The sequence below is a fragment of the Marininema halotolerans genome (genome assembly GCF_900116235.1).
In the GTDB taxonomy this organism is placed as follows: Bacteria; Bacillota; Bacilli; order Thermoactinomycetales; family DSM-45169; genus Marininema; species Marininema halotolerans.
Genome location: NZ_FPAA01000003.1, coordinates 1 through 57,671, shown reverse-complemented (window position 1 = coordinate 57,671; position 57,671 = coordinate 1). Strand labels below are relative to the sequence as shown.

The 57,671-nt window shown below is 46.0% G+C and carries 61 protein-coding genes and 1 other annotated feature (1 of these 62 running past the window's edge); of the genes, 6 read left to right on the top strand and 55 right to left on the bottom strand.

Annotated elements, in window-relative coordinates:
- Positions 1-245 carry the 5' portion of a TraR/DksA C4-type zinc finger protein gene (locus tag CHX35_RS04615; RefSeq protein WP_176391887.1) on the bottom strand. It extends 448 nt beyond the left edge of the window, so the window shows 245 of its 693 coding nt (coding positions 1-245); its start codon is at positions 243-245; its stop codon lies off the left edge, out of view.
- Between the two features lie 142 nt (positions 246-387).
- On the opposite strand from CHX35_RS04615, the gene CHX35_RS04610 reads away from it, so the two are divergent.
- Positions 388-588 carry a hypothetical protein gene (locus tag CHX35_RS04610; RefSeq protein WP_091834661.1) on the top strand — a complete coding sequence of 67 codons (201 nt, stop codon included), beginning with the start codon at positions 388-390 and terminating at the stop codon, positions 586-588.
- 66 nt (positions 589-654) lie between these two features.
- Here the strand turns inward: CHX35_RS04610 and ileS are convergent, their stop codons facing one another.
- The 37 genes from ileS to CHX35_RS04425 all read right to left on the bottom strand — a co-directional run bounded on the left by ileS (position 655) and on the right by CHX35_RS04425 (position 42,250).
- The gene (gene ileS / locus CHX35_RS04605) at positions 655-3,411 is read right to left on the bottom strand and encodes an isoleucine--tRNA ligase (RefSeq protein WP_091834657.1); all 2,757 of its coding nucleotides are present in this window, start codon (positions 3,409-3,411) and stop codon (positions 655-657) included.
- Between the two features lie 40 nt (positions 3,412-3,451).
- Positions 3,452-3,695: a binding site (T-box leader), on the bottom strand.
- A 130-nt stretch (positions 3,696-3,825) separates the two neighbouring features.
- Positions 3,826-4,683 (bottom strand): DivIVA domain-containing protein, encoded by an 858-nt coding sequence (locus tag CHX35_RS04600; RefSeq protein ID WP_091834654.1) that lies wholly within the window; start codon positions 4,681-4,683, stop codon positions 3,826-3,828.
- A 133-nt stretch (positions 4,684-4,816) separates the two neighbouring features.
- A complete protein-coding gene (locus tag CHX35_RS04595; RefSeq protein ID WP_091834651.1) occupies positions 4,817-5,596 on the bottom strand; it encodes a YlmH family RNA-binding protein in 780 nt (259 codons plus the stop codon).
- Positions 5,596-5,865 (bottom strand): YggT family protein, encoded by a 270-nt coding sequence (locus CHX35_RS04590; RefSeq protein ID WP_091834648.1) that lies wholly within the window; start codon positions 5,863-5,865, stop codon positions 5,596-5,598. The genes CHX35_RS04595 and CHX35_RS04590 overlap by 1 nt, the downstream gene beginning before the upstream one ends.
- Before the next feature lie 4 nt (positions 5,866-5,869).
- Positions 5,870-6,286 carry a cell division protein SepF gene (locus CHX35_RS04585; RefSeq protein WP_091834646.1) on the bottom strand — a complete coding sequence of 139 codons (417 nt, stop codon included), beginning with the start codon at positions 6,284-6,286 and terminating at the stop codon, positions 5,870-5,872.
- Between the two features lie 25 nt (positions 6,287-6,311).
- A complete protein-coding gene (locus tag CHX35_RS04580; protein WP_091834643.1) occupies positions 6,312-7,004 on the bottom strand; it encodes a YggS family pyridoxal phosphate-dependent enzyme in 693 nt (230 codons plus the stop codon).
- Positions 6,988-7,824: a peptidoglycan editing factor PgeF gene (pgeF, locus tag CHX35_RS04575; RefSeq protein WP_176391886.1), complete on the bottom strand. Its 837-nt coding sequence runs from the start codon at positions 7,822-7,824 to the stop codon at positions 6,988-6,990. Before pgeF ends, CHX35_RS04580 begins: the two co-directional genes overlap by 17 nt.
- Before the next feature lie 63 nt (positions 7,825-7,887).
- Entirely contained in the window at positions 7,888-8,202 is a 315-nt protein-coding gene (locus CHX35_RS04570) for a YlmC/YmxH family sporulation protein (protein WP_091835342.1), read from the bottom strand.
- A 192-nt stretch (positions 8,203-8,394) separates the two neighbouring features.
- Positions 8,395-9,174 carry an RNA polymerase sporulation sigma factor SigG gene (sigG, locus tag CHX35_RS04565; protein ID WP_091834638.1) on the bottom strand — a complete coding sequence of 260 codons (780 nt, stop codon included), beginning with the start codon at positions 9,172-9,174 and terminating at the stop codon, positions 8,395-8,397.
- Between the two features lie 180 nt (positions 9,175-9,354).
- Positions 9,355-10,077: an RNA polymerase sporulation sigma factor SigE gene (gene sigE / locus CHX35_RS04560; RefSeq protein ID WP_091834634.1), complete on the bottom strand. Its 723-nt coding sequence runs from the start codon at positions 10,075-10,077 to the stop codon at positions 9,355-9,357.
- Between the two features lie 32 nt (positions 10,078-10,109).
- Positions 10,110-11,018: a sigma-E processing peptidase SpoIIGA gene (gene spoIIGA / locus CHX35_RS04555; RefSeq protein ID WP_091834631.1), complete on the bottom strand. Its 909-nt coding sequence runs from the start codon at positions 11,016-11,018 to the stop codon at positions 10,110-10,112.
- Between the two features lie 235 nt (positions 11,019-11,253).
- Positions 11,254-12,378 carry a cell division protein FtsZ gene (gene ftsZ, locus CHX35_RS04550; RefSeq protein ID WP_091834628.1) on the bottom strand — a complete coding sequence of 375 codons (1,125 nt, stop codon included), beginning with the start codon at positions 12,376-12,378 and terminating at the stop codon, positions 11,254-11,256.
- Between the two features lie 41 nt (positions 12,379-12,419).
- A complete protein-coding gene (gene ftsA / locus CHX35_RS04545; RefSeq protein WP_091835339.1) occupies positions 12,420-13,658 on the bottom strand; it encodes a cell division protein FtsA in 1,239 nt (412 codons plus the stop codon).
- Positions 13,659-13,831: 173 nt separating this feature from the next.
- Complete coding sequence (locus CHX35_RS04540) at positions 13,832-14,557, bottom strand: cell division protein FtsQ/DivIB (protein WP_091834624.1); 726 nt, start codon at positions 14,555-14,557, stop codon at positions 13,832-13,834.
- 149 nt (positions 14,558-14,706) lie between these two features.
- Positions 14,707-15,978: a UDP-N-acetylglucosamine 1-carboxyvinyltransferase gene (gene murA, locus CHX35_RS04535; RefSeq protein ID WP_091834621.1), complete on the bottom strand. Its 1,272-nt coding sequence runs from the start codon at positions 15,976-15,978 to the stop codon at positions 14,707-14,709.
- A 14-nt stretch (positions 15,979-15,992) separates the two neighbouring features.
- Complete coding sequence (murB, locus tag CHX35_RS04530; RefSeq protein WP_091834618.1) at positions 15,993-16,901, bottom strand: UDP-N-acetylmuramate dehydrogenase; 909 nt, start codon at positions 16,899-16,901, stop codon at positions 15,993-15,995.
- Positions 16,902-17,011: 110 nt separating this feature from the next.
- Positions 17,012-18,127, bottom strand: a complete 1,116-nt coding sequence (murG, locus tag CHX35_RS04525) for an undecaprenyldiphospho-muramoylpentapeptide beta-N-acetylglucosaminyltransferase (RefSeq protein ID WP_091834615.1) — start codon at positions 18,125-18,127, stop codon at positions 17,012-17,014.
- Positions 18,128-18,165: 38 nt separating this feature from the next.
- A complete protein-coding gene (spoVE, locus tag CHX35_RS04520; RefSeq protein ID WP_091834612.1) occupies positions 18,166-19,272 on the bottom strand; it encodes a stage V sporulation protein E in 1,107 nt (368 codons plus the stop codon).
- A gap of 38 nt (positions 19,273-19,310) precedes the next feature.
- Positions 19,311-20,672: a UDP-N-acetylmuramoyl-L-alanine--D-glutamate ligase gene (gene murD / locus CHX35_RS04515; protein ID WP_091835336.1), complete on the bottom strand. Its 1,362-nt coding sequence runs from the start codon at positions 20,670-20,672 to the stop codon at positions 19,311-19,313.
- A gap of 8 nt (positions 20,673-20,680) precedes the next feature.
- Positions 20,681-21,712 (bottom strand): phospho-N-acetylmuramoyl-pentapeptide-transferase, encoded by a 1,032-nt coding sequence (gene mraY / locus CHX35_RS04510; RefSeq protein WP_091834609.1) that lies wholly within the window; start codon positions 21,710-21,712, stop codon positions 20,681-20,683.
- Positions 21,709-22,710, bottom strand: coding sequence for a phospho-N-acetylmuramoyl-pentapeptide-transferase (gene mraY, locus CHX35_RS04505; protein ID WP_091834607.1), 1,002 nt, complete (start codon positions 22,708-22,710; stop codon positions 21,709-21,711). Before mraY (CHX35_RS04505) ends, mraY (CHX35_RS04510) begins: the two co-directional genes overlap by 4 nt.
- Position 22,711: 1 nt before the next feature.
- Positions 22,712-24,106, bottom strand: coding sequence for a UDP-N-acetylmuramoyl-tripeptide--D-alanyl-D-alanine ligase (locus tag CHX35_RS04500; protein WP_091834604.1), 1,395 nt, complete (start codon positions 24,104-24,106; stop codon positions 22,712-22,714).
- A 19-nt stretch (positions 24,107-24,125) separates the two neighbouring features.
- Complete coding sequence (locus tag CHX35_RS04495) at positions 24,126-25,595, bottom strand: UDP-N-acetylmuramoyl-L-alanyl-D-glutamate--2,6-diaminopimelate ligase (protein WP_091834601.1); 1,470 nt, start codon at positions 25,593-25,595, stop codon at positions 24,126-24,128.
- Positions 25,596-25,798: 203 nt separating this feature from the next.
- The gene (locus tag CHX35_RS04490) at positions 25,799-27,715 is read right to left on the bottom strand and encodes a stage V sporulation protein D (protein WP_091834598.1); all 1,917 of its coding nucleotides are present in this window, start codon (positions 27,713-27,715) and stop codon (positions 25,799-25,801) included.
- Between the two features lie 118 nt (positions 27,716-27,833).
- Entirely contained in the window at positions 27,834-29,966 is a 2,133-nt protein-coding gene (locus CHX35_RS04485) for a PASTA domain-containing penicillin-binding protein (RefSeq protein ID WP_091834595.1), read from the bottom strand.
- A gap of 61 nt (positions 29,967-30,027) precedes the next feature.
- The gene (gene ftsL / locus CHX35_RS04480; RefSeq protein WP_091834592.1) at positions 30,028-30,378 is read right to left on the bottom strand and encodes a cell division protein FtsL; all 351 of its coding nucleotides are present in this window, start codon (positions 30,376-30,378) and stop codon (positions 30,028-30,030) included.
- A gap of 16 nt (positions 30,379-30,394) precedes the next feature.
- On the bottom strand, positions 30,395-31,327 hold the full coding sequence (gene rsmH / locus CHX35_RS04475; protein ID WP_091834589.1) for a 16S rRNA (cytosine(1402)-N(4))-methyltransferase RsmH: 933 nt from the start codon (positions 31,325-31,327) through the stop codon (positions 30,395-30,397).
- Positions 31,328-31,341: 14 nt separating this feature from the next.
- A complete protein-coding gene (gene mraZ, locus CHX35_RS04470; RefSeq protein WP_091834586.1) occupies positions 31,342-31,779 on the bottom strand; it encodes a division/cell wall cluster transcriptional repressor MraZ in 438 nt (145 codons plus the stop codon).
- Positions 31,780-31,916: 137 nt separating this feature from the next.
- A complete protein-coding gene (locus CHX35_RS04465; protein ID WP_091834583.1) occupies positions 31,917-33,176 on the bottom strand; it encodes an adenosylhomocysteinase in 1,260 nt (419 codons plus the stop codon).
- Positions 33,177-33,263: 87 nt separating this feature from the next.
- Positions 33,264-34,892: a bacillithiol biosynthesis cysteine-adding enzyme BshC gene (bshC, locus tag CHX35_RS04460; RefSeq protein WP_176391884.1), complete on the bottom strand. Its 1,629-nt coding sequence runs from the start codon at positions 34,890-34,892 to the stop codon at positions 33,264-33,266.
- A gap of 58 nt (positions 34,893-34,950) precedes the next feature.
- Positions 34,951-36,369 (bottom strand): MFS transporter, encoded by a 1,419-nt coding sequence (locus tag CHX35_RS04455; RefSeq protein WP_176391883.1) that lies wholly within the window; start codon positions 36,367-36,369, stop codon positions 34,951-34,953.
- Positions 36,370-36,410: 41 nt separating this feature from the next.
- A complete protein-coding gene (locus CHX35_RS04450; RefSeq protein ID WP_091834574.1) occupies positions 36,411-37,331 on the bottom strand; it encodes a ketopantoate reductase family protein in 921 nt (306 codons plus the stop codon).
- Positions 37,332-37,413: 82 nt separating this feature from the next.
- Positions 37,414-38,949 carry an acyl-CoA carboxylase subunit beta gene (locus CHX35_RS04445; RefSeq protein ID WP_091835333.1) on the bottom strand — a complete coding sequence of 512 codons (1,536 nt, stop codon included), beginning with the start codon at positions 38,947-38,949 and terminating at the stop codon, positions 37,414-37,416.
- A gap of 19 nt (positions 38,950-38,968) precedes the next feature.
- Entirely contained in the window at positions 38,969-39,745 is a 777-nt protein-coding gene (locus CHX35_RS04440) for an enoyl-CoA hydratase-related protein (protein WP_091834571.1), read from the bottom strand.
- The gene (locus CHX35_RS04435) at positions 39,742-40,656 is read right to left on the bottom strand and encodes a hydroxymethylglutaryl-CoA lyase (RefSeq protein WP_091834568.1); all 915 of its coding nucleotides are present in this window, start codon (positions 40,654-40,656) and stop codon (positions 39,742-39,744) included. Before CHX35_RS04435 ends, CHX35_RS04440 begins: the two co-directional genes overlap by 4 nt.
- A 29-nt stretch (positions 40,657-40,685) precedes the next feature.
- Positions 40,686-40,898, bottom strand: coding sequence for an acetyl-CoA carboxylase biotin carboxyl carrier protein subunit (locus CHX35_RS04430; protein ID WP_091834566.1), 213 nt, complete (start codon positions 40,896-40,898; stop codon positions 40,686-40,688).
- Positions 40,895-42,250, bottom strand: coding sequence for an acetyl-CoA carboxylase biotin carboxylase subunit (locus CHX35_RS04425; RefSeq protein ID WP_091834563.1), 1,356 nt, complete (start codon positions 42,248-42,250; stop codon positions 40,895-40,897). Before CHX35_RS04425 ends, CHX35_RS04430 begins: the two co-directional genes overlap by 4 nt.
- A gap of 319 nt (positions 42,251-42,569) precedes the next feature.
- Here CHX35_RS04425 and CHX35_RS04420 point away from each other — a divergent pair, with 319 nt between their 5' ends.
- On the top strand, positions 42,570-43,049 hold the full coding sequence (locus CHX35_RS04420) for an N-acetyltransferase (RefSeq protein WP_245838639.1): 480 nt from the start codon (positions 42,570-42,572) through the stop codon (positions 43,047-43,049).
- A gap of 46 nt (positions 43,050-43,095) precedes the next feature.
- On the opposite strand, the gene CHX35_RS04415 is transcribed toward CHX35_RS04420, so the two are convergent.
- Positions 43,096-43,719, bottom strand: coding sequence for an RsfA family transcriptional regulator (locus CHX35_RS04415; RefSeq protein WP_091834557.1), 624 nt, complete (start codon positions 43,717-43,719; stop codon positions 43,096-43,098).
- Positions 43,720-43,916: 197 nt separating this feature from the next.
- Positions 43,917-44,693, bottom strand: a complete 777-nt coding sequence (locus CHX35_RS04410) for an enoyl-CoA hydratase/isomerase family protein (protein WP_091834553.1) — start codon at positions 44,691-44,693, stop codon at positions 43,917-43,919.
- A gap of 196 nt (positions 44,694-44,889) precedes the next feature.
- Here CHX35_RS04410 and CHX35_RS04405 point away from each other — a divergent pair, with 196 nt between their 5' ends.
- Positions 44,890-45,117, top strand: a complete 228-nt coding sequence (locus tag CHX35_RS04405) for a DUF2626 family protein (RefSeq protein WP_091834551.1) — start codon at positions 44,890-44,892, stop codon at positions 45,115-45,117.
- Positions 45,118-45,205: 88 nt separating this feature from the next.
- On the opposite strand, the gene CHX35_RS04400 is transcribed toward CHX35_RS04405, so the two are convergent.
- From CHX35_RS04400 to CHX35_RS04375, 6 genes are all read right to left on the bottom strand, one after another.
- Positions 45,206-46,330, bottom strand: coding sequence for a class I SAM-dependent methyltransferase (locus tag CHX35_RS04400; RefSeq protein ID WP_091834548.1), 1,125 nt, complete (start codon positions 46,328-46,330; stop codon positions 45,206-45,208).
- A 16-nt stretch (positions 46,331-46,346) separates the two neighbouring features.
- On the bottom strand, positions 46,347-47,312 hold the full coding sequence (gene cysK / locus CHX35_RS04395) for a cysteine synthase A (RefSeq protein WP_091834545.1): 966 nt from the start codon (positions 47,310-47,312) through the stop codon (positions 46,347-46,349).
- On the bottom strand, positions 47,288-47,614 hold the full coding sequence (locus tag CHX35_RS04390; RefSeq protein WP_091834543.1) for a rhodanese-like domain-containing protein: 327 nt from the start codon (positions 47,612-47,614) through the stop codon (positions 47,288-47,290). Before CHX35_RS04390 ends, cysK begins: the two co-directional genes overlap by 25 nt.
- Before the next feature lie 77 nt (positions 47,615-47,691).
- Positions 47,692-48,222 (bottom strand): thiol-disulfide oxidoreductase ResA, encoded by a 531-nt coding sequence (gene resA / locus CHX35_RS04385; RefSeq protein ID WP_091834540.1) that lies wholly within the window; start codon positions 48,220-48,222, stop codon positions 47,692-47,694.
- A 100-nt stretch (positions 48,223-48,322) separates the two neighbouring features.
- A complete protein-coding gene (locus CHX35_RS04380; protein ID WP_091834537.1) occupies positions 48,323-49,036 on the bottom strand; it encodes a cytochrome c biogenesis CcdA family protein in 714 nt (237 codons plus the stop codon).
- A 28-nt stretch (positions 49,037-49,064) separates the two neighbouring features.
- Positions 49,065-49,691, bottom strand: a complete 627-nt coding sequence (locus CHX35_RS04375) for a TlpA family protein disulfide reductase (protein WP_091834534.1) — start codon at positions 49,689-49,691, stop codon at positions 49,065-49,067.
- Between the two features lie 315 nt (positions 49,692-50,006).
- On the opposite strand from CHX35_RS04375, the gene CHX35_RS04370 reads away from it, so the two are divergent.
- Positions 50,007-50,594: a TVP38/TMEM64 family protein gene (locus CHX35_RS04370; protein ID WP_091834530.1), complete on the top strand. Its 588-nt coding sequence runs from the start codon at positions 50,007-50,009 to the stop codon at positions 50,592-50,594.
- 34 nt (positions 50,595-50,628) lie between these two features.
- On the opposite strand, the gene CHX35_RS04365 is transcribed toward CHX35_RS04370, so the two are convergent.
- Together CHX35_RS04365 and CHX35_RS04360 are read right to left on the bottom strand one after the other, a co-directional pair.
- On the bottom strand, positions 50,629-50,841 hold the full coding sequence (locus tag CHX35_RS04365; protein WP_091834527.1) for a copper ion binding protein: 213 nt from the start codon (positions 50,839-50,841) through the stop codon (positions 50,629-50,631).
- Positions 50,842-50,939: 98 nt separating this feature from the next.
- A complete protein-coding gene (locus tag CHX35_RS04360) occupies positions 50,940-51,581 on the bottom strand; it encodes an MBL fold metallo-hydrolase (protein WP_091834524.1) in 642 nt (213 codons plus the stop codon).
- A 238-nt stretch (positions 51,582-51,819) separates the two neighbouring features.
- Between CHX35_RS04360 and CHX35_RS04355 the strand changes: the two genes are divergently transcribed.
- A complete protein-coding gene (locus CHX35_RS04355) occupies positions 51,820-53,250 on the top strand; it encodes an MBL fold metallo-hydrolase (protein ID WP_091834519.1) in 1,431 nt (476 codons plus the stop codon).
- Positions 53,251-53,318: 68 nt separating this feature from the next.
- On the opposite strand, the gene CHX35_RS04350 is transcribed toward CHX35_RS04355, so the two are convergent.
- Positions 53,319-53,771, bottom strand: coding sequence for a pyridoxamine 5'-phosphate oxidase family protein (locus CHX35_RS04350; protein ID WP_245838638.1), 453 nt, complete (start codon positions 53,769-53,771; stop codon positions 53,319-53,321).
- Positions 53,772-53,912: 141 nt separating this feature from the next.
- Between CHX35_RS04350 and CHX35_RS04345 the strand changes: the two genes are divergently transcribed.
- Positions 53,913-54,092, top strand: a complete 180-nt coding sequence (locus CHX35_RS04345) for a DUF2197 domain-containing protein (protein ID WP_091834513.1) — start codon at positions 53,913-53,915, stop codon at positions 54,090-54,092.
- 14 nt (positions 54,093-54,106) lie between these two features.
- Here CHX35_RS04345 and CHX35_RS04340 read toward each other — a convergent pair whose 3' ends face one another.
- The 6 genes from CHX35_RS04340 to CHX35_RS04315 form a co-directional block, all read right to left on the bottom strand.
- Positions 54,107-54,388, bottom strand: a complete 282-nt coding sequence (locus tag CHX35_RS04340; protein WP_091834510.1) for a hypothetical protein — start codon at positions 54,386-54,388, stop codon at positions 54,107-54,109.
- 139 nt (positions 54,389-54,527) lie between these two features.
- Positions 54,528-54,821 (bottom strand): YlaH-like family protein, encoded by a 294-nt coding sequence (locus CHX35_RS04335; RefSeq protein WP_091834507.1) that lies wholly within the window; start codon positions 54,819-54,821, stop codon positions 54,528-54,530.
- Between the two features lie 30 nt (positions 54,822-54,851).
- Positions 54,852-55,697: a deoxyribonuclease IV gene (locus CHX35_RS04330; protein WP_091834504.1), complete on the bottom strand. Its 846-nt coding sequence runs from the start codon at positions 55,695-55,697 to the stop codon at positions 54,852-54,854.
- A gap of 116 nt (positions 55,698-55,813) precedes the next feature.
- Positions 55,814-56,545, bottom strand: a complete 732-nt coding sequence (locus CHX35_RS04325) for a glycerophosphodiester phosphodiesterase (RefSeq protein ID WP_245838637.1) — start codon at positions 56,543-56,545, stop codon at positions 55,814-55,816.
- Between the two features lie 13 nt (positions 56,546-56,558).
- Complete coding sequence (locus CHX35_RS04320) at positions 56,559-56,867, bottom strand: iron-sulfur cluster biosynthesis family protein (RefSeq protein ID WP_176391881.1); 309 nt, start codon at positions 56,865-56,867, stop codon at positions 56,559-56,561.
- Positions 56,868-57,188: 321 nt separating this feature from the next.
- On the bottom strand, positions 57,189-57,671 hold a 483-nt coding region (locus CHX35_RS04315), incomplete at its 5' end, for an RNA-guided endonuclease TnpB family protein (protein WP_140413543.1).

Sequence of the window (57,671 nt, the reverse complement as noted above, 5' to 3'; positions counted from 1 at the left end):
AGTGCCATTTCCACTTCCTCTAATTGTTCTTCATCGTCTTCATTGAGGGCGAGATCTTTCCCTCGCTCAAACAACTCGGTTCCAATATCTGCAGGATGGTTATCATAACCCGATAACTCCCCAATGGCGTTATTCATACCTTCTTCCATGCCATAATGATGATTGTCAGACAGTTTTTTTTGCAGGCGTTCCTTCTCACCTTCTAGATGCCTTTTAAGTCCAGACAGTTGTTCCTCATTCAACATCACCATACACTCCTTTCCCCCACTTAGGAATCCCTGTTAGTCTTCCACAATCCACAAAATCAACCCATTCGAATCCTTTTCGAGAATCGATGAGCCGTGTTCACTGTGATATCCTGATAGGAGATGAAAGGAACGTGACGCGATGATGGAGAAAGAGGATAGCTTCTACTCCCAAGTCAATTATCGGGTATTTGTTGTCAATGGATGGACAGGGGTTCTATTTATCGTAATTGATCGCCTTGTCCTCCCCCAAAGTGCTCCATTTCTTAACCATATTGGGATGATCATGATGGGTATTTCTGCGCTTGCTTTGTCCGCTTTTCTCCTACATCGACACCGATAAAAAAACTCCGTAACCATTTGTGATGGCTACGGAGTTTTTATTGACAATATCTATTCAGGTTAGTACTTACTCTACGTCGGCATAATGCTTGGCGACCGTGTCTGCACAACGATCACATAGTTCCGGGTAATCTTTACTTTCACCGACTGTTGAACTAATCACCCAGCACCGTTGACACTTTTCGCCAGCGGCTGGTTTTACTTGAACCTGTAATTCTTCCTCGGTTTCGCCTTGGTTTACGTGTACCTGAGAGACGATAAATAGCTCGGTTAGGCTACCTTGGATACTATGGAGCAATTGGAAGTTCGATGGAGACGGATATAACTCAAGGGCAGCGCCAAGGGAATTTCCGATCACTTTCTTGGCTCGTGCTTCTTCCAATGCTTTGAGTACGATATCACGTAAAACCGTCAACCGATCCCATTTCTCTTCTAATCCAACATCCAATACGGATGGTTCCACTTGAGGAAAGTCTGTCAACTGAATACTTTCATCGGCTGTACCAGGAACAAATTTCCATACCTCCTCTGTTGTATGAGGAAGGATTGGATTAGACAGAACGACTAATGTCTTTAGGATCTCTGCCATTACCGTCTGAGAAGAACGCCGTTTTGCATCATTGGCTGGCAACGTATAGAGACGATCTTTTAGGACATCCAAATAGAACTGACTCAAGAATACAGTGCAGAAGTAATGAATTTGATAATACACCGCATGGAAATCATAGGATTCATATCCAGCAGTCACCTTCTCAATCAGCCGCTGTAGTTGAATGAGCGCATAGCGATCGATTTCATCCAACTCTGCTACAGCAACAGCGTGCTCTCCCGGTACAAAGTCAGCCAAATTTCCAAGTAGGAAGCGAAGGGTATTACGGACTTTACGGTAAACCTCTGCGATCTGTTTTAAAATATCTTCGGAGACACGAACATCCGCTTGATAATCGGTAGAGGAAACCCAAAGGCGTAAAATATCGGCTCCGTAGTTCTTCATCACTTTCAATGGATCAATTGTGTTCCCCAGGGATTTTGACATTTTCTTCCCTTCTCCATCCAAGGTAAATCCATGGGAGAGAACTTGACGATAGGGAGCTTGATCCTTCGTTGCTACCGAGGTAGTTAAAGAAGAGTTAAACCAACCCCGATACTGATCAGACCCTTCCAGATAAAGATCGGCCGGCCAAGATGTTTCCTCTCGTGCTTCAAGAACCGCTGCATGACTGGAACCCGAATCAAACCAAACATCCATAATATCCGTCTCTTTACGGAAGGTCTCGTTACCACATTGATGACAACAGGCACCCTCTGGCAATAATTCTTGAACCTCTCGAGAAAACCACACCGAGGAACCTTCTTGACCAAATCGATCCGCAATGAACTCGATGGATTCATCCGTGATATAAGGTTCACTACACGTGTTGCAATAGAAGATCGGCAGGGGTACACCCCAAACACGTTGTCGCGAAATGCACCAGTCTTTACGGTCTTCCACCATGTTGCCTAGACGCGTCTCTCCCCAAGCAGGAGTCCATTTAACTTCCTTAATTGCATGTAACATCGCATCGCGGAAACCATCAATCGAAGCAAACCATTGCTCTGTTGCTCGGAAAATGACTGGTTTTTTGGTCCGCCAATCATGGGGGTATTGGTGGGTGATAAAGACCAGTTTTAATAAATGACCCGATTCCTTCAGTTTCTCAGTAACTACCTTATTGGCATCATCATAAAACAATCCTTCAAAACCAGGTGCTTCATGGGTCAACTTCCCTTTTTCATCAACCGGACAAAGCACGTCCAATCCATATTTCTTACCGAGTTCAAAGTCTTCTACCCCATGTCCTGGTGCTGTGTGAACACAGCCAGTACCCGCATCCAAGGAGACATGGTCGCCCAGTAAAATAGGACTTTCCCGATCATAGAAGGGATGCTGGCATTGAATCCCTTCTAATTCTTCTCCACGGAAAGTGGCTCCCTTGTTGTAACCCTCGATCCCGATTAATTGCATCACGTGATCCGCTAATTCCTCCGCCACTAGGAATTTACGCCCATCCGTTGTGGAAACCACGACATACGTAAACTCCGCTCCGAGGGCAATACCCAGGTTCGCAGGAAGCGTCCAGGGTGTGGTCGTCCAGATAATGACTGCCACATCTTCGGATAGTTTCCCTTTGCCATCTTTCACATCAAAAGCGACGTATATCGAGGGAGAGCGCTTATCCTGATATTCAATTTCAGCATCAGCCAATGCGGATTCAGAGGAAGGGGACCAGTAGATGGATCGATACCCCCGATATACATGACCTCGTTTGGCCATCTCCCCAAATAAACGAATCTGCTCTGCTTCATATTCTGGCTTTAATGTGATGTAAGGATGATCCCAGTCACCCCGTACACCGAGACGCTTAAATTGCTCTTTTTGCTTTTCTACAAAGGAAAGGGCATAGTCTTCACAAATCTTACGAAAAGCGACGGGGTCCATTTTCTTTCGATCCACTTTTTTCTTGCTCGTGACTGCTTGCTCAATGGGCAATCCATGGGTATCCCATCCAGGAATATAAGGCGCATCATAGCCTTGCAATGACTTATACCGGACGATAAAGTCTTTCAGTATTTTATTTAACGCATGACCGATGTGGATATCTCCATTGGCATAAGGCGGTCCATCATGCAAAATAAATTTGGGTTTACCTGCTCGCTTTTTCGCCACTTGACCATAAATATCGGTCTCATCCCACCATGCTTGCATCTCTGGTTCGCGATTGGGTAGATTTCCTCTCATCGGAAACGCTGTTTCCGGCAAGTTTAAAGTCTTTTTGTAATCCAACATCCTCACTCCTTCAGAAATAAAAAAACTTCTCCATCCCCTTAGGGACGAGAAGTTACCCGCGGTACCACCCTACTAACATCTGAATACAACCACCGTTGCTTCAGACTCGCTCATGCATTCGTAACGTGAATGAGTTCGGCCCACCCTACATAAACTGTTCTTCTTCGTTCAGGGGGCAGCTCCTAGGTGATCTTCAGCAAGGATGATGGACCAGGCTTTCACCAACCCTGGCTCGCTCAACCATCCTACTCCTTACCTACTCTCCTAGTCATCGCTCGATATGAGAAAACCCTGCGGAGGATCCACAGGGTTTTCTTTATAACCCAATCGATCATTTTACAAATAATACTAAAGAAATAACCCCTATGTCAAGCTTGATTTTACAATGACATAAAGGGCTATTCATCAGCCTTAAAACATGGCTTTCCGTTTCATCTTCCGGGAAGTTCTACGCAGATCACGGCGAGGCTCGTCCTCTTCATCCATATAAGAAGACTCCGAGTAGCCATTATCTTCGCTCCCCATCGTTGGATTGAACTCTTGGGAGTTAAAATCCTGGGCACTGTATTCCTGAGTATTAAATTGATCCCCTGAATCTAAACTCATCGGCTCAGGACCCGGTTGTGCATATTGATCCAATTGCTGTCCAGCTTCCTCTAGACCATCTTCCAATTCCTCAAGGGATTCCCAATCAGAGTTCTCTAGGATATCCATATGGGATTGAACCAACGTGCGGAAACGCGCACGATAAATGGTTGCTTTTTGTTTGAGGTCAAGCAATTCACTATGGACTGCACGAGCTTTTTGCAACGCTTCATTAATAATCCGATCCGCGTTCTTCTCAGCTTCTTGTACAATCAGTTCTGCTTCTTTCTTTGCATTCAACCGTACCTCTTCTGCTACTTCTTGAGCAACACGGATCGATTTATGGATACTTTGCTCCATAGACGATAGTGATGCAGGAGAAGGCGCAGCCGGATAAGCAGGCTCAGGTGCTTGATAACGAGGCTGTGGCTGCTGCGGCTGTTGTTGAGGGGGCGCAGGAGGTTGTGGACGGGTCTCCTGCATTGGAGCCATTTGTTGATCCATTGCTTGCTCCAATTCCTGTTGCAATTCCTCGACTTGTTGCTCCAATTGTTTTTTCTCACGAGTGAGAAACTCGAAGTCTTTGATGATTTCGTCGAGGAAGTCGTTTACTTCATCTACATCATAGCCGCGAAAAGACTTAGTAAATTCTTTGTTGTGTATATCCAAAGGACTAAGCGGCATATCGACACCTCCTCTAGATTTGGGCTCGCCATTTTCTATTCTACAATGGTAGCAGAATTCCCTCCACATGACCAGCTATTTGTCCAGAACTGGCATGATCATGGCGAAAAATCACGGTTTATCAACGTCTCACTTACTTATACCTGGTGAGCGATACCAACAAACGCCCTTTTTTGGATCGGCCCTGAATTTCTCCTACTTTTGCTCTACCAGCCCCTCGTAAAGAAAGGATATCCCCCTCTTTTACTGGTTCTGCTGGATTTTCAGAGGTTTTCCAATTGATTTGACATCGGCCATTCTTGATTAGTGTTACTACTTTCGACCTAGTTATCCGAAAAGCATCGGATGCGACTGCGTCCAAACGAAGGGAAGCAACAGAAATCGACATGTTTATCGTTTCTTGAATGGGAGCAGTTATCTGATTACGGTCTATCTCATGAATACGTACTGTGGATTTTCCCACACGAGATAACTGCAGTCGGATATAGTCTGCCATATCCCTATCAACAATCATCTGACACCCTTCTCGGTGGGAAAGAAGGTCACCTACTTTATCCCGTTTCATCCCTAATCCTAACAAAGAACCTAACACATCCGGATGTTTTAGTTCCCCCGCAGTCGCAAGGGAACTTACCATCAAAAAGGCGAGCTCAAAATCCTCCTCATCGATATATTGAGGAGCAATCCGAGCCCGACACCTTTCCGCTTCTGCATATCCTCCATCGAAGGTGACACTTAAATCCTGTGATCGGCGCACTAGCATATCAAGGATTTGTTGCTCACGTGGGTTTAAAAAAGGGGTTAATACGGATTCATACCTTGACTCCGCCCTTGCAATCCAATCCAATGATCGTTCGACCTGCATCTTTTCATCGACCCGAAAATGATGAAAAAGATCCTCATTCTTTGACATTACAGATTCCTCAAGATCAAATCGACAATAAAATAAACACCCTGTTCAACAAACTGGAGGGCAAAAAACGCAACAATGGGCGAAATATCAATCATTCCAATTGGCGGGATAAAGCGGCGAAATATTGAAAGATATGGCTCAGCCAGCCAACCAACCAATGCCCCAACTCCAGAATCACGCAGTTGAGGGATCCAGGACATTAATACATAAATGACCAAGATCACCGTGTAAATATTAAACAACAATTGGATTAAGGTAAAGATGTTCATGGGGTCACCTCAGTATATCGTTTGCTTCATCTGGAAATATAGTAGAAATTGTTCCCTGAATATCTACATTCGCAGGTGTACAAAAGAAAATGTGGGTTCCTAACTTTTGAATGTTGCCGCCCAGAGCATAAACCGTTCCACTTAAAAAGTCAACAATCCGAACAGCTTGGTCCTTAGGCACCCGCTGTAAATTGACTACAGTGGGTCGATGATTTTTTAAATTATCCGCGATTTCTTGAGCATCTTCGTACATTCGCGGTTCCGCGAGTACCACACGAACATTTTTTTGAGAGTGTAACGAGACCACGTTTTTTCGGTTTCTACTTAATGGAGGAGGCTCAATATCTGGAGCTTCCCCCTCTTCATACTCTTCGTCTTCGTTAATTCCAAAGAACCCCATCACTCGATCCTTGAAATTCAAAACGGCCGCCTCCTTCAGCGCCGTGCTATTTTCCTCCACCCACCAGCACAGAACCTAAACGAATAAAGGTAGCACCTTCTTCAATTGCTACATGATAATCCCGAGACATTCCCATGGATAAATGGGGGAGTTGAAGCTTGTCCGATTGTAGTTTCTTTTGAAGAGCTTTCAGGTGTTGGAAAATAGGACGCACTTCCTCCGGATTCTCTACATAAGGGGCCATGGTCATCAGACCCGCTAATTGAATCCCTGGTAATTGGGCCACTTCCTCTACAAAATCAGGCAGCTCTTGGGGTGATAAGCCAAACTTACTCTCTTCTCTGGAAATATTCACTTGTATGAAGCAACGCATTTTCTCATCAATCTCTACACAACGCTTGGACAATTCTTTTGCAAGAGAAAAACGGTCGAGGGAATGAAGATAAGAAAACTTACCGACAATCGCTTTCACTTTATTTCGCTGTAGATGCCCAATGAAATGCCACACCCCACGTTCGCCAAGCGCTTCCCATTTGGGTACAGCATCTTGAACACGACTCTCCCCTATATGCAGAAGCCCTGCATCTAATGCTTCACATGTTCGCTCTTCGTTCACGTATTTTGTCACAGCGACCACATTTACTTCACTTGGTTTACGCCTTACGTGGTGACACGCTGTATTAATTTCATGCTGAACACTTCGCCATGAAGTAGCAATGGCTTCATCCAATCGACTCATCCTTTCGTCTCCCAATATAGGCAACCATACGACCGGTGTGACCCTGATCTCGCCGATGGGAGTGAAAGTGAGTAGGATGACAACTGGTACACCACTTGCTAACCATAATGTGTTCTTCTAACACACCACTATGCAGAAGGATTTGTCGATTCGCCTCTTTAAGGTCAAGGCGAAATTTTCCGTCCCCTGTTGCTTGGAGTACCGCTCCATCTGCATCAGGTAACGCTTGCAGCATGGGAATCGTGACATGTTCATCCACTTCATAGCAACATGATCCAATTGACGGGGCGATGGCAATCCTTAACTTTTGCCGGTCAGCTCCTCGATCATGAAAAGCTTTCACCATATTGGGACCAATTCCCCCCACGGTCCCACGCCAACCAGCATGAGCGACTCCCATCCATCCCGTATCCGGACTATAAAACAAAAGGGGTACACAGTCTGCGTAAAAGGAAGTAAGGAGTACATCATCTGCCATGGTAATCAAACCATCTGTAGCAGGAATAGCAGACGATGCACCATATAGGCCTCTACCACGTTCTTCTGTCGTTACTTCCTGGATTTGCGTTCCATGAACTTGTTCCCCACAGGTCCAAAAGGGCAAGGGAATACCAAGGGATTCCATCAACATCTTACGGTTATCTAGAACTTTTGTTGGATCATTACCAATATGCATCGCATAATTACAATGGTTTGGATCTTGTATGGATTCGCTGTCTCGTGCGCTGATCCCTGCTCTTAGCCTTGGAAACTCCTGTTCCCAAGGGAGAAGAGAAAAGCGCGGGACAGATGAATGCTGGCTAAGTTGAAACGGTTCCATTCCTCTCTCCTCCCTCCTATCATATATTACCACAGGCATAGAAGGAGACAAAGGTGTTTATCCTCACCGTGGGGACTCTGAAGGCGAAGTAAGAAGCGGTCTAGATTCCCGTGATCGATCGGCATCTTCCATGTAACTTGCGCTCGTTTCCAAACGAACCAGAATCACATCGTTTCCAATCTTCACAATGCGGTTCCATGGGATCACCGTTTCTTTCCCACCCGTAACCAACCCAAAAAAGCGACTTTCACTGGGTACGACCAACGCTTTGATCTGACCCTCTCGTAGATCTAACTCTAGATCGTGAATTTGCCCAAGTTTTTTTCCATCACTAATATTGACCACGTCTTTTTCTTGAAGCTCGGATATTTTTATCATGGGCACCCACCCTGCTTTTCCTTTTTCTACCCAGTATATGTACTCGCCTTGAAAATTGTCCTCCTTCCCTTGTTTACAAAAAAAGAAAGCCCACACTAATAAGTATGGACATCAGGAAGTGAAGCGCCCCCATAGTCAAATATCGACCGTTCTACGAGGGAAGCTTCCACTCATTTTTCACAAACCAACTGATCACTGAATAAACTTATTCATCTGTTGAATTGCCGCCTTTTCCAGACGAGAAACCTGGGCTTGAGAGATGCCGATATCGTCTGCTACTTCCATCTGGGTCTTTCCTTCGAAAAACCGCATGGATAAGATCATTTTTTCACGGTCATTCAACTTCCCCATAGCTTCGCGCAGAGCGATTTCTTCAACCCAATGTAAATCCTTATCCCGATCATCTGAAAGTTGATCCATCACAAAAATCGGATCGCCACCATCTTGATAAATCGGTTCAAACAATGAAACGGGATCTTGAATCGCATCCAATGCAAACACAACTTCTTCCTTTGAAACGTTGAGGACTTCTGATATTTCCACAATGGTGGGCTCTCGAGAATGCCGATACGTTAGGGAATCTCGCACTTGAAGCGCTTTATAAGCGATATCGCGTAAGGAACGAGATACACGAATCGGATTATTATCACGCAAGTAGCGACGAATTTCCCCGATAATCATGGGGACAGCATAGGTGGAGAACTTTACATTTTGCCCAAGGTCGAAGTTATCTATGGCTTTCATCAAACCAATGCAACCCACCTGGAAAAGGTCGTCCACATTTTCACCACGATTATTAAAGCGCTGAATGACACTCAATACCAAACGTAAGTTGCCATTCACCAGCTTCTCCCTTGCTGAGAGATCACCATCTCCCTGCAAAGTACGAAATAGCGCTCGCATTTCTTCATTTTTGAGCACGGGGAGCTTAGATGTGTCCACTCCGCAGATTTCCACTTTGTTTCGCGCCATGGATTCCCCTCCTACTCAAAGCTACTGTTAAGTATCTCCTTAGGAGGAAAATTTATAATCGCAAAAAACGAAAGTGATGGAGGAAAAGTTGACTGAAAGACCTCCCTCTCAACAAAATAAAAGCCCCGAAGGGCTTCCAAATTCTCTACATTGTGACTGACAAGGACTCCCTCCACCCCTCTAAACCATCTTGTTAAATTCTTTTCGTAAGCGTTTAATGATCCGTTTTTCCAATCGGGAAATATAGGACTGTGATATTCCCAACATATCAGCAACATCCTTTTGGGTTTTTTCTTCTCCACCATTCAACCCAAATCGTAGCTCCATGATTTTTCGCTCGCGCTCAGACAGTCGCATTAATGCTACTCGTAAGATTTTTCGATCTACCTGCTCTTCAATATTGCGGCAAATAATATCATTTTCGGTACCCATCACATCGGATAACAAAAGTTCGTTCCCATCCCAATCCATATTCAGTGGTTCATCAAAGGAAACCTCTGAGCGAATTTTATTGTTTCGACGCAAAAACATTAAGATCTCATTCTCAATACACCGGGATGCATAGGTTGCTAATTTGATTTTTTTAGAAGGATCAAAAGTATTAACCGCTTTGATCAGTCCAATTGTCCCAATCGAAACTAAATCTTCAATATTTATCCCCGTGTTTTCAAACTTACGTGCGATATAAACGACCAACCGCAGATTCCGTTCGATGAGCATGGCACGCACTGCGGTGTCACCACTGGGCAAGCGGTCCAGAAGGTGTTCTTCCTCCTCCCGATTGAGTGGTGGCGGAAGCGCCTCACTCCCACCGATATAATAAATCTCTTCTCCTTTTAATCCGATCTGCATAAGGATACGATACCAAAAGAGTTGCATCGTCAACTTCCATTTGATCATCATATTCTCCTATGACCTCCCCATCTTGTGTAATCTTATCCTGCCACCGACATACATGAAGGATGAAGAATTGCTTGATAGGTTCCGTCGGAGGAAAGACGTCCTGTGTCCAAACCAACCAAGACCTTGCCTGTTTCTCGCCACTTGCCTTGTTGAAACACTTCCAATTTATCAGGTTTTAGAGCAACCAAGATATCTCCGTCACTCGCAGCTCCACGAAAGGGGACAAGACGTATTCGAGTCATCCACTCTCCTGGCATTTCTTTTCCTAATCCATCCCAATTCCCTTTTCTCACAGCATCCACTAGCCCCACAGGAAGCACTCGCCCCCACTCTTCCACGTCAACAAGAATGACAGGGGTTCGTGTAATGGGATCTCGCAATTGATTCCCTGTATCAATTAACCCCATAAATTCAAGCTTAACTTCCCCCCACTCCACTCTGACTTTCGCTAAATGATTGTTCACCATTTGTCGATCCGCTAGGGAACGGAAAGAAATGCGAGCATAGAGCCAAACAATTGGAAACGCCGCAAGAACAAATACCCATGAAATAGGTGACCCCCATCCAGAAGAAAGCGAGAAAATCGAGCCACCTCCTGCATGAACCCCACTCCCTAAAAAATAATGAAGCGCGAACATTCCACCACCGGTCACAAAGGAAATTAGATAAAAGGTTCCTAAACTCCGTAGATAAGCCACCGTCGAATGAAATCCAACAGCAATCCAGACCATCAACATGGAAAATAGCAGTTTGCCATAGAACGTATAGGAGAACGTGAGGGGCTGCCATAATTGAAATACTGCATAACCCGCTCCCAATGTCGCTGCACAGAAAATTCGAAGAAGCGATGGGCGTTGGCGCCGGATGGCTGTCATCAACCAGAGAAGCAAAAAGTCAATACATAGGTTGAGTAGAAAAACCACATCGGCATAGACAACCATATCTGGTTCCCTTTCCCTTTAGAGGTGTCATCAGTATACCTAATCCTTATTTCAATGTCTGTCTAAACTTGCTGGATAGAGGTCATTTTTTTTGTCGATTTATCACAAGACGCGTACTCTTCTGCGCTAGATGGGGCTAAATGCCCTTGAACACGCCTCTGGAAATTCGCCTCATTTCGGATGTCCACAAAAAAAGAAACCCTCCAGTAATCATCTGGAAGGTTTCTTTCTCTCATTACTTCTTACGCCGGTGACGTAGAAAGGTGGGAATATCTAAACTGTCTTCCCCTTCATATTTAGGTCCGACAATGTCCACAATTTGTTGTTTCTTTTTTTGTTGTTGCATGTTTTCAGTACTATTTGTCTTACCAAAATCAGGCTTTTTTATGGCTGCTTTTTCTTGCTCTTTGTGATCAAAGCCTGTTGCAATCACCGTTACAAGGATTTCATCCTTTAACTCCTCATTAATGACTGCGCCAAAAATCATGTTTACTTCAGGGTCAGAAGCCGATGCTACAATATCCGCAGCTTCGTTCACCTCATACAAGGATAGGTTGGTTCCCCCTGTAATATTCATCAATACCCCACGTGCACCATCGATCGAGGTTTCGAGCAACGGGCTACAAATGGCTTTTTTAGCAGCTTCCGTCGCGCGTGATTCACCGGTTGCCATTCCAATCCCCATTAAAGCGGATCCGCGTTCTGTCATGATCGTTTTCACATCAGCAAAATCAAGGTTGATCAATCCAGGTACGGCAATCAAATCAGAAATCCCTTGAACCCCTTGCCGAAGCACATTATCCGCTTCACGGAATGCCTCCAGCATCGGCGTATTCTTATCCACAATTTCTAGCAATCGATCATTAGGAATTACAATCAGCGTATCAACCTTATCTTTCAAAGCTGCAATCCCCTCATCTGCTTGCAAGGAGCGCTTCCGGCCTTCGAAGGTAAAGGGACGTGTAACGACCCCAACGGTTAGCGCACCTGCTTCCCGGGCAATTTCAGCAATTTCAGGTGCCGCTCCTGTTCCTGTACCCCCACCCATTCCGGCGGTGACAAAGACCATATCAGAGCCTTTAAGTACGTTTTCGATGCTTTCACGGCTTTCCTCTGCCGCTTTTTTACCAACGTTGGGGTTTGCGCCCGCACCGAGACCCCGGGTCAGTTTCTCACCAATCTGTAATTTGATCGGTGCAAGAGACCTGTTTAGCGCCTGGGCATCTGTATTGGCTGCGATGAATTCAACGCCCTGCACCCCGCTGTCAATCATTCGGTTAACGGCGTTGCTTCCGCCACCACCTACACCGATGACCTTGATTTGGGCGATTTGTTCCACTTCCATATCAAACTCCAACATCGATAGTCCCTCCAATATCAATCAAACTTTCCTCACCTTTTTTAAATGAATTCATTTAAGAACCAATTTTTCATTCGTTCAAGTGGTGAGGGGCCACGTTTGTTTTTTTGTGGGGAGCGGCCTTGTCCATCAGGCTCAGCTAACCTGAGCATCCACCGTTTCTGGATATAGTGAATCATACCCACCCCGCTGGTGAATGACGGATCTTGTACACCGATATATCCTGGGGATACAATTCGAACCGCCTCTCCCAGCTGTGACTGGGCGGCTCCGAGAATATGTGGAATCGACATGACACCACCCGTAAGTACATAACCACCAGGTAATCCCGTTTCATAACCCATGGATTCAACCTCTGCCCGGATTAACTGAAAAATTTCCTCCACCCGAGGCTCAATAATCATCGCCATTTCTTCCTGATTCACGCTACTCTCCTGATTGCTACCAATGGCAGGAACAGAGAATACCACATCTTTTGAGGATTCCTCTACCAAAGCAACCCCATATTTTCGCTTCACCTTCTCGGCAACTTCACTCTGCGTCCGAAGGCCAATGGCAATATCATTGGTAATAAAGTCGCCACCGATCGGAAGCACTGCTGTCGAAACCAGATGACCTTGTTCAAAAATGGCAAGAGAGGTAGCACCCCCGCCAATATCCGCCAAAACAACACCCATGTTTTTTTCATCCGAAGACAAACAAATTTCACTAGCAGCCAGTGGGAGTAAAAGAATCCCTGCCACTGAAAGGGAAGCCTTCTCCACACAACGTAAGACATTATGGATAATGGTCTTTGATCCTGTGACAATGATCGCTTCCACTTCAAGTCGTACTCCGACCATTCCATATGGATCATGAATACCCGTGAGTCCGTCAACAATAAACTGTTTGGGAACGACTTCAATCACAGCTCGCTCTGGGGGAAGGGCAACAACCTTTGCCGCTTGCATAACCCGATCAATATCCGGTTGTCCAATTTCACGATTATCACTGGATACAGCAACAACGCCATGGCTTGATTGTAGAGAGACATGATTTCCAGAAACACCAACAAACACTTTAGAAATATCTATACCAACCATCTGCTCGGCGTGATCGACCGCTTCACGAATCGATTGCACCGCCTGGTCAATGTCAATGATGGCCCCTTTCTTCGTCCCCTTGGCAGCCGCCGATCCAACGCCGACGATCTGGGTACTCTCTTTGGTCACCTCGGCGACGATCACACGGACCTTAGAAGTTCCTATATCTAAGCTGACGATAAACTCTCCACTGCTCAAATCCTGGGCACCTCCTTGCCCGAGAATCGGTTCCTTGTGGTGGAAGTGGGTAATTTTTTTGTTGAGGGGAGAAGCGAAGGGAAGATTCCGCTTATACCACAGGTATTCAACATGAAGGGAGTTTTCCCCTTTTTCCCACACAATTTTTTATCTATATCGGATTCAACTCCGCTTCAGTCTGTTTTGTTTCCCGTCCCAGGAGTAAATTTGGTACTTCCCAACAGATTCAGCGTGCCTGGAGAACGGTTGCGAAAAATGGGATAAACCGTGATTCTTCTAGCAAAATCCTCCATACGAAGACGAATAACATGCCCTTGTCGCGTATACACTTTCATCCCAGTAGGGTATGTATGATCAGGATCTAGGCGAATCTCTGATATATCACTCACTATTTTTTTCGGCACCTTTGCTAGTTGTCTTACAAAGGAATCCGTCAGCTCGTTCTTAGACCACCCTCGAAGAAGGGGGCGATCCACAGCTCCATCCCATGGGCGATCAAATAAAACCTCACCCTTACTTAACACGGGAACAATCTTCTCCTCATCACTCCAAAAGGCAATTCGATTCTCCTCATCAATGGTTAAACGGATACGGCCGGGAAAAATCCGTTCAGATGTCACTGAGCGGATCTCTCTCATTCTCTCAAGGCGCTCATTGGCTCGCTCTTGATTCCAACCGTAATAGGATCCCCCTTTAGCCACTTGGGCCGTTTTTAGGATCTCTTGATCGGAAACGATTTGATTTCCGATCACCTCTATTTCTTGTATTTCACTTAAAGGCGATTTTAAAAACAAGAGGAGGACAACCCCTGCAAAAAACAATAACAAAAACAGAAGCGCCGCAACCGATACAGGTTTGCGGGATCGTGGCGGACGATAGGGAGGAACCCCTCGGTCCATGACGGCATCTCCTCCAAAAGAGATAAAAATCCTTATCAAGTGGAACCTTCATCTATGTTACCACAAATTTCGTAGATAGACGGAAAATCTTTTCAAAATAATGGACAAAAAAACGGAATAGCGATCCCTTGGTGGGGATCGCTATTCCGTTAACACGATGCTACTTTCCCTGACCAGCGTTGAATTTGACCACCCAGTTGCAAGAGTGTTCGATCGAGGTGATCATACCCTCGATCAATATGGTGGAGACCTAAGACGCGAGTCGTTCCATGGGCTGCTAATCCAGCAATGACTAATGCAGCTCCTGCACGGAGATCTGTCGCTTGAACGGTCGCCCCATGTAAATGGGATACCCCTTCAATTTCCACTGAATTTTTAAGGGGATGGAGCTTCGCTCCCATCCGTACCAGTTCCTTCACATGTTTAAAACGACCGTCAAATATCCGTTCGGAGATGTTACTACTTCCTGCTGTAACACTGAGGAGAGCCATCAACTGCGGTTGCATATCGGTAGGAAACCCAGGGTAAGGACCTGTTACAACATTGCCTACCGCTTTTAATTGACTAGACCCTTTCACCCAAAGGGAATCCCCTTCAAACTTTAAAATTGCCCCTGTGCGCTCCAAAAGTTCAAGGGTTGAACCCATATGATCCATCACCACATGAGTTAACAAGATCTCGCCACCCGTCATCGCAGCAGCAGCGGCTAAGGTACCTGCAACAATACGGTCTGGAATCACTTCATAGGATACAGAATGCAGACGGGGCACACCACGAATCACAACAGTGGGGGTCCCTGCTCCACTCACATCCGCACCCATCCGATTAAGAAAACTTTCTAAATCAGCAATTTCAGGCTCTCGAGCGGCATTTCGAATCACCGTTATGCCTTCTGCACGCACAGCAGCCATCATAATATTCTCCGTCGCACCAACACTCGGCAAGTCAAGATGAATATCCGCACCTCTTAACTTGGTTGCTGTGCAACGGATAAAACCGTCCCCCTCTTCGATTTTTGCGCCGAGTAGGGAAAGCCCTTTTAGGTGCAGGTCGATGGGGCGAGCACCGATCGCGCAACCACCCGGAGGAGTAATAATTACTTCATGAAGGCGAGATAACATTGGCCCCATCAAAAAAATCGAAGACCGCATCTGTCGCATTAATGACTCGGGAATCCGAGAGGTTTTAATTGTAGAGGTTTCCAGCTTAATGTTGTTTCCGTCCCATCTCATCCTCACACCGAGCGCTTTTAGAATCCTGCCCATCACATCGATATCAGAAAGGTGGGGAACATCCCGAATCTCATGGATCCCTTCAACTAAAAGTGTCGCTGCCAGGATGGGAAGAGCCGAGTTTTTAGCTCCTTGAACACGAACGGTACCATACAGAGGTTTTCCGCCTTTGATGACATACTGCTCCAATGTTCCACCTCCGTCTACCCCTCGCCCACCACCCGAACTTCCGGTTCCAATGTAACACCGTATTTGTCTTCAATGGTTCTGATGATGTGCTGAATCAGGGCGAGAACATCGTTGGCTGTCGCTTGCCCGCGATTGATGATGAAATTGGCATGTTGTTCCGAAACTTCAGCGTCACCGATCCGATATCCCTTTAATCCCGCTGCCTCAATCAATCGACCAGAATGATCGCCAGGTGGGTTACGGAATACACTACCCGCACAAGGAAACTGTAGGGGTTGCGTCATTCTCCGTCGGTCTTTAAATTGAGCCATCGTTGTCGCTACAACCTCTCGATCTCCTTCCCGAAGGTTAAACGTAGCTTCGGTCACAATGCCTCTCATCTCTGACTGAAGAATTGACGTTCGGTAACGAAAAGCCATCTCTTCTGCGGTTATACGAACCCAACGGCCATCTTCTAAGAGAACTTCTGCCGACTCTAAAACCTGAGACAGTTCAGATCCATGAGCACCCGCATTCATAAAGACTGCGCCACCCACAGTACCAGGGATCCCCCCTGCAAATTCCAAACCGGTCAATCCGTGTTTGGCTACCATCACCGAAAGCTTAACGAAGGAATAACCCCCCCCAACAACCACTTGCTCACCGACTACCTGCAAGTGGTCAAGGCCCGCACCTAATTTGATAACAGCTCCACGGATCCCACCATCTCGCACTAATAGATTAGAACCACGGCCGATGATGCGCCAGGGGAGATGATGTTCTCGAATGACCATCATCGTCTTCTCCAGTTCCTCTCTACTACGAGGATAGATGAAAAGATCCGCAGGTCCGCCCACCTTCCAGGTGGTATGGTGGGAAAGAGGTTCATCAACCCGTACATCTTCCACACCTAAATCAATTAGTTCCTGGGCGATTGCTTGCACTAGGGGTATCTCCTTTCGCGGACACTTTAGTCCTTCGGTTCCAAGGCGGCATACGATAGCTTATGCCTTTGCCTGTTTTGTGTGACGAATGCCCACATTCCATCGTCAATTCAGCGACGGGTAGCAGACAGCTTTTCCAACTCATCGACGATCACCTCCGCTGCATCGGGCCGACCCAATTTACGGGAAGCTTCACTCATTTGACGATGACGTCCCGGATCATCCATCACTTCTGTGATGGACTCCCAAAGACGTTCCCCGGTTAAATCCTTCTGTAATATCATCCGACCAGCATGATGATCTTCCAACAACCGGGCATTGTGTTCTTGATGATTGTTGGTTACATAGGGTGAAGGAATCAGAACCGCTGGTACTCCAAGGGCAGTTACTTCTGCCAACGTGGTCGCTCCTGCTCGAGAAATGACCATGGATGAAGCAGCCAATACGTCCGGCATATTATAAATAAAGGGTTTTATAATGAGGTTCGGCCATTGATCCGTATCTATCTTAGCAGTTACTTCTTTATAATGCACCTCTCCGGTCACATAAACAAAGTACATAAGTGATGCTTCTGAAAGGTGAGAAAGCATAGACTCTACGGCATCATTAATCGGTTTTGCTCCGCGACTTCCCCCAAAAATTAGTACAATGGGCTTGTCCGAATCAGCTAGCCCAAGGGAAGCCCTTCCTTCTTCCTTATTGGCATGCATAACTTCCGTTCCACGAGGGTTGCCCGTGTGAAGAATTCGTTTTGCTTTGGTAAGATGCTTCTCGGATCCTGTCAAGCTGATCGCTGTCACATCGACATACCGGGAAAGAAAGCGGGTCGTTAAGCCTGGCAATACATCCGGTTCAAGAATTAAGGTAGGGACACCTAATTTTGCTGCCGCATAAAGGGCAGGTCCACTTACATACCCCCCTGTTCCAACAACGACATCAGGACGAAATTGACGGATGTACGCTTTACACTTTTTCACCGCACGAATAAACTTAGCGATTGTCTCCATATTATCCAGGGATAGCTTACGCTTAAATCCTTGAATTTCCACATCAAAAAAAGCAATATCATCCACTTTGGGTACGATGCGAGACTCCAACCCATCAGTTGTCCCAATATAACCCAGCTCAGCTTCGGGGTGACGGCGACGAACCGCATCCGCAATCGCAAGCGCTGGATAAATATGTCCTCCAGTGCCTCCACCGGAAAGCATCACTCTTTTCATCATAATCCCCCCGATTCATTAAAAATTTCTTAACAACATGATCATCCATCGGTATATCGAGATAGATTCAGTAATATTCCAACCGCAACAAGTGTTAACGTTAAGGATGAACCCCCGTAACTCAGAAAAGGCAAGGTAATTCCTGTAACGGGGAACGCTCCGGATACAACACCAATATTGATGACTGCTTGGATTGCAATCATCCCCGTCACCCCTGCGGCAATCAAACTGAAAAACATGTCCGGGAGTGTAATCGCCACTCGTATCCCTCGCCAGATGAGAATCGCAAACAAGATAATCGCTGTTCCCGCACCGATAAAACCCAACTCTTCTGCCAAAATCGAAAAAATAAAATCCGTATGGGGCTCAGGCAAGTAAAGGTGCTTTTGGCGACTCATCCCCAACCCTAATCCCATCAATCCGCCAGGACCGATGGCAAAAAGGGATTGGATGATTTGGTAGCCCGCATTTAATGGATCTTGCCATGGATCGAGAAATGCGGTTATTCGTTTAATTCGATAAGGGGCGGCTAAAACAAGACCCGCAAACCCTGCCATACCAAGCCCCATCAGGGCTGCTAGGTACTTCATCCGAGCGCCTGCTATGTAAATGAGCACAATCGCTGTTCCCATCATGACTGTACCCGTTCCTAAATCCGGTTGCATCATGATCAAGGCAAATGCTGAACCTGCAATTCCTAAAGGATACATCATGCCATATCGTAGCGTTTGAATTTCACCTGCTCGGCGACTTAGGTAACGAGCAAGAAAGAAGATCACCGCGAGTTTTGTAAACTCTGAAGGTTGAATGCTAAAGGCGCCAATGCCTAACCAACTTCGAGCCCCGTTACGTAGAATACCCAAGCCCGGGATGAGTACCATCACCAATAGAATAAAACAGATGATCAGCAATGGTTTTGCCCAAAGACGAAAAAGTTTGGCATCCATTTTTGATACCAAAAACATTAAGAAAACACCCACACCCGCAAATAACAGCTGCCGCTTCGCGTAAAAGAAACTATCTCCAAATTTGTGAAGAGAGTAGGCGGCACTCGCACTATATACCATGACAACTCCAAGTGTAAGGAGCATCATAATCACAATGATAATTATAAAATCAGGCGATCGACGGGTGTGGAGGTCTGGCATAAACGATTCACCTCTTCAGACGAAATGGGCAAGCCTCTCTACAAGATATGCACAGCTTGTTTAAAAATGCTTCCCCGTTCCTCAAAAGAGGTATGTTGATCCCAACTTGCACATGCAGGTGAAAGGAGAGCCACATCCCCTGACTGAACTAAATTAGCTGCAGCGAAAACTGCCTCCTCTACCCTTCGGGCATGATATTGTTCTTGTTCAGGAATTCCAGCATCTTTTGCCCTTGCTAATAGAACATCCGCAGCTTCCCCATATGCAACGATCCCTTTTAGTTTACGAAAGGCAGGGATACATTCACGAAAATCGACTCCCCGATCCAATCCTCCCGCAATTAGAACCACGGGTTCATGAAAGGACTCGATCGCGGCAATGGTTGCTTTCGCATTGGTGGCTTTGGAATCGTTATACCAACGGGCTCCTCTTTTCACTCCCACAAATTCGAGTCGATGCTCGACTCCTGTAAAGGTAGCTAACTCCTGACGAATTGCCTCCTTAGGACAACCTGCCGCTAATGCAATGGCTGCAGCGGCCAATCCATTCTCCTGATGAACTCCTGGCATATGGATATCCGATACCGGCATCAACTCCCATGCCTCGGCGTCGTTAGCCATCTTAACCATCACTCGCCCCTCAGCAAAATAGATACCCTGATCAACAGGCTCATGGCGGCTAAACCAGAGAATTTGTGCTTTGATTTTTTTTGCTACGGAACGACATTCAGGTGAATCCCAATTAAGCACAGCGATATCAGAAGGTTGTTGATTGGAAAACAGTTTTTCCTTTGAAGCTGTATAATCATTCAAATCGCCATGGTAATCCATATGAGCTGGAACAATGTTAAGTAACGCCCCAATACGAGGTCGAAAGGTTTGTACGCCTTTTAATTGAAAACTTGATAATTCGGCAACTAACCATTCATTGGCTTTTAATTCGGGAGCCACTTCCGCTAACGCACGCCCAATATTACCCGCAACGACGGAAGGGACCTTTCCTTTTTTCAACATTCGTCCCACCAAGGTAGTGGTTGTCGTTTTTCCATTTGAACCCGTAATTCCAATAATAGGGGAAGAAGCTACACGGTAAGCTATCTCCACCTCGGTAACCACCGGAATTCCATAAACCAGTGCTTGTTGTACGGGAGAAGCAGAATAGGGAATCCCAGGGTTTTTCACAAGCAAATCAACACCCTCATGGATCAGGTTCTCAGGGTGTTCTCCACAGATCACTGGAATGCCAAGATTCTCTAGCTCTTCTGCTTCTGGACTCTCGGCACGAGGTTTTCGGTCATTAACCGTTACCTTCGCACCCAGGTGGAAAAGAAGGCGAGCCACCGCTACACCGCTCCGGGCCAAGCCAAGAACGACAATGGTTTGCCCCTTCCACTCCTCCATCAGCACATTCACCGCAAATACACCTCCAAGAAGATCCCTAACCCAGCGAGTAGAAAACCGGTTAGCCAAAAGGTGGTAACCACTCTCCACTCCGACCATCCTACTAACTCAAAATGATGATGAATGGGGCTCATGCGAAAGATTCGCTTCCCACGCGTTTTAAAGGAAATCACTTGGATCATCACAGAAAGGGTCTCTAAAACAAATACACCACCAATAATCGGTAGCAACAACTCTGTCTTAGTAATGACAGCAAGACCAGCCAATCCCCCGCCTAAAGCGAGAGAACCTGTATCTCCCATAAACACCTTCGCTGGATGGGCATTAAAGACAAGGAATGCCAGTAAGGTTCCAGCCACCGCTACGGCAAAAATAACGACATTCAGGTTATTTTGCACCATGCCGATCACTGCATATGCACCATAAGCAATTGCAGCGGTTCCTGCCGCTAATCCATCGAGCCCATCCGTCAAGTTCACTGCATTGGATGCAGCGATCATGATCACAACCAATAAGGGAAGATAAAGCCAATTCAGCTCCACCACCACATCCGTTGCAGGGATTCTGACGGAGAAAATCGAATCAACAGCCCCTACCACACGGACCTGCCATAACACCCAAAAAAGTACAAGACCGATAAAAAGCTGTCCCAACAGTTTTTGTTTCGCTGTAAGACCTAAATTTCGTTTCATCACCACTTTGATGTAATCATCTAGAAAACCAAGGATGCCATACCCTAAAAGGGCAAACAACAAAAAGAACAGATCTGATCGGCCACGATGTTCCGTATGACCAATTAATAGACTTCCCAATGGAACTGCTGCAAGCACGGTTGCTGTCAAAAAGATGACGCCACCCATCGTAGGGGTCCCCGTCTTCTTTTGATGACTTTGCGGACCTTCTGTACGAATTGATTGACCAAATTTTAAACGTCGTAATATCGGAATGACAAAGGGGCCCAAAATCACACCAAGACCGAAGGCAACTGCAAGTACCAACAAGACCAAGGTATGGGGGCTCCAGCCAGTAGTAGAAATCATCGGGCTAGGAACACCTCCAAATATATACCCAATCCTGCAAGTAAAAAGCCGACCAACCAAAAGGTAGTCACGACTCTCCACTCTGACCATCCCATTAGTTCAAAATGATGATGGATTGGGCTCATACGAAAAATTCGTTTCCCACGTAGTTTAAAAGAACCTACTTGAAGTATGACCGATAATGTTTCGATGACAAATACGCCACCGATTATCAATAACAAAAACTCGGTCTTGGTAATGACCGCCAAAGCCGCCAGCCCTCCACCCAGAGCAAGGGAACCCGTATCCCCCATAAATACCTTCGCAGGATGGGCATTAAACACCAGGAAACTGAGCAAAGCTCCCACGACCGATGCTGCGAATATAACCACCATATAATTACTTTGCACCATCCCAATAATGGCGTATGCCCCATAAGCGATGGAGGCGGTTCCTGCCACAAGACCATCAAGACCATCTGTCAGATTGACTGCATTGGATGCGGCAATCATCATGACAACAAGTAAGGGCAAATATAGCACAGTCAGCTGGAAGGTAATCTCGGTCCCAGGTATATGAATCGTGGAAACGCCTGGATTTTCACCACGTACCACCCGGACTTCCCACAATACCCAGAAAAGAACGAGTCCAATGAACAGTTGTCCAAGAAGTTTTTGTTTTGCTGATAGGCCGAGATTTCGTTTCATCACCACTTTAATATAATCATCCAAAAAGCCAATGATCGCATACCCTAACGTGGCAAAGAGCAGGAAGAATAGATTTGAAATTCGATCTGAAAACAGATTACTCAAGGGGACCGATGTCAGTACCAACGTAGTGAGGAAGATCGTGCCCCCCATCGTAGGCGTTCCTGCTTTTTTTAGATGTGCTTTTGGTCCTTCTTCACGAATCGCTTGACCAAACTTTAATCTTCTCAGAATGGGGATAATAAAAGGTCCCAGTAGAATACCAAGACCAAAAGCGACGGCAAGGGGGACGAGAAGAATGCGCATATCCATATTAGAAAGTTTTCGCTCCTTTTAAAACATGCTCCACTACCGTCTCCAAACGTGCTCCCCGTGAAGCTTTTACTAAGAGAGCGACTTTTTGATTCCCTTCCTGCAGAAAAATCCGAGCCGCTTCTTCCGCATTTTGTAAGTGAACCACTTTTTCCTGTGTCGCTACTTCCTTTGCGCCTTCTACGATCCAACGCCCTCGCTCACCCATGGCATACACTCTTGATATTCCTTTTTCAATAGCAAATCGACCAATATCACGATGATATGCTTCTTCATCATGGCCCATCTCCAACATATCACCAAGAAGAACCCATTTCTCAGAAAAGCCTTCTAATGAAGAAAGAAGGTCGATAGTAGCTCGCATGGATGTAGGGCTTGCATTGTATGCATCATTAATGATGAGCATCCCATTTGAAGCAGTCCTTCGCTCGAGACGCATCCCTGTCATCCGTACCTGTGTAAGTCCCTGTTGAATCTCTTCCTCCGTCATTCCCATTGAACGCCCTACCGTGATAGCGAGAAGTGCATTGGAGGCATTGTGTTTTCCCATCATCGGAAGCGTGAATCGGCGATTGGACAAGGAGGTTGTAAATGAGATCCCTTCGAGTCCTTCAGTTGAAAAGCTCTGAAGAATATCATCATTTTTATCCTGCCAACCCACACCAATCCAGCGCCGTTTCTCTTGGGACAATCTCTCCCGAAGTAGGGGTTCATCCCCATCGACAACTAGAATTCCTTGCTTAGCCAAGCCTTCACGGATTTCCAACTTCGCATCAGCAATTCCCTGTCGACTCCCTAGGTGTTCGATGTGGGCTTCACCAATATTGGTGATCACCGCAATATCTGGCTGAGCAATGGTAGAAAGGAGTGCGATTTCGCCCGCATGATTCATCCCCATCTCTAAAACAACCACTTCCGTATTCTCGGGCATTGAGAGCAATGTAAGAGGAAGACCAATATGATTATTATAATTCCCCTGGGTCTGATGCACACGGAACTTCACAGACAAGACCGACCCAAGAAGTTCCTTCGTCGTTGTTTTGCCATTACTACCTGTTACAGCAACGACCTTAACTCCAATCTCTTGTCGCCACGATGCTGCTAATTGTTGGAGCGCAGTCAGTGTATTTTCTACACGGATCAACGGGACAGGAGGGAGGGGGGAGGGAAGGGGATGATCCTTCTGCCAAAGTGCTCCGACAGCTCCCTTTTCCACAGCATTTGGAAGGAAATCATGTCCATCAAAGCGATCACCAACGATAGGTACATAGAGCTGATTTGGACAAAGGGAGCGGGTATCCGTTGAAACTCCACTGGCAAGCATCAGTTTATCCGACACCCCCCCTAATAGTGTCCCTCCTACCGCACGAGCAATGGCTTTCAATGTTTTTTGCATTGTCTCCTTCTCTCCTTGCTTATCGGCAAGCTCTTATCGCTTCACGCGCTTGCTTTCGATCATCAAATTCGTATCGAATCCCGTTCACTTCTTGATAGGTTTCGTGACCTTTTCCGGCGATTAAGACCAAATCTCCTGGACAAGCTTCTTTGATTGCAAATTGAATCGCTTCGCCCCGATCCATTATGATCGTCTTTTCTTTACCCTGTAGTCCCTCTTCCATATCCGCAATAATTTGCTTTGGATCCTCTGTACGAGGATTATCCGAGGTGATGACAAGATGATCACTATATTGAGCACCAATCGCTGCCATCAAGGGACGTTTTGTGCGGTCACGATCGCCGCCACAACCAACCACGCACCAAACCTGACCTTGAGTGATTTCACTAACCGTTTTAAGGACGTTTTCTAGACTGTCAGGTGTGTGGGCATAATCCACAATCACCGTAAATGACTGTCCAGCATCAACGGCCTCCAGACGACCATCCACTCCTTGAATCGATTCTAATGAAACACAAATCTGTTCTAAGGAAACCCCTTCGCCAAGTGCCACAGCCGTAGCAGCTAATGCATTGTAAACACTAAATTTCCCCATCAACTTCATATCGACGTCCATCGATCCTTTAAATGTCGTGAGGCGAAAACGTGTTCCTCCTGCATGATACTGAATTTCTTCAGCCATAACATCCGCTGGCTGATCAATTCCATACGTAATCACTTGAGCGGGAGTCACTTGGGCAAAGTGATTAGAAGCCTCCTCATCCACATTGAGAATCGCCAATGCCTGATCTTCTCTTTGATCCATATAGCTGTTCTCTAATTGACTAAAAAGAAGTGCCTTTGCATCACGATAATTTTCCATTGTTTCGTGGTAGTCTAGATGATCTTGTGTCAGATTCGTAAATAATGCCGTACGAAAGCGACAACCTCGTGTCCGACCCATGTGGAGTGCATGGGAGGAAGCCTCAATAACAGCATGACTACACCCTGCATCCTTCATCTGACGGAATCCCCTTTGTAGTTCGATCACTTCAGGGGTCGTGTTTTTTACAGGGTAGGTCTTCTCACCAATCTGCATATTCATGGTACCAATCAACCCTGTCGCCATCCCTGCATCCTCTAACATACGGCGAATCAAATGGGAGGTGGTGGTTTTTCCATTGGTACCGGTTAAACCAATCAGTTTTAATTCCCTCGTCGGATGTTCAAAAAACACATCGGAGATAACGGCCAGCGCCCGTTTTGAATCCGGTACTTTCATCACAGGGACGGGTGCTTTGATATCCTCTTCCACTACCAATGCAACCGCGCCTTGTTCCAAGGCCTGAGGGATATACTGGTGACCATCCACCGTAAAACCCTTCAAAGCGATAAACAAATCGCCTGGCTTTACTTCCCGGGAATCCATCTGAATTCCTGTGATTTCTACATTCATATTGCCAATAACATCTGCTAATACAAGAGAATTGAAGAGTTTCTCTAGTTTCATGAAATGGGTACCTCCTTGGACCAAGCCAACTGCTTAGTACCATGATAGCCGAAAAAAATAGAGAAAGACATGAGAAATGCCAGGGGTCCTCCTGGCACATTGGGTGGATCATCCCTATTTTAATCATCTTTTACCCATTTGTCACCCGAAGATGACCTTCCTTGTGAATAACGATTCATTTTCTTTTATGAGAAATCCGTATTCTACTGATCCCCCAAATAAATTCGAATCGGAGTCCCTTTTTTTACACGTTGCCCTGGCTTAGGCGTCTGACTGATGACTTTATTTCCTTTTCCTCGCACCTGAAGCTCGATATCCTCTAAGCTGGTTCTCAGTTCGTCCAGGTCCGATCCCACCAAATTAGGTATGGTGATAATCGGAGCTTCCAATGGAGAATTTTCCGGTGAGATTTGTTTTTTTCGCTTGGGTACCTTCAGATGACGGAGACTATCTCCTAAAATCTCTTTTACGATAGGGGCAGCGACAACACCTCCAAACTGTACACCTTTTGGATTATCTACCGCCACATAGACAACCAATTGTGGATCATCTGCTGGGGCAAAACCGATAAAGGAAACAATATGGTTATTTTTCATATATCGACCGTCAGGCCCGACTTTTTGCGCCGTTCCCGTCTTTCCTCCCACACGATACCCATCAATAAATGCTTTGCGCCCAGTCCCACGGGCAACCACACTTTCTAATGCCGTTCGAACTTGCTCGGAGGTACTCTCTGAAATGACTCGACGTTTTAGCTGTGGCCGAATTTCCTCTACCACTTTGTTTGTATCGGGGTTGATCCAAGCCTTTTCTAAATGAGGCTGCATCAGCTTCCCACCATTCACCGCTGCAGCAACAGCGCTCACCTGCTGGATAGGAGTCACAGATACCCCTTGGCCAAAGGACGTAGTTGCAAGCTCCACGGGTCCAGCTTGCTCCGGTGTAAATAAAATCCCCTTGGCTTCGCCATTCAGATCAATTCCTGTTTTTTCACCAAATCCAAATTTACGAATGTAGGAAAAGAGTTTCTCCTCACCTAGACGTTGCCCCATTGTAACAAAACCTGGGTTGCAGGAATTTTCGACTACTTCCAAAAAGGTCTCCGATCCATGCCCCCCATGCTTCCAGCAACGTAAACGCGCCCCTGCTACTTTGATATAACCCGGATCATAAAAATAACTACCTAAATTCACCTTCTTTTCCTCTAGTGCAGCAGCCAGGGTAATAATTTTAAATGTTGACCCCGGTTCATAGGTTCGCCAGATAGGGAGGTTGCGGTTGTAGATCAAAGGATCTACTTTTCGGAAATCACTAGGATGAAAGGTGGGTCGGCTACCCATACCCAGAATTTCACCGGTTTTTGGATTCATCGCAATCACCATGATATTTTCCGCCTGATACTGTGCCATCGCCTGATCCATCTCACGCTCGATATAGGCTTGAATGGACTTATCCAAGGTCAATTCTAGATCGAGTCCATCCGTTGGAGGGGTATATTGATCCGCGCTCCCAGGAAGCCGCTCGCCCTTTGCATTAGCACTATAGGAGACATGCCCTCGCTTTCCTTGCAGGCGTTTGTCATAAACCAACTCCAACCCCGCTAAACCTTGATTATCAATCCCAGCAAAACCAAGGATATGAGCGGCCATCGTTCCCATCGGATAATAACGCTTATTATCCTCTGCGATAGCAATCCCTGGTAATCGTAAATCATGAACTGCCTTCGCCCGCTCCTCACTCAGCTTTCGTCCATAAGGATTAATACGTACAATTAACTCACGCTTGGTAATCAATTGAAAGATTTTATCCTCTGGGGCTAATAGGATCTGGGCTAATGCCCGTGCAGTCACTTTCGGATCTTTTATTTGGGCAGGGATTGCTAAAACGGAAGGGGCACTGATATTATAAGCCATCACTTTTCCGTTTCGATCCAAAATTCGACCTCGGTTGCCTTCAAAGGGGATATCTCGTGTCCACAGCTCTTCTGCTTTCTCTTGGAGCCACGGTCCACGTACCAATTGCACATACCCTAACCGTGCTAAAAGCGCCCCGAAGAGCAATAACCCGAGGAGCAGTGCGATAAATAGTCGTTTACGCACTACATGATTCGTCGTCCGCAACTGTCCTCACCCCTTTCTTGAGACAAGTCTTCATAGACAACCCTATGTAGGTCGCAAAAGGGATAGAACGGATTGTCCACAAAAAAAAAGCCTCACTCCAAGGGAATGAGTCTGGCTTTCATTGCCACTTCGGCGGCTCTAATTTTAATTGAATGCGATGTTCCTCAAACAAGGGACTCCCTGGTGATATGGATTGACTCGTTACAAAGCCCTCTCCCTCTGCCTTTGGTTTTAGTCCAATTAACCGACAAACGTCCATTGCTTCTCGTAGGGATTTACCCCGTAAGTCTGGCATGGAAAGTGCTTTATTCCCCTCTGTAATTAGATAGGCATCTCCTCTCCCTTGAATAAAGTGTTCACCAGGTGATGGATATTGTGCGAGGACCTTATCTCCACTCCCAAGAATATGGGTACGAATCTCTTGTTTCGCGAGAGATTTTTTTAGTTCAACCACTGACTTGCCCTTCCAATTTCCAGCGGTAACATCCTTCTTTTTGAAGGCATTTACAGACGATGCCTTTTTCGCTTTTCCATTCAACTGATTGATCGTATATTTGATCATCTCCCGAGCGGCAGGAGCCGCCACCGTGCCACCATGTTTATCCCCTTGAGGTTCATCCACCGCTACATAAACCACAACCCGTGGATTTTTCGCTGGAGCAAATCCCATAAAGGAGACGATATAGTCATCAGGGTCATAACCTGAACCATTCTCATTGATCTTTTGCGCTGTACCCGTTTTACCTGCGATATCATAGCCAGGACTGTCAGCTTCTTTTCCTGTTCCATGAAGAACCACGTCACGTAATAACTGCCGTACCTTCGCGGCCGAAGAGGAGGAGATAACATGCTTTCGAACAGCAAGGGGTTTTGTTTTCTTCTCCACTTTACCTGTTACGGCATTTTGCGTATGATCCACCACGTAGGGCCGGTATAAAGTCCCTCCATTGGCTACGGCCGAGACAGCCATAACCTGCTGAATGGGGGTAACTGCAATTCCTTGACCAAAGGCGGTTGTGGCTAATTCCAACTTGTGCAGGGGTTCATATCCATAAAAGAGGCCCTTCGCCTCCGATGGGAGATCAATCCCTGTTGGACGACCCGTACGATCCGTAATGGGTCCAAAACCAAAACGGTCAATATAGCGAGTCATTCTCTCCTCACCCAACTCTTGTCCAAGCTTCACAAAAGCCACATTACTTGAAAGATTAATTCCCTTGGCAAAGGAGATCTCCCCCCAACCGACATCGTTCCAGTCTCGGATTTTACGGCCGGCTACTTCAATCGAACCGGATTGAAATGTTTGATTCGCATCGAAGAGTTTCTCCTGAACCGCTGCTCCTAACGTAACAATCTTAAAGGTGGAGCCGGGTTCAAATTGAGAGCTCACTGCAATATTGGTCCCGTTCACATCCGGTTCCCATGTCTCCGCAAAATGATTGGGGTCAAAATCGGGTCGATTCGCCATTGCCAGAATGGCACCCGTCTTAGGATCCGCTACAATTGCTGTTGCGCCCTTCGCTTGATAACGAGCCATGACCTGATCCAATTGGTTTTCTACTTGGTGTTGAATCTCACGATCCAATGTAAGGTAAAGGTTTTTCCCTTGCTCAGCAGGTCGAAAGTCATCCGTTTGATTAGGGAGACGATTTCCCCTTGCATCTTTAGCAAAGGTCATCTTTCCCGGAATACCCGTTAAGGTTTGATTATATTTTTGCTCAAGCCCCCCTACGGGTTTCCCTTCGACATTAACAAAGCCGAGTACGTGGGCTGCAAGGTCCCCTTCTATGTACTTTCGTCCCGTGGTCTGAATCGCATAGATTCCACTCAGACCCAGATCCATCACTTGGTTTCTTTTTTTCTGAGAAATCTTATAATTCCCTTTTTTTCGCAATTCCACTTGACTTGCTTTCCGGTTGAGCTTAGCAAGCAACTCATTGACGGGAATATCCAACAAGGGTGACAATCGTTCTGCGGTCTCACGTTTATTTTTCACTTGCTTTAAATCAGCAGCAATATAATACTCTGTAACTTCTTGGACCAATTCATTCCCATTGCGATCAACGATCGCCCCTCTTTTGGGTTGAATAATTTCTTTTTTCTCCCAGATATGTTGGGCTCGATCCCGCAAAAAGGAAGCATCAACCGTCTGTAGCCAGAATAATCGAAAGATCACTGTTGTCAGGAGCAAAATACAAGTGATCCCAACAAACAGTGACCGTAATTTACTTTGTTTTCTCGTCGGAATCACACGCTACACTCCTTGTTTCACTCAGGGAGGCTCCTCTTGACCCTTGGTGGTTGAAGGCTCTTCAAGGCTGACTTGCACCTTGAAGCACCATACCATGCTCTTCAGCGTACCGGCGAATCCGCTCCCCGCTCTTCAACTCCTTTTGCTGTGACTCTAAATCTTGAATTGATTCCTTCAATTGAGTCGTCTCCTGTTCAATTTTGGCTTGTTTCATACTCAGCTCCGTTACTGTTGCATAACGAGACAACACGAACAGAGCGAGAGCAACACAGATGATGACACTGAACAGGTAAAGCAACTTCTCTCCTGTAGGAAATCCCGGCTTACGCGGCTGTCTCTCTCTCTGGTTTGCCTTATTCGGCCGGCTCTCTAGTTGGAAGGCGGTCGAAGCGTTTCCCCGGTACTCTCTCATTTTCTATAGACCCTCCTCACACTTTTTCAGCTACGCGCAACTTCGCCGACCGGGCTCGCGGGTTCTTCTCCGTCTCTTCCGGTGTCGGCAGGGTCGGTTTTTTAGTGATAATTTTTAGTTTTGGGCTCTTTTTGCACACACAGATTGGAAAATCAGGTGGACACGTGCATCCTTGTGCTTGCTCCAAAAATGCCTTTTTACAAATCCGATCCTCCAGTGAGTGAAAGGTGATAACACTGACCCTTCCTTTCGATTTTAACCGTTCAATTCCAAGTTCTACTGCATCTTTAAATGCATCGAGTTCATCATTTACCGCGATACGAATCCCTTGAAAGCTACGCCGGGCAGGATGAGGGCCCGTTCTTCTTGTCGCAGCAGGAATCGCTTCTTTAATAATTTCTGCTAGTTCACGTGTGGTTTGAATCGCCTGCTCTGAACGATATTGCCCGATTCGCTGTGCAATTCGTCGCGCAAACTTTTCTTCCCCATATTGAAATAGAATGCGCGCAATCTCATCAATGGGCCATTTGTTAACCACATCAAACGCAGTTAGCTCGCTTTGAACATCCATCCGCATATCCAGTGGAGCATCCACATGGTAACTAAAACCCCGCTCTCCTTCGTCCAATTGCGGGGAGGAAACACCCAAATCGAACAAAACACCATCCACTTTGTCGATATTTAAATCATCCAACACGGTACCTAATTGCCTGAAGTTACTTTTCACAAGATGAACTTGACCAGAAACATTTTTTAATCGCTCAGCGGCAGCCGCTAATGCTGTGTCGTCCTGATCAATACCGATTAACAGCCCATCCTGATTAAGCATGGAGGCAATCAAGGAACTATGACCTGCTCCACCTAAGGTGCAATCCACATAAATACCATCCGGGCGAACATTTAACCCATCTACTGCTTCTTTTTTTAGAACCGTCTCATGATGGAACAATGAATTCAACCTCTCTACAAGTCCAAATCAAAATCGACCAATTTCTCCGCAATCTCATTAAACGAATCCTCGGAGCTCTCGTTATATACTTCCCACGCTTCCCTACTCCAAATCTCCACGCGATTGGAGACACCAATGACCACACAATCCTTAACCAACTTAGCAAACGTCCTTAGATTACCAGGAATATTAATCCTGCCCTGTTTATCCAGCTCTGCTACTGCAGCACCGGAAAAGAAGAAACGAGTAAAGGCTCTCGCATCTGCCTTTGTAAAGGGTAAAGCTTTCATCTTTTGCTCCAGTCTTTCCCACTCGGGCATCGGATAGACAAAGAGGCAATGGTCGAGTCCACGGGTGACAACAAAAGTCTCTCCCAGTTCTTCCCGGAACCTGGAAGGGATGATCAGACGCCCCTTATCATCGACGGAGTGTCGATATTCCCCCATGAACACACCACTGCACCCCCTTCACTTCCCCTTATTCCCCACTTTGCCCCACATCTCACCACACTGGTTAGTATACCACAGAAAAAAGAAAAATCCTGCACTTGGTACAGGATTTTTTACAATATCTGCTTTTTTTGAAAATCTCAAACCTTCCAACCAGCTAAATACTCTTCCTGCTCCTCAGTCATCTCGTCGATCGTAATCCCTAACGAATCCAGTTTATAAATCGCCACCTGCTCATCAATGTGGTAAGGGACATCGAGCACTTGGGGACCAATTTTATCATGGTTTTCATTCACATAAATGAGTGACAAGGTTTGTAATGCAAAGGTCATATCCATGATCTCTGCTGGATGTCCGTCCCCTGCTACTAAATTCACAAGTCTTCCTTCACATAGGAGGTGCAGTCGACGGCCATCTTCCATTTCGTACTCCACAATATCCTTTCTCACCGTCCGATAAGAGGCAGCCTCCTCTTCAAGTCCTTGTTTATCAATTTCCACATCAAAATGACCGGCATTTGCCATGATCGCTCCGTCTTTCATGAAAGCAAAGTGGGGCGTGGTAAGCACTTTTTTATTTCCTGTAACGGTTACAAAAATATCCCCTAATTTAGCAGCTTCATTTATCGGCATGACTGTAAATCCTTCCATATGCGCCTCTGTCGCTTTGATCGGATCGACTTCGGTCACAATCACACGCGCTCCTAATCCTTCTGCCCGCATCGCTACACCACGGCCACACCATCCATAACCCACAACAACTACCGTTTTTCCAGCAACAACGAGATTGGTTGCCTTATTAATGCCATCCCAGACAGATTGTCCCGTGCCATAGCGATTATCAAAGAGAAATTTCGAATAAGCGTCGTTTACCGCAATCATCGGTACTTTTAATTCTTTCGTTTTTTCCAAGGCACGCAGTCGTAAGATTCCTGTTGTTGTCTCTTCACAACCACCTTTAACCTTTTCCAAGATATCTGGACGTTCCGCATGAAGGACACCGATTAAATCGCCGCCATCATCAATAATTAAGTCCGGTTCGGTCTCCAGCGTCATCATCAAATGCTCACGATACTCCTCTGGTGTCGGATCATATTTAGCAAAGACAGTCACTCCTGCATCAGCCAGTGCGGCAGCTACATCATCTTTCGTCGATAGCGGATTACTCCCTGTTATCGCCACTTGAGCACCAGCATCTCGCAGTAATTCTGCAAGACAAGCCGTTTTGGCCTCTAAGTGGAGTGCAATCGCTACCTTTTTTCCAGCGAGAGGCTGTTCCGCAATGAACTCCTTCCGAATTCGGTTCATTACTGGCATATGTTGGCGGGCCCAGTCAATCTTCAAACGTCCCATTGGAGCCAAACTTCGGTCACTTACCACACTTTCCAGCGTTGAGCTCATATGAAACCTCCTCCATTCTTTAACCCTACTCATTTTTAATGTTAATTTTCAAATGAAAATATAACAAAAACTACCTACTATAAAACATCATAAGTATACCACCCGATGGCTTTCTTTGGAAAGAAGCGGAATTTCCGTCAATCGTCGGATCCAATGTTCACCGTATTGATTCCAATAAAATAGTACATTATGTACTCGTTCTTGTAGCATACCTGATGGACAAAAATGAAGGGCAAGCTCCTTAAATCGATGTCCATCCCCAGCACTGCGTTCAGCTAAGTTCTTTTTCACTTCTTGCTCTAACCAATGGATCTCCCTTAACACACGCTCCTGATTCACTTCACCGAGGTGACGCATATTATGGCGCAATCCGCTCAGATCACCCAGTAAGGGCTGATATACTTCTGCAATTCGCTGGCGTATCACCGCAAATGTCTGTACAGGATCCATCTGATATTGAGAAGCAAGATAGGCTTGTTCCTTCTCAGATAGCTGGTAAATCGCTGCAGAGGGTGTTATTTGATAGCGACGCAGCCATTTTTCCTCACGCGGCCCCACTAACGTAACACCCAGCCGTGGAAAGAGAATCGGCATGTCCATCCCAGCCGATTCAAAGGCACTCTTTAATAAGGCCCAATAGGCGATTTCCCCGGCTCCTAGCACGGTAGCCAACGTCGGAAATAGATACTCTTGCATCAACGGACGTGTTACGACGTTATTACTAAAATCTTCAGGACGGTCATCGAGCCGTTGAAGTAGTTCTTGTCGTGACCAATACCGATCCCCTTCACGGTCGCGAAATCCATCGCCATCCAAATAAAGAGCTTTCCGTTCTCCTTGTTCACGTAGAAATAAATGAACGCGCCTTTCCTCTGGCTCCACTTGCAAAGGATAACCCTTCGCTTGAATTTTTCCTGCCGTTGTAAATACACCTTCGGATAAGGGAGCGGCCTCGTTGATTAACCATTCAAAGAAGGGCACTTCTAATCGGCGTAAAGGGGGATATGCCGAATCAATTAAGATTAATCCATAAGGACTAAAAAGACGGTGCATTAACCGTGCAAAATGATGAGTTATACTCGATGAATGATGGGCAAGCTCACGCATCTCTTGCAGAAGCCCTTGCTTATGGGGTGTATCAGGAAGCATCCCTGTCAACTGATCCAGCAGTTCATCTAACTGATGGTCCAATTCCATGTCACTGATGGAAATTCGCGTTCCCTTATCCATTCCCATATCGAGTTGCAGCTTTAATAATTCTTTTCTTAATGGAAGGTGGATATGGTCCACTTCCTCTAAATCATGGTCCTCCCCGGCAATCCAAAATACCGGTAGTACCGGACGACCCAGACGTTGCTCTTCACGTGAAGCCAACTGAATTAAGGTTATCGCCTTATAAAGTGTATAAAGAGGACCTGTAAATAATCCGGCTTGTTGCCCTCCCACTACACACAAACTATCTGGTTCCATTAAACGGTCAAGGTTTTTCTCAATCTGTGAACTCAACAGTTCTTCGCTATGATATTGACGAAGCACGTTTACTAATTCAGCCCTCGGAGCCGCTTGATTACGTTCGTCTAATCGCTTTGCCCGTTGTGCGAACAACTGATCATCACTTGGATTATAGGAGTAAAAATCAGCAACCTGTTCAAAGGAATTTAAATAGTCCCGCACCAATGGGTTCTTTGGTTCCAGATAGATATCCTCAATTCTCATACGTAATCCCTTCTTTTTGAGCGATCTATTTAAATAGGCCACCTGGAGTATAAATGAATTAATTGGACCCATTCTTTTCTTTGGCTGACTCTTTACGAGGAGAAGGTAAGCAGGCTGCTAGGATAAAACCAGCGACTGACACGCTGGCCGCTATTAGCATACCCATTTGATAGCCGTGTTTCCAAATTTGAGGCAGACCCACATTATCCATCATTACACTGGCCGTAATCACAGGTGTGGATGAAAAAAAGGATAATCCCATCGCAATTAAACCGAGAGCTGTCCCCCCCGCCCGGACCATCCCGATCGCCATGACTCCCTTTTTCATTTGCCGGTAACTGATAACCTCAAACAATAATTCATGAACAGGGGCAATTAATGAGAACCCCACGCCAAAACCGAGTACCACCAAAACAACCGTCAACGCAATGGCGTCGAGGGCAAAGGCAAGGGTAAAGTAACTCACAGCAGAAGCGAGGAAGCCGATCATCAGCACTCCACGATAGCCCCAATGGATAGATACCCGTTGTGCCATTGGAATCGCTAACCATGCCGCACAGGCGACCAATGTCAAAAAAAGCCCGCCTGTTCCAGGTGGCCGTTGATGAATTTCTGCCATCCATCCTGGAATCAATACGATAGCTGCCCAAGTAATTCCTGATAGGATCATCACGCTATTTAATAATATCAGACGTTTATCAGTAAAAAGTTGCAAAGGAAAAAAGGGATACTCGGAGTCTTTTTCAACCATCATCATCAATACCCCTAAACCAAGCGATACAATCGCAAAGGGAAGAAATGATGGATCGACGAGGGCGCCCCATCCTTTACTTGGGTTAAATTGAGCAACAGCGATCATCATCGAAAGAAGAATGGCACCAAAGTACATAACCCCTTGGATATCATGCGTTGGGGAACGTAAACGGCCGGTTGGACGAAAGCGAAAACTAAACAAAAATACGATTAACACTGCCGGAATATTGATCCAAAACAACCAACGCCAATTAAAATACCAAGTCAGAGTTGATGAAATAAACGGCGTCAAGATCAATAGCGCTGCTAATATTCCAAGGACAGCCCAACGCCAGGTTCTCCCTTTCCACTTCAACATACGGCCCAGCTCTACGGATAAAACCGGGACAATTCCCCCTGCTGCCATCGCCTGTATCAACCTACCTACAATTAAGGCGAAGAGTGTGTGACTATCCCCAGCAATGAGAGACCCCAAAGCATATACCAACAGTGAAGTGAGAAACCAGCCCTTTTTTCCCGCCTTGGCTCCCCAGGCCTCCATGATTGGTAGGGCCAACACAAAAACAGCAAGATGAAGAGCGATCACCAAAAAAACGGTGCGAATCGAAATCGCCAGATCTAAGGCAATTACCGTCAATGCTGGCGCTAACACACCGATATCCAGTGCACCTAGAAATATGGCGATAATAAATGCATCAAGTGTGAGATTTTTTTTGAATAGCACACAGATCGCCTCCTTCTTCACCCGACTCCATCAAGAACTTCTCATCCATACTTACCTTCTGCTCGATGAACACGTTCAAGCAATTCTTGATTGAAGGGTGTCTTCACACCCTTTTCTCTACCCATCGTCACGATAAAACCATTGATAAAATCAATCTCTGAGGGGTGACCCAATCGCAGATCTTCAGCCATTGAAGAACGATTCTGAGCGGTCTGCTCGCAAACGTGCCGCACCTTTTCCTTTAGCTCTTCCTTGTCCAAAACAATGCGATCACTCTTCGCCACGCAGACGACTTCAGCCAAAATGCGCTCCAACCAAATCGTAAAATCTTTCTGATCGACTAACGCTCCATTTTTGATTTGAAGCAATGCAGTCAATGGGTTAATTACGCAATTGATAGCAAGTTTTTTCCAGGTACGAAGGTGGATAAAAGGATCGTATTCAACTGGGAGTCCATGTTCTTTAAGCGTATTGATCCATCGTAGCTCCTGATCATTAACATGGTGTGTGAAAGGACCAAAGTAGGTTTCTCCTTCACCTGTGTGAACAACGATCGTATCCCCTTCCCTTAAGGCTCCTTCCGTTGTACTTCCACGCCAGAGCTGTGATGGTGAAATCTTATCAACCATCCACCGTTCTGCACCCATGCCATTTTGTAATAAATACAGCATCGCTCCCTGCCTGCATTGTTCAACTATTCGAGGAATGAGGGAAGGAATTGCTGTTTGCTTTACGGTTAAGAGAATACGGTCAAAGGCTCCTAAATCTTTCCCCGCCCACTCCACACGGACCTTCACCGTATCCAATCTCCCAGAGCGATGTCGTAAGTGAAGTCCATTGCGTAGAAGATGTTCCTGTTGCTCCTTCGTACGGGTGATGATTAAGGGGTCCTGTCCAGCAAGAGCTAACCGCGCTCCCCATAACAGACCGATTGAACCAGCACCCCAGATGGCTGTTTCCATATGGAGAGCCTACCTTTCATCCTACTGTTCATTTATCATAACAGATTCCCCCCACAAGATGTGAGAGGAATCAAAAGGGAGCTTATACAGGATATACAGAATGACGACGTCGACTAAAGGGAATGTCTTTTCCTTCATAGGCCTTTAGTCGACCCATCAATTCATCCCGAAGGTGATCTGGTTGTACAATTCCATCGATAATCAATTCAGAGGCTAAGCGATAAATATCGATGTTCCGTTGATATTCTTCCCGTTTCTCTTTTACAAAATCCGCTTTTTCAACGCCTTCTAACTGGGCAATTTTATTACTGTATACAGCATTGACCGCAGCTTCTGGCCCCATTACAGCAATTTGAGCGGTTGGTAACGCCAAGCAACAATCGGGTTCAAAAGCAGGACCTGCCATGGCGTAAAGACCTGCTCCATATGCCTTCCGAACAATGACCGAAATTTTAGGAACTGTCGCCTCGGACATCGCAGCAATCATTTTCGCCCCATGCCGGATCATCCCCGCCTTCTCGGTCTGGGTACCAATCATAAATCCAGGAACATCTGCCAAAAAGAGAAGGGGGATCCGGAAAGCATCACACAAGGTGATAAAGCGAGCCGCTTTATCCGCGGAATCAATAAAGAGAACGCCCCCTTTTACTTTGGATTGATTCGCAATGATGCCAATTGGCTGACCGTCGATACGAGCAAAGCCTGTGATCAGTTCCTTTGCAAACAATTGCTTCATTTCAAAGAAAGAATTCTCATCGACTAAAGAACCAATCAGCTCCAACATATCAAAGGGGACATTTTGGTTATCAGGGACGATCTCTGAGATCTTTTTCCGATCGGACGCCACCTCTTGACACTCCAGACGAGGGGGTCGCTGTTCATAGTTCGCTGGGAAGTACGATAAGTAGCGACGGGCAGAAGCAATTGCACTCTCCTCATCTGGTGCTAAGACATCCCCACACCCACTGATACTACAATGCATGCGTGCGCCACCCATCTCCTCTAGGGAAACTTTTTCCCCAATGACCATTTCTGCCATCCGAGGAGAACCCAGATACATGGACGCATTTTTATCCACCATGATGACAACATCACAGAAGGCAGGGATATAGGCGCCTCCCGCTGCTGACGGACCAAAAAGAATACATACTTGGGGGATCTGACCTGATAGTTTTACCTGATTATAAAAAATACGGCCAGCTCCCCGACGACCTGGGAACATCTCGATTTGATCCGTAATGCGTGCACCCGCAGAGTCAACGAGATAGATGAGAGGTACCTGCATTTTTTCTGCCGTTTCCTGGATGCGAATGATTTTTTCAACCGTCCGCGCTCCCCAAGAACCTGCTTTTACGGTGGAATCATTCGCCATCACACAAACCGTTTGACCATTTACTTGTCCAATCGCGGTCACCACACCATCTGCAGGTAGGCTTTCATCCATCCCGTTGGCAAATAGCCCATCCTCCAATTGAAAATCCTCATCAAATAACAATTCTAGGCGCCGACGAACAAATAACTTATTTTGTTCATCTAATTTTTCATGGTACTTAGGTGCTCCTCCTTGTTTAATTTTTTCCGCCCGATTCTGCAATGTATTTAGTGTGGTTTCATTCATCGACTCCACTCCCTTTCCCTTACTCACCCAGGTAAATCGGTTTTCTTTTTTCTTTAAATGCATCCAGGCCTTCCAAACGATCCTTTGTTGGAATCAGCGTTTCATAAGCCTTGGTCTCTAATGCAAGCCCCGTTCCTAAGTCGGTTTCCGCTCCGTAATCAATTGCAAATTTTGCTTGTGCGAGGGCTAGAGGAGCATTTTCATTAATCATCGATGCGAGTTTCATCGCCTCTTCCATTACCGTCCCATCTTTCACTACCTGATTCAACATTCCCAGATCCATCGCTTCCTTCGCAGTCAGTCGCCGGGCAGTAAAAATGAGTTCCTTTGCTTTTGCTTGCCCGATGAGGCGAGCAAGTCGCTGAGTTCCACCCGCTCCAGGAATAATTCCTAAGGAAGTCTCCGTCAAACCAAAGACCGCATGCTCATCAGCTACTCGAAGATCACAGGCTAATGCTAACTCCATCCCTCCTCCGAGTGCGACGCCATTCACGGCTGCAATTACTGGCTTCGGAAGGCGTGCAATCCCGTTAAAACACTCGCGAATGGTACGAATAAAGCGACGCACCTGATCCTCAGTAAAACCTCGACGTTCTTTTAAATCAGCACCTGCTGAAAAGGCTTTATCACCTGCGCCTGTGATCACGACCACCCTTGTTGCTTTGGAATGGCTCAGTTCCTCGGTAATTCGAGTAAGTTCTTGTAAGATCGGTAGGTTGAGGGCGTTATATACCTCTGGACGTTGGATGGTGAGGATCGCAATCCCTTCTCGTCGTTCCCACTCTACCAGTTTCATTGTTCAATCTCCTCCTCACGCATCCCTTCACTTTGTAACACCTTCGATGGCAGGGTCTTTCCAAGGTGTCTGCCAGCTAATCGGCTCACTTGACAAAGCTTTTCAAGATTAATCCCCGTCTTTACGCCCATTCCTTCCAACATATAAACCAGATCCTCAGTGGCCATATTGCCAGCAGCACCTGGTGCATACGGGCATCCACCCAACCCACCAAAGGAAGTATCTAATGTACGCACACCCTCTTCGAGAGCCACATAGGCATTAACCAATGCCGTTCCACGCGTATCATGAAAATGTCCAGCTACTTTTGTTACCGGAATTTCCTTTGTTAGCGTTTTCAATTTTTCTCTCACTTGATTAGGTGTTGCGACGCCAATCGTATCCCCGAGTGAGATCTCATAGACACCCATCTCCAATAATTTCTCGCATATTTCAACGACCTGCTTCAGTGACACATCTCCCTCGTATGGACAACCAAAGACGGTCGATACATAGCCACGAACCCTCTTTCCTTTTTCAATAGCTAATTCAACCGTTTCCTTCAATACGGGAATTGTTTCCGCAATACTTTTATTAATATTTTTTTGGTTATGGGTTTCTGATGCAGACAAAAAAACCGCATATTCATCGATTGGGGTAGAAAGTGCGCGCTCCAGCCCTTTTCGATTGGGAACCAATGCACGATAACGAACACCTTCTTCACGAGGCAAACTCTCTGCAAACTGCGCCGCATCTGCTAATTGAGGGATCCAACGCGGATGCACAAAGGAAGTGACCTCTAACTCCATTACCCCTGCATCAATCAATCTGGTAACTAAAGCTTGTTTCACTGTTGTTGAAAGAATGGTCTCCTCGTTCTGTAAACCATCCCGCAGACCCACTTCCACAATCGTGATATCTGTCAAGCTCATCTCCCCTCCCTCCATCAAAACCGCATGAATTACTCCAGCTCAATCATCGCCTCACCATCTCCAACATAAGAGCCCTCTTCTATTTTAATCTCTTTTACCACTCCAGCTGCCTCCGCTTGCACCGGAATTTCCATTTTCATTGATTCCAGAATGACAACATCTTGTCCAACCTCCACTTGATCCCCGACAGCCACTAGCACTTTCCAAACAGTTCCTGCCATTGACGCTTGTACCTGTTTCATTTTTCCAACCCTTTCCCGGCATGATTATTCATTTTTGTCAGTAAGGCTGTGTCATAATGTCCTGCAACAAAATCTGGATGGTCTAGCACCCGTGTAAAGAGCGGAAGGTTATGTTTAATCCCTTCGATTTCAAATGTGGCCAACGCTTCTTTACTCCGCTTCAAAGCGGTTTGACGATCATCCCCATGAATAATACATTTTGCAATCATTGGATCATAGAAAGGAGTAATTTGACTCCCTTCTGTGACGCCGGCATCCACACGAACCCCCTCCATAACAGGAGGTACAAAGCGATTCAATTTCCCTGGGGAAGGTAAGAAACGATCAGGGTCTTCTGCATAAACACGATATTCAATAGCGTGACCCTGAATGCGAACATCATCCTGCTCAATTGTAAGTTTTTCACCCTGGGCGACTTTTAATTGCATGTGAACTAAATCCAGTCCAGTCACCATCTCCGTCACGGGATGTTCCACTTGAAGACGCGTATTCATCTCTAAAAAGTAAACCTCTTCCTTCGCATCCACTAAAAATTCGACGGTTCCCGCACCACTATATCCTACCGCCTGCGCCGCTTTTACAGCAGCCTGCCACAGGGCTTCTCTTGTCTCTTGTTGAATCGACGGTGAGGGGCATTCCTCAATCACTTTCTGATTGCGTCGTTGAACAGAACATTCTCTCTCCAAAAGGTGAATAACGTTCCCATATTGATCCGCCATCACTTGCACCTCAACGTGCCGTGGATGAGCAATAAATTTTTCCAAGAAAAGGCTTCCATCTCCAAAATAAGCTTTAGCACGCCCCTGAAGAGCAGGGAATGCTTGAATCAGGGCTTCTTCTGAATCGAGCACCTGCATTCCTATTCCGCCCCCGCCGGCGCTTGCTTTTAGCATCACAGGATAACCAAAGGCTTCAGCCTCGCGTACAGCCTGTTCCACGTCTTTCACTCCGTCGGTACCTGGTACGATTGGGACACCTGCCTCAGCCATCCTCCGGCGGGCGGTTACCTTGTCTCCCATCGCAGCAATTACATCGGCATCTGGACCGACAAAGGTTATCCCTGCATCTTGCACACGGCGAGCAAAATCAGCATTCTCCGATAACAAACCATATCCCGGATGGATGGCGTCCGCACCCGTCTGACGAGCCGCATCTACGATTGCTTCTGCGTTAAGATAACTTTGGGCCACCGGTGGTGGACCAATTCGAACCGATTCATCGGCTTCTTGTACAAACGGAAGATCCTTGTCTGCATCAGAATAAACGGCAACGGTCAGGATGCCATTTTCTCTGCAAGTTTTCATAATCCGGCGAGCAATTTCTCCCCGATTTGCGATCAATAGTTTTTGCATATTCAGACTCCCTTCCTGTCTCTCCTCACTGTCACCCAGTTGCATCCGGTAAAAAGTACCCGGACATAGAAAGAGATCCCGTCCTTTGAATCACTAGAACGCTGAGATCCAAAACAACCTTTCGACAATTTCCGGGCCAATCCCTTCTCATCGGATAATTTTTATCACAACGATCACACGGTTAGACTAACGAATAGTATTTAATCATTGCATGGAAACCCTTTCCCCATATGCTTATCAAAAAATCGCACCCTCTTCAAAGCGATCTCCATCATGTATAATAGAGACAAGTGATAGTGAGAAGAAAGGAGTTAAAACCTTGAGCGAATACCATGTTGAACGATTAAAAATTAACTATAAGACATTGGAAGAGTTTCAAAAATTTCGCGAATATGGTCTGCAGGAATTGTCCATGCTAGAAGACCTCCAAGACAATATTGTTGAAAATAACAGCAACTCTCCCTTTTATGGGATCTACGATCAAGGGAAGTTGATTGCCCGAATTAGTCTGTATCGCATCGATGCAAAATACGATCGCTTTTTTAATCCTCCCCAGGACTACTTTGAACTCTGGAAATTAGAAGTGCTGCCACAATATCGTGAATTAAACCTCGGAACACTTCTTGTTGAACACGCGAAAAGCCTTCGTCTGCCGATTAAGACGAATGCCCGTTGTCGATCCAATGAATTTTGGTTGAAAATGGGTTTTCAACCGGTCAATTATGATCCAGTACGCGATCGCGGGGAGAACCCCTTCGTTTGGCTTCCCTCTGGAGTAACCCTACAAGAATCCGAATGATCCTGGTTTCCAAACAAAAGCCCCCTCCATCGGGGGTTTTTGTTTATCATCCTTTATCAACACGCTCTAGGTTTCCATTCGCTTCCATCCGAAAGCGGGTTTTCATCGCATTCTCGTCTTCTTCATCAAGAATGGCCAACTTACGGGCACGATCCATAATTTGAATCAATGCTTTATAATCATCATTCACCACCCGGTAATCCGTTTGAACAAGATCTAATCGACCTTTCATATCCTCATTTTCACGGGATAATTTTTCAATTTCTTTTTCCTGATCTTCGATTTCTTTTTCAAGATCCTGCTGTCGTTTTCTCATCTCAAGGACTTCCGATTTGTGTTGTCGTAAATAACGGATAATCGAGTCTAGGGAACTACTGCGATCATTCTGTACCTGAAACCCATCTGTCACCAACCGATTTCGCGTATGCACCGTTCGCTCTTGATTCCGTTGTTGCCGCTGGGATTTTGCTATTTGAAGGGCTGCTTCATACTTTTTTCGAACAAGGCTATTCCATCGAAATCCACATGCTGCTGGTGTTCTGCCCAATTTTTCGGCAACTTCTTCAAACGCATTTAACTGAGTACTACCTTCTCGAACATGTCGTAGAGTCACTTCCGCCAACACCATATCATCTTCTGGGGTCCATGCATCCTGCCTTTTCACAGCCATGAGCGTCATTACCTCCAATCCTTGTTCACACCGTAAGCATCCACAGACGTCCAGTTGTTCTATCTGTATGCATTTGGTATAAATCGTAGTATATGTAACTAGTATTTTTATATCCGAAACCGGTTTCTCCTATACGTAAGCCGCTCATCCATAAGAAAAAGGACGGTGTCTACCGTCCCTATTGAATAATTGACAACCTATGAATTTTTTCTTCCTCGCGTTCTTGTCAAAAATGCTTCGACTGCTTGATGATGCTCATCCGATTCCCACAGTTTCGCACAGTGACGTGCTTCATCCCGAATGAGCTGATCGCGACTGACACCATTTCTGCTGTCGTTTGCAAGGGAGATCAGCGCCTGAATTGTAGGAAGTGGGGCTTGTGCAACGCTTTCAGCAAAATCTTGTACTCCCTTGATAAATTCATCCTGGGGATATAAAGCATGAAGCCAACCCCACTCATAAAGCTGGGATGCTTTTACTCGCTTGCCACTCAATAATAAAAACAAGGCTTGACTCCGTGGCAACTCCTCAAGTAAACGAGTACCACCCCCCCACCCTGGCGTAATTCCCAATGTGGATTGAATAAACCCAAGGGTTGTACCCTCTGCTGCCAGTCGAAAATCACAACTGGCAGCAATTTCACAACCACCTCCAACAGCTACCCCCCCTATCGCAGCAATTGTCGGCTTCCCTATATTTCTGACTCGTTCCAATAATTGCCCCATTCGATGCATCACTGGGAAAACTTCCTCTTCCTTCGTCAAACGATGAAATTCCTCTAGGTCTCCTCCTGACACAAAAGTTTGCTCATCTCCAGTGAACACAAGAACCTTCACTTCGTTATCCGCTTTTACGATATCTAAATGGCTTTCTAACTCGTCCATCATCCGTTGATTGACTGCATTTCGTACATGGGGGCGATAAAATTGAACCCAGCCCACCTCATTCTGTTTCCATACCTGGAGCGTCTTCATCGATTATTCTCCCATCCTTGGAATTCTTGATCCGTTATTGACACAAACTACAAATGCTTGAACAGACAAATTCAGAAGGTTATAATGTTTGTTGACGCGCAGAGCAAAAATCCTCATTCATGATGGAGGATACGCATGCACTTCGGCTTTAACGTAATAACCACTGATAATGTTGGCTTAAAGGAGTGGGCTGTACATGGACCGCATGTTTCGTGTTTTAGGTTTCTGGTGCATTGTTATAGGCCTGATGTTTATGGCCGGTCACATGAACATCATTGCTGGCCTCTTCTTCTTCCAGGCTGCACTTTTTATCGTGTTGGGCTATATGCGCTACACGGAACGTACTTATATGCTCATGTTTGGTAGCTATATGGTACTGGCCTTTATTGGAATCGTCTACTGGTCTTTTTTCCAAGTAGGTTGAAAGCGTTTTCCATGAAAGAAGCTCCTCGTTTACGAGGAGCTTCTTTCATGAATCTCGCTCATTGAAGGGATTACGCTTCGATTGACACCTACCTGCGAACCGATACATCCTTCGATTGAATCCCCTTCGCTTGGATAAGAACACGATAGGAATCCCCCATTCCCCCAGGTAAAGCCAGCTGCCTAAAAGCACGGCGACGCTTCGCTTCGTTGCTAAAAGGATCTGTATCCTGCCCAAATGAAACCTCATCGAGGATTCCTGTTTCTAATAAATAGTGGGATTGACTCCCATACCAATAAGATCGGAGACCCACTTCTTCCCCCCACGTTTGTAAGGACGTAAAGGATACATTAGCAGTGAGGTCGATTTCACCAGGAGAAGCAAGGATATCCTCAACAATACGATGCTTTTGAAAGCCTCTCGTAGTTCCGGTACCTCGACTTAACTCACGGATCTCTTCATCGATCCCCCCATAATCAATGGTAAGGATAAACCCTTGGTGTAACCAACTCCCCACGTTTTGTATCCAGGTTCGACCGGACAACGAAATTTCGATCTCATCCCCTTCTTCAGGAAGGCGGATTCTTTCTTTTTCCTTGGCCATATGGTGGATCTGTTCCTCGGAAACAGGACCTTCTACCTCAACAAAACGAGAGCGTTCTTGATCCACACTCACCCAAATTTCACGCCAGTCTCCATTTCGCCAACGTAATCGATGAAATGGCAAGGCATCGATTAACTCATTGCTAAGAACGATGGTAGGGTATTGAGGGATCTCCTCAATTTTGGAGACCCACTTAACCGATAAAGGAGCCTCTGATAGCCGTTCTCGCTGGAGACGCCGGTGATAAGGACTGCTCTCAATCATCCAGATCCTCGGTTGAGCTACCTTCTCTTTTCGTGCTAACACCTGGACGACACCCTCCATCAATCGGCCATCTCCACCACCAACCTCGATCACCGACCAGGGCTGGTCGAGGGGGAAATTTTGTGCAAGGATATTCAATCCTCGCCCAATGGCAATTCCAAATAGATCTCCCACTTGCGTACTGGTGTAAAAATCCCCCTCACGCCCTATCTTCTGTCGATCCCTCTGATAATAACCCTGCTCAGGGTGATAGAGTGCTCGTTCCATAAAACGAGCAAAGGGGATTCGATGATCTACGGAATCCATCACTTCAGCTGTAATTGCCTCCACTAGCTCATCACCCAACAGCCTCGCCTCAATCTCACGTAAATAAATCCGTGCTAAGATATCGTTCTCCGGTATCTGGAGCAATACAAACCACGCGTTTACCCTTGCCTAAACGACGGGCGATTTGAAGCGCCGTCCAAATCGATGCACCTGAGGAAGGCCCCACTAAAATCCCTTCTTTTCTCGCCATTTGCCTTGCTGTTTCGGCCGCATCCTCATCCTTCACGTGAAAAATTTCGTCATATACGCCTTGATTTAAAATCGCTGGAATAAACCCTGGACTGGTACCTGGAATTTTATGCGTTCCAGGTTTTCCACCGGCTAATACAGGCGAAGCCTCTGGCTCGACAACAGCAACAAACATACTGGGGTTATGAGCTTTTAGTACCTCTCCTGTCCCAGTAATCGTTCCGCCAGTGCCTGCAGTGGCAACAAAAGCATCCAGGTCACTGTCCATCTGAGTAAGAATTTCCTGTGCCGTTGTTCGACGATGGACATCGGGATTCGCCAGATTTTCAAATTGAAGGGGCATAAAGCTATTTGGCATGGATGCCAACATCTCTTCCGCTTTACGGATCGCACCAGGCATTCTCTCTCCACCCGGTGAAAGAATCACCTCTGCACCATACGCTTTTAAAATATTGATTCGCTCGCCACTCATGGTATCTGGCATGACCAACATGGTACGATATCCTCGCGTAGCACCCACCAGAGCAAGACCAATTCCTGTATTACCACTTGTCGGCTCGATGATCGTATAACCAGGTTTTAAGTGCCCTTCTCGTTCTGCCCATTCAATCATATTTAGGGCAGTGCGATCCTTTACACTCCCCCCTGGATTAAAGGACTCCAGCTTCACAAAAACGGTTGCATCCTGCTCCTGTGTTAATCGATTCAATCGCACAAGGGGGGTTCGCCCCACTAGATCGGTAATCCATGTTGCTCTATGTGGTTTTTGCAAATCCGAGGAATCGGTTACTTCTCCGTGGGTCCCGTCCATTCGAGCATGCCTCCTTTTAGGTTAAAGAGGTTTTGAAAGCCCTCCTCCGCTAGAATATGGGCAGCTACCACACTGCGACGACCACTCCGGCAAATCAACATAATATCCTGCGCCTTCACTCCTGCCAATTCCGAATGTCGTTCCTCCATCTCATCAAAAGGGATATGAATCGATTCTGGTATATGACCTTCTGCAAACTCTTCCTCGGTTCTAACATCGACCCAAACAAAACGTTTTTTATTCTCCATATAGGATTCGCCCAATTCTCGCGCTTCCTTATTTGTATAAGGTTGTTCAGACATCGTTTTCGCCTCCTCGAAATTTACCTTCCCCTAATGATACCATGACCGATTCACCACGAAAATAAAGGAAAACCCCTTCACTTGGAAAGGGCTTCCTTTGCATAGCCATCAACTTCTTCCTCCAACATCTGACCCTTCATTTTACGAATAATTTTCCCATTTCGATCGATGAGATAGGTAGCTGGAAGCCGACCAACATCATAGCGTTTGGTGACCACCCGATCCCTATCCAGTACGACGGGAAAGGTGATAGCTAACTCCCTTGTAAACCCTGAAACAGCGACTTCAGTTTCAGCAATGTTTACCCCCACGACTTGAAACCCTTGATCCTTATACTTTTCATACACCTTCTGAATAGCTGGCATCTCTGCTTCACACGGCTTACACCAGCTTGCCCAAAAATTAAGAAGCACTGGCTTCCCATGGAAATCATCTAAGGTTAATTTTTTGCCATCCAGTGTTTTCAAAGTGAAGTTTGGCGCTTTGTCACCCACCTCAGGAGCCTTTTTCTTGTCTGTATCCAATCCCTGCCACAACGCATACCCAATTAAAACGATTAAGGTAAGCATCACCACCCGACGCACCCAAAATCGTGTCTTTTTGTTCATAATGATTCACCTACTTTGTCCCCGATAATGTACTCGGATAGGATAAGTCCCTTGTTACTTAGGTAAGGGATGTTCATGCAATGAAAAGAATTCAACCCCTTTAAAACCCTTGAAATCCTCCAAAGAGATCCGATAACCAAATCGTAATGACTGTCATTTGATCAAAATAAAGGAGCACACCCATGAGGATCATCAATGCTCCTCCGATTTTCATCAAAGGTTCAGAATACTTAAGTATCCAACGAGTGCGTCCAATGAAGAAGGCCATGACAAAAAAGGGAATTGCAAACCCGAGGGTGTATGCGCTAATATAACCCACTCCTGCTGCTGGATGAGCTGCGGCTAAGGATAACACTCCCACTAAAATTGGACCGACACATGGTGTCCATCCTGCTGCAAAACCAATTCCGATCAAGAGAGACCCAAGATACCCAAAACGCCGTCCGCCTACCTCTAACCGTTTTGATCGCATGAGGAATGTCGGTTGAAAGATTCCTAGCAAAAAAAGTCCCATCGCGACAATTAATACGCCCCCGAGCATTCTTATTAACTCTCGATAGTGAGTGAAAATCTCCCCCAACCAACTTGCAGTAAACCCGAGAGCGAAAAAAATAAGCGAAAAACCCAGGATAAAAAACAAAGTATGAAACATGGTACTTCGTTTCAATGCGGATGATCGCTCTTCATCTTGTAATTCACTAACGGATACCCCTGTTATGTAGGATAAGTAGGATGGATATAAAGGCAAACAACAAGGGGATATAAATGAGAGAATGCCTGCACCAAATGCTACGCCAAGATTAATATCTGCCACTTACATCCCTCCACTCATACCTCGTTGATCACGAGGTAATTTTCTTTAATAGATAATTCAACTGCTCCTTGTTTAACATACCATTGATATGGTAGAGAATCACACCATCTTTATCTACAATATAGGTTTGTGGAATATTAATCACTTCCAGTGCCTCACCGACATCTCCATGCTCGTCCAAGAGTACAGGAAAGGTATAGTTCCCTTGTTTTAGATATTCCTTCGCCTTCTTCACCGAATCTAGCTTTGTTAAATTCACCATACTAAAATTCATTTGATCGTTATATTGATTATATGCCTTTTGTAAATGAGGCATTTCTTCTTGACAAGGGGGGCACCAACTTGCCCAAAGGTTAATCAACGTTGGTTTTTTGCCAGGGATCAGTTTGGCATGCTTTCCGTCCATCGTCGCAAGTGTAATATTAGGCAGTTGCTTCCCCTCCGATGCACGTACTAGCTGATTCTCTCCAAACAAACGGGATTCCGCATTCCCTTTTTCTGCTTCCTTCGTGGAAGAAGAATGGACTGCCTTGGCTTGCTGAGAATTCATGCCCTTTTTCTCTTTTGGCAATCCTGTCCATAAGGCGATCCCCAATGCAATCACCAACAAGCTGCCAATCATCACATTTTTATATCGTTTCACACCCTGACCCATGACGATCCCTCCATAAAATAAAAAGGCTACACATTTCCTGACTAATCTTTCTCATTATAACCGAACTCAAGAGAAGACATCACCTTCGTCCAGTCATGCCATGAAAAGGTGTCATATTAGAACGCCCTTGATCCGATCAGGGCAAAACATCTTCTTTCATCACAACAATATATCGCTACCCCTTTCCTACCATCAAGCCATTTGCTTGGTTTGGCACTTGGCAACATCGACCGAACCCTATATGATAGGTTCAATCTCTTCTCATTAATCAAACCATTTTACTGAAATGACTTCACCTTTGGAAATGGAGGATCCATGACACAACAAACCGCTGATTGGCTTATCCAATGGGGAGTGTATGCCATCCCTCTCAGCATTATGATTAACGCAATCATGAATATTCTTGGCGTGGTCCCAAGTGTACTCATCACTGGAGCCAACGTACTTTTATGGGGGCCCATCTTTGGAGGCGTGATTTCTTGGATTGGTGAAGTTATTGGAGCAACGCTTGCCTTTTTTCTTTACCGCAGAGGCTGGAAGTATTTCCAACGCAAGCAATCACTTGACTGGCACTGGATGAGAACACTTCAAAAACTGTCCAAGCGTCGACAGTTCCAATCCCTATTCGTTGCTCGACTCACTCCCATGGTACCCTCTGGCATCATCAATTTCTTGGCAGCACTCTCAGGTGTCCCCTTTCTCCTCTTTCTCCTTGCGACCTTTCTTGGGAAAATACCTTCTATCGGTTTCGAGGTTCTAATCAGCTATGATATCTTGCATATCCAAGAAAATGGAATTCGCCTTCTGCTATTGTTACTTTCTCTTACCCTTGCCTATTGGATATGGCGAACCACTAAAAATGATACCAAACGACCATCCGAAGCAAAAACCAGGGCTGACTAAAGGCATGATTTCTCCTTTAGCCAGCCCTGGTTTTTTAACCTTCTTCTACTTCATATCCTTGTTCTTCAATCGCATCCTTCATTTTCTTGTATTCAACCGTATCATCTTGATGGGTTACGACAGCAACTCCATTCTCGAGATCGACGGTAACACTCTCTACACCAGCGATCTTTTCTAACGCTTCTGTCACTGCTTTTTTACAATGATCGCAAGACATTCCCTTTACTTTAAATACAGTGGTTGCCATAATCAAACCTCCTTAATTAAGGGCATTTCCCTATGTTGACTATCACGTAGTGTAACCCACTACTTCATTATCGAGACGATCCCCAGCACGATTAGCTCTCAGCCAATCATTCCTGTCACAAAGGGATTGGACTCTTGCTCCCTGCCAACAGTCGTCATGGGCCCATGTCCCGAGTATACGACCGTCTCTTCTGGCAATTCCATTAAACGATCATGAATGCTTTGCATTAAGGTTTGATAATCTCCACCCGGTAAATCCGTCCGACCAATTGACCCTGCAAATAATACATCCCCGCTAAAAACCATCCCTTTGAAGAGATAGGTCAGACTTCCTGGCGAGTGGCCTGGGGTATGAATAACCTTTACGGTTTCACCTAAAATGGACAGTGTCTCCCCGCCATACAATACCCGATCGGCTGGTCGACAACGTACTTCCGGCACTCCTGGAAACAACCCAGAACCATTTAACTGGGCATTTGTCATCCAATCCGTCTCCAAATCGTGGATGGTCACCGTAGCACCGGTGGCATCTCTCACCGCTTCTACGCCCCCGATATGATCAAAGTGAGCATGGGTAAGTAAAATTTCTTTTACAGCAAGTTTTAATTCGGCAATCCGTTTGAGCAAAGCATCGGGGCCACTACCTGGATCAATGACAACCCCTTCTCCTCCCTGTTCACGGTATAACAGATAGCAATTGGTCATCACAGGGCCTAACGTAAAACTTTCTACTTGGATCAAGGTATAAACCACCTCTCCGAATGAGTTCTCCCTCATTCTACACGGAAGCTGAGATCAATCCAAATCAACGCCATTGTTCTTATCGTTCCCACAGGATTATCCAAAGGACTTATCGAAATCGCAAGGAGGGCCTCCTGACATCCCTGATACGAATAAAGGGATACCTGTGAATAACCTCCCATAGATTGTATCATGGACCCCTTCCGGAAAAAATCCGTCCAACAAAGGAGGAAACTCTTTGTATTTTCATCGTTTTTTTTATGAACCCCTGGCTCATGCATCCTATCTCGTCGGTTGTTCCACTACCAAACAAGCCCTCATTGTCGATCCTAGTCGCGATATTACTCCCTACCTTGAATTAGCCCATCGGGAAGGAATGCAGATCACAGCGATTGCAGAAACCCATATTCATGCGGATCTCCTTTCAGGAGCTAGGGAACTCGCTGATCGAACGCAAGGCACCCTTTATCTTTCGGGGGAAGGAGAAGAGGGGGGGTATCGCTGGGCAAAGGATCATTCTCACCACTTTTTACGTGATAATGATTCGTTCACAGTCGGTGAATTGTATATCCAGGCGCTTCATACACCCGGTCACACACCTGAACATCTCTCCTTCTTACTGTCTCAAAACAAAACCAGTCCCCCTCTTGGTCTGTTTAGTGGTGATTTTCTGTTTGTTGGGGACGCGGGTCGTCCTGATCTACTTGAAAAAGCAGTAGGGATAAAAGGAAGCTCTGACATCGGTGCTCAAGCCCTCTACCATTCCATCCAGCGGATACAAACCTTTCCGGACTACCTACAAATCTGGCCCTCTCATGGGGCAGGAAGTGCTTGTGGGAAAGCATTAGGCTCCCTACCGATGTCCACATTGGGATATGAAAAGCATACCAATTGGGTCTTTCAAGAACCTACCCGCTCATCGTTCATCAAAAACATTCAAACCGACCAACCTATGCCACCCCCCTACTTCTCCCGCATGAAAAAATGGAATTGCGAATCACTCCCCTTACTACGTGAACGGCCAAAACCCGATCATTTTAAAACAGAAGATTTACGCCAACTCGATTTTGGAAAGGACGGTTTCTACCTTGTGGATACCCGTCCAGCTGGGGAGTTCCTTCGCGGGCATATTAAAGGATCACTGTGTCTACCCCATAATCGATCCTTTGTCCAATGGGCTGGCTGGCTTTTAGAGAATGCTCCCCCACTCGTTCTCATCGTCGAAGAAAAGCGCGAAAAGCAAATTGAACGTGACCTCGCCATGATTGGGCTGGATCAACAAATTGCCGGCATTCTTTTAACATCTGAATTAACGCAATTCCCTCGTGAAGACCTTGAAACCACGCGGGATGTAGAACCCAAGGATATTGTTCAATATGTTCAACAAGAGGATATCCAGGTAATCGATGTGCGAACGCATACCGAGTGGCAAAACGGTCATCTACCTAATGCCCTTCACCTTCCCCTGGCTACTCTCTGTCAACACCTTCATCAATTACCAACGGGTCAACCCCTTCTTATGCAATGCAAGTCAGGAGGACGGTCAGCCATCGCCTCCAGCTTGTTACAAGCCAAAGGGTATGATGTGATCAACCTTCGCGGAGGTTGGGATCGGTGGGTAGAGGAACACTTGGTTACGGAACAACCCATTCACACTCCCTCCTCGTAACGTTCCTCCAATACTTATCATCAAACACCCCTTCCCATGGCATGGGAAGGGGTGTTTGATTTATTAAGTCATTTTTTTAAAGCGGAAAGCACTTGTTGGTCTAACTGATCTGCCTTCTCCTGATCATAGGTTTTGGCGCACTCCACTCCTTGTACAATTTTAGCGCCAAAATACATGACATTCTTGACCGCCTCTACTTCAATTTCAATACAGGCTAATTTAATGGAAACATCGGTCATTGGGACTTCTGTGATGGAAGCCCTACCCGTAATCTCATAGGTCGTATCGGGACCAATCAGAGTCACTGCCACCGCCGGATTCCTTTTAACATGTTCAAGCATTCGAGACCGATGACCCACAGCGATGCGTATCCGCCGAGAATTCAAGGCATAGATCCAAGAAATTGCATTGACAGCGGGTGATCCTGTTTCATGATCGATCGTTGCGAAAAGGGAATACTGTACTCCTTGTAGTTTATCCATGAGGGAATTTGTCAACGTATCTGAAATCAATTCAGCCATCCCTAAATCCCTCCTTGGCAACTGCATGGGTTTTCTCTTACCCACGAATCCGTGTATACTGGGTAAGGGTATCCGAAACAGCAAACCATCCGTTTTGTATCACCTTCGACAATCTCCCCTCATTGAAAGGAGGAACTTACGGTGATCATACCCTGTATTCTATGCGAACAAACCTTTGCACCCACTCCAATTCAAGCCAAGAAGATTCGTAAACATCCCCATCGTATCTTCCTTTGCCCTACCTGTCATGAACGTATCGGTAAAAAGGCAGAGGCATCTCCCCATCCCATTCAAATCAAGCCAACCCTACCACACCTTTAACATGGTGTCGCCCATCATTCCCAAGTCGCATTATATCGGGGCTCTGCCTCAATACTTTGTAATAGCGACTCCGCTTGCTTGCGATCATATAATCGCGCTTCTTCTCCATCTTCTTTCTGCCAACTGATGCGATACTGATCCGCTTCCATCGTAAGGGAGAGCTCCCTCACTCCATGATCTTCAGTGAGCATCTGCTCAAAAAAGCGGACAGTCTCCTCGGCAGAGCCATCCTTTGGACGAGCATTCCACACTAAACGAATCTGTAACCAATTAAATAAGGTATCCTCGAATCGCACCGTGTTTTTCCTCCCCTTTTTGACCCGCGATCAATTGAGCATTCATCCCCTATGGGTATCCAAAAACCAAGGAGATCAATTAAATACTGAATAAAACAACAATAAAGGAGAAGGGAGTAGGCTCCCTCGGTTCTCTTTTCTAGGACATGGAAGATGAATCTTCCTGTTCTTTGCGATGATTCATTCCCATACGTATACGAGCAATCGCAATTAACACCACCGTGATCGATAAGATCTCCAGGATGGGGAACTTCAATAAAAAGAGTACCCAAAAAAGAACACAACCCAATGCTAAGGCCACATATACTAAGGCTGCTTTTAAAACCGGCAGACGGCGAGCAAAAGCGACTTTATAGATCACACCGGTTAAGACAAGGATTATCAGGTAAGAAAGCAGTGGTTCCCCTCGAAACCATTCATTAATTCCTTCCACTTCAACTTCCCTCCTTATTCGCTTCGATGATTAATGGGTGGTCGCTTCTTGTTTCAGTTGATGCAAATATTGAATTTCCTCAGCATATTCCTCTTCTTTTTCTACGGGCGTTTCTAATATAATAGGGAGCCCCTCGAATTGCTCACAATGAAGAAAGCGAGTTAAGGCCTCAGCACCAATTTCACCCTTACCGATCTTTTCATGACGATCTTTGCGGGATTGAAATGGCACTTTACTATCATTAAAATGAATGGCCACTAGACTTTTTAAGTAACCGGTCTCTTCCATTGTCTTAACCATTTCGTCAAAGGTCTCCAAATTCCATGCGCCAGAAGCAAACCCATGACATGTATCAAAACAAAAGCCAATTTTGTCGGGAACATCCGTCGCCTCTCGAATTTTCACGAGATCTTCAATCGCAAGCCCGAGTTCAGTACCTTGTCCAGCCGTATTTTCAAGTAATAGGAGGGTATCGCCTTCATAATCCGCAAGGATTTCATTCAAGGTTTCTACCATGCGGCGAGTCCCTTCTTCTTCTCCTTCACCGACATGCTTTCCACAATGAACAACCGCTCCCACCGCTCCATAGGATTCTGCAATATGGAGGTCTTCTTTAATTGAACGAACCGTCACCTCATGCAGATCAGCCTTTGGAGTCGAGAGATTGGTAATATAGGGAGTATGCGCAACCAGGGTAATTCCGTTTTCACGGCAAAAAGCCACCCCTTTTTCTGCATCGGCATAATCCACTTTTTTAGGACGCAAACCACGTGGGTTTTTCGTAAACACTTGAAATGACGCTGCACCTAATGTAGAAGCTTGCTGGCAGGCTTTCGAAAACCCTTTCGCAACACTCACATGACAACCTAATTTCATCCTTTTCACCCCTTACAGAAAGAAGCGCCACACATCACTGCGGGCGCTTCACGAATCATCGCCATCATACCATTTTGTACGGACAAGGTGCAACTGAACCCATCCAAAGGTGGAAATCATCCCCTGTTTTTTAGCTCATTCAATGCTTCTTTTACGTTATCCGTGATCAGTGCATCCACACCCATATCGATAAGCCGGCGCATTTCTTTCTCCTGATTGATAGTAAAGGGACGTACCGGAAGATTTAGCGCGTGGGATTTTGTCAGCATCTCCCTGGTCACCGTGGGTCGATAGGGATGAATCGATGTAACCCCAACGTGACGAGCATATTCCCATGGCTCAAAGAGGTTCGCCATATAAAGGATCGCCGTATCCACTTTTGGACAAACCTCTTTGACTCTCCGCAGACTATAATGGTCGAAGCAGGAGATGACGGTTTGATTAATCATGTCATAATCCTCTAGCATCGCAATGACTTGTCTCTCTAGACCTTCATAGGCAATCTTATTATTTTTCAATTCAATATTAAGAGACAGACCATCTCTCGCAGCAAGAGCAACTACTTCAGATAATAGAGGAACCCTCTCTCCCTGAAAGTCATCTCCAAACCAACTCCCTGCATCAACACGGCGAACCTCCTCAAGTGATAGGTTCCTCACCCGACCACGCCCATTGGTCGTCCGTTGAAGGGTTTCATCGTGGATAACGACCATTTCATGATCCTTCGTCAAATGGACATCCAATTCCAACCCATGAGCCCCTGCATCCACTGCTTTTTGAAAAGCAATCATCGTATTTTCAGGTGCAATTGCGGAATAACCGCGGTGCGCATAAATTTGTATAGCCACACAAATTCTCCTTCTATAAATGGATATGATGTAAGTAGATTTGATTTTTACTCGATAGTGAAAACGAATCATTTATGGCGACATAACGCAAGAATAGATCTTGATCAAAGTACTCACTGCTTTGAGGATCCAGCACCACCTGTATAGGGGTATGGTGGATCGCTATATCATCCATCTGGGGATGATCCCAATTCATTTCAAACCAGATATCCCCGCCGCAACCACAGCCTTCATTCATAACAGCAAGCCGAAGAGCGGCGGTCTCTTCTGGCCTTTTTTGATGGAGAGCTTTGCTTGTCTGCCCATCGATGTGAATCACCATTCCCTCCATCCTCCCATTCATTTTTGTAGTATACACAACTTTTCTTACAAGGACATCGCTGACAATCAGGTTGTCGTTTCTGACAATGTTCCTTCCCTAGCTCAACCAACAAAGCGTGGAAAAGTTGTAAATCCTCAACGTCAGAAAAAGCAAGCAACCCTTGGCTTCGCACTTCCTCGTAGGATAGCGGTGCTTCACCTGTTAAGCGGCTAATGATCCGTTTTGTATAGGCATCCCCATTGAACCTCCCCCACCTACGCTAACGCTAAGAGGTGGGGGATTCTTGGAAGCTCCCATCGACTGACAGGATCAAATCCAAGCTTAAACCGTCGTCCCAACGGCAAGTAATCGAAGTCCTTCTTGCAAAATGTTCTTCGATGCATTGATGTCTCGATCATGATGGGAGTGGCACGTAGGACATGTCCATTCTCGTAGGTTGAGGTTTTTTACGTTCTTATTGCGGTAGCCACAGGATGAGCATAGCTGACTGGAAGGGAACTGTTTCCCCACCTTCACCACGTTTCGTCCATGCCATTCTGCCTTGTAGGTGAGCATGGCGACAAACTCCGACCAGGATGCATCCGTGATCGATTTGGCTAACTTGTGATTCTTCACCATGTTCTTGACACCAAGGTCTTCGATGCAGATCGTTTGGTTTTCACGAATCAGCTTCGAAGACAGTTTATGGAGAAAGTCATGGCGAGCACTTACGATCTTCTCATGAATGCGGGCAACCTTCACCCGTGCTTTGTGCCAGTTGGCACCCCCCTTGGTGCGACGGCTCATGATCCGTTGCGCGTGGGC

Coding starts and splice junctions, on each gene's coding strand:
- CHX35_RS04610 (WP_091834661.1), top strand. CDS start 388: ATGATGGAGAAAGAGGATAGCTTCTACTCCCAAGTCAATTATCGGGTA.
- CHX35_RS04600 (WP_091834654.1), bottom strand. CDS start 4,683: ATGCCGCTTAGTCCTTTGGATATACACAACAAAGAATTTACTAAGTCT.
- CHX35_RS04595 (WP_091834651.1), bottom strand. CDS start 5,596: ATGTCAAAGAATGAGGATCTTTTTCATCATTTTCGGGTCGATGAAAAG.
- CHX35_RS04590 (WP_091834648.1), bottom strand. CDS start 5,865: ATGAACATCTTTACCTTAATCCAATTGTTGTTTAATATTTACACGGTG.
- CHX35_RS04580 (WP_091834643.1), bottom strand. CDS start 7,004: ATGAGTCGATTGGATGAAGCCATTGCTACTTCATGGCGAAGTGTTCAG.
- pgeF (WP_176391886.1), bottom strand. CDS start 7,824: ATGGAACCGTTTCAACTTAGCCAGCATTCATCTGTCCCGCGCTTTTCT.
- CHX35_RS04570 (WP_091835342.1), bottom strand. CDS start 8,202: ATGATAAAAATATCCGAGCTTCAAGAAAAAGACGTGGTCAATATTAGT.
- sigG (WP_091834638.1), bottom strand. CDS start 9,174: ATGGCGCGAAACAAAGTGGAAATCTGCGGAGTGGACACATCTAAGCTC.
- sigE (WP_091834634.1), bottom strand. CDS start 10,077: ATGATGATCAAATGGAAGTTGACGATGCAACTCTTTTGGTATCGTATC.
- spoIIGA (WP_091834631.1), bottom strand. CDS start 11,018: ATGGTTGTCTATGCCGATGTGGTTTTTCTACTCAACCTATGTATTGAC.
- ftsZ (WP_091834628.1), bottom strand. CDS start 12,378: ATGTTGGAGTTTGATATGGAAGTGGAACAAATCGCCCAAATCAAGGTC.
- CHX35_RS04540 (WP_091834624.1), bottom strand. CDS start 14,557: ATGGACCGAGGGGTTCCTCCCTATCGTCCGCCACGATCCCGCAAACCT.
- murG (WP_091834615.1), bottom strand. CDS start 18,127: ATGATGAAAAGAGTGATGCTTTCCGGTGGAGGCACTGGAGGACATATT.
- spoVE (WP_091834612.1), bottom strand. CDS start 19,272: ATGCCAGACCTCCACACCCGTCGATCGCCTGATTTTATAATTATCATT.
- murD (WP_091835336.1), bottom strand. CDS start 20,672: ATGGAGGAGTGGAAGGGGCAAACCATTGTCGTTCTTGGCTTGGCCCGG.
- mraY (WP_091834609.1), bottom strand. CDS start 21,712: ATGATTTCTACTACTGGCTGGAGCCCCCATACCTTGGTCTTGTTGGTA.
- mraY (WP_091834607.1), bottom strand. CDS start 22,710: ATGGATATGCGCATTCTTCTCGTCCCCCTTGCCGTCGCTTTTGGTCTT.
- CHX35_RS04500 (WP_091834604.1), bottom strand. CDS start 24,106: ATGCAAAAAACATTGAAAGCCATTGCTCGTGCGGTAGGAGGGACACTA.
- CHX35_RS04495 (WP_091834601.1), bottom strand. CDS start 25,595: ATGAAACTAGAGAAACTCTTCAATTCTCTTGTATTAGCAGATGTTATT.
- ftsL (WP_091834592.1), bottom strand. CDS start 30,378: ATGAGAGAGTACCGGGGAAACGCTTCGACCGCCTTCCAACTAGAGAGC.
- CHX35_RS04465 (WP_091834583.1), bottom strand. CDS start 33,176: ATGAGCTCAACGCTGGAAAGTGTGGTAAGTGACCGAAGTTTGGCTCCA.
- bshC (WP_176391884.1), bottom strand. CDS start 34,892: ATGAGAATTGAGGATATCTATCTGGAACCAAAGAACCCATTGGTGCGG.
- CHX35_RS04450 (WP_091834574.1), bottom strand. CDS start 37,331: ATGGAAACAGCCATCTGGGGTGCTGGTTCAATCGGTCTGTTATGGGGA.
- CHX35_RS04445 (WP_091835333.1), bottom strand. CDS start 38,949: ATGAATGAAACCACACTAAATACATTGCAGAATCGGGCGGAAAAAATT.
- CHX35_RS04440 (WP_091834571.1), bottom strand. CDS start 39,745: ATGAAACTGGTAGAGTGGGAACGACGAGAAGGGATTGCGATCCTCACC.
- CHX35_RS04435 (WP_091834568.1), bottom strand. CDS start 40,656: ATGAGCTTGACAGATATCACGATTGTGGAAGTGGGTCTGCGGGATGGT.
- CHX35_RS04430 (WP_091834566.1), bottom strand. CDS start 40,898: ATGAAACAGGTACAAGCGTCAATGGCAGGAACTGTTTGGAAAGTGCTA.
- CHX35_RS04425 (WP_091834563.1), bottom strand. CDS start 42,250: ATGCAAAAACTATTGATCGCAAATCGGGGAGAAATTGCTCGCCGGATT.
- CHX35_RS04415 (WP_091834557.1), bottom strand. CDS start 43,719: ATGGCTGTGAAAAGGCAGGATGCATGGACCCCAGAAGATGATATGGTG.
- CHX35_RS04410 (WP_091834553.1), bottom strand. CDS start 44,693: ATGAAGACGCTCCAGGTATGGAAACAGAATGAGGTGGGCTGGGTTCAA.
- CHX35_RS04405 (WP_091834551.1), top strand. CDS start 44,890: ATGGACCGCATGTTTCGTGTTTTAGGTTTCTGGTGCATTGTTATAGGC.
- cysK (WP_091834545.1), bottom strand. CDS start 47,312: ATGGACGGGACCCACGGAGAAGTAACCGATTCCTCGGATTTGCAAAAA.
- CHX35_RS04390 (WP_091834543.1), bottom strand. CDS start 47,614: ATGTCTGAACAACCTTATACAAATAAGGAAGCGCGAGAATTGGGCGAA.
- resA (WP_091834540.1), bottom strand. CDS start 48,222: ATGAACAAAAAGACACGATTTTGGGTGCGTCGGGTGGTGATGCTTACC.
- CHX35_RS04375 (WP_091834534.1), bottom strand. CDS start 49,691: ATGGGTCAGGGTGTGAAACGATATAAAAATGTGATGATTGGCAGCTTG.
- CHX35_RS04370 (WP_091834530.1), top strand. CDS start 50,007: ATGACACAACAAACCGCTGATTGGCTTATCCAATGGGGAGTGTATGCC.
- CHX35_RS04365 (WP_091834527.1), bottom strand. CDS start 50,841: ATGGCAACCACTGTATTTAAAGTAAAGGGAATGTCTTGCGATCATTGT.
- CHX35_RS04350 (WP_245838638.1), bottom strand. CDS start 53,771: ATGGCTGAATTGATTTCAGATACGTTGACAAATTCCCTCATGGATAAA.
- CHX35_RS04330 (WP_091834504.1), bottom strand. CDS start 55,697: ATGAAATTAGGTTGTCATGTGAGTGTTGCGAAAGGGTTTTCGAAAGCC.
- CHX35_RS04320 (WP_176391881.1), bottom strand. CDS start 56,867: ATGGTGATTCACATCGATGGGCAGACAAGCAAAGCTCTCCATCAAAAA.